Raw genomic sequence first — 57,671 nt, forward strand, 5'->3', positions numbered from 1 at the left:
ATTAAGCAGGAATTCGCGGTTAGCATATACCATAGATTGATCGTAGAGGTTCACGCCCATTTGCAGCGGACCACTTTTTTGAGAGAAGGCATTTGTGATGACATCAGCATCACTTACTACGATCATTTTATTGATTGTGTCGCTATTATTCTTGAAAGGCTGACCAGATGCACGTTGAATAGCCTGGTGTGTATTTTCATCCAGTCTGTTACGGAACAGGGACGTGAACCGGCCTTCCAGCAGCACGGCCACAGGCAGGAATTGCCTGTTAAACTCACGACGGTTAGGTTTTACACGCAGGTTGTTCCAGCTGACCTCTATTGGTGAACTTACGCTGCGGCTGTTGGCCGATGTTGTAAGCAGTAATGTCTTGGTGATACCACCGCCTTTAACAGTATCTATTGAGCTTGCAAAATGGCTCAATACAAGGTCCAGGTTCTTTACAATAGGATGAGCGCCGGTGGGTGTCAGCAACGGAAAATAAGGGAATGCCAGTGGCTGCATCTGGCCAGTGCGGTCTACTACCTGTGGAACAAAATCACTCTGCATATCCTGTACAAGGTCCTGGTTGATACGCACACCGTAGCGGAACAATATATCTTCCAGGTTCAGGCCCTTATCAAACGCAATAAAGCTTTCCTGGTGCTGAAGGCTGTCTATGGAAGCATTCAATTCATCAATGAACCAAAGTACCTTACCACCATTCATTACATACTGATCGATTTTCAGCTTGTCTTCATCAGTAAACTTTGTTTGTGGTTTGGCAAAAACGATTGCGTCGAAGTCTTTCGGGATATAAGACACAGACTGGAGGGTAATGGTATCCAACAGGTAGTTGGTCTGCATAGTCGTGAGCAGATCATATACATCAGCGCCCAGCATCTCTCCGTTACCCAGCATGTATCCCACGAGCGGCGGTTGTTTCTGCTGCAATTGGTAAATGGCATTGGCGAACTGATATTCCAACAGGGACTCTGAGCTATTCATGGTCGCCTCCGGATTGAGGCCCCCCTGGTTCTTGAGCAGGTTGATGCCCACAGTTTTGGAGCCATAGTGCAATAAGGCGCCGGGGAAGATCAGTTTTTCAGAATATCCCTGGTTAGCGTCTTCCTGCACCTGCATGTTGAAGGGAATGATGCCTTTTTCTACAAGTGTTTGTTGAAAAGCAAGGCGGGCGGAATCTGATGATCCCTGACCAGGACTCTGGAAGGAGAACTGAACACGCTGACCTGCATATTCCCGGAATTCTTCCAGCAGCTCCTGGCTGGACTGAGCCAGCTGACGGAAACTGGCGGGATAATCGCCTTTCAGGAAGATCTCTATAGTAACGGTACTGTCTAACCCGCGGAGCAGGTTTTTGGTACCCGGAGTAAGTGTATATCTTTTTTCCGCGGTAAGGTCCCAGCGGGTATGAAAATAAGCTGCCAGTATATTAACCCCCACAAGTACACACACTACTACAATAGCCCGCTGCAAGTATTTTTTCCTTCTGTTGATAGCCACGAAACGAGTGTTTTAAATTAATCCCAGATCCTGCGTTGTAATGATAATCTTGTCAGGTAAAGCATCAAGCCGATCACGCTCAGGAAATATATAATATCCCTGCTGTCTATCACGCCACGGCTGATAGAGGTGTAGTGAAACTTGATACCGGCCATTTGCAGATAATAATCGGCGCCACCAGTGAAGGCAGGCACTTTGCTTAACGCATCAAAGCCGTTGTAAAATATGAAACAGGTGAAAATAGCGATGAGGAAGGCTACCACGGAATTGGTAGTCAGGGAGGATGACCATACGCCGATGGCGGTGAACACAGCTCCCAACAGGAATAAACCGGTATACGAGCCGGTCATGCCCCCGTTGTCAAGATTGGCCGGGTTCGCGCTCAACTGCCTGATAGCGATATAATAAACAATTGTTGGAATGAGTGAGATGAGCACGACCAGGAGCCCGGCAGAGAATTTTCCGATTACGATCTGCCACCAGCTTAAAGGTTTGGTGCTTAGTAGCTCCATAGTACCGGTTTTGAACTCGTCAGCAAAGCTGCGCATGGTAATAGCCGGAATAAGCAGTAAATATATCAGGGGAGCCAGTTCGAAAAGCGGATCAAGGTTGGCGTATCCATAGTCCAGTAAGCTGGTATCTGGAAAAACGAACAGCAACAGGCCATTAGCCAGTAAGAACAGGATGATGGCCACATATCCCGTAATGCTGCTGAAAAACTGGTGTATTTCCTTTTTAAAGATTGCTAGCATAGTGATACTGAAAGCACAAATATATATAATTAAAAATGATCAATTAGGAATTACGAATTGAATACCGTGCGGTCAGTCAACCCTTAACGCTTAATTGATCAGTTAATTATGTCTAATTGTGTTCTTCTTCCAGTTCGTAGTCACGTTCAGATTCCTCTTCGGTTTCAGCTTTAAGCGGTTCCATGCCATTTTTGTGGCGGTAATCGTTAATGGCTGCCTTTACCGCATCTTCTATCAGGATGGTGATATGAATTTTAGCTGGAGGAAGGTTTAATGCTTCCACAATTTCCATATGATCAAGTTGGGCTGCTTCATCGATAGTTTTGCCTTTGAGCCACTCAGTAGTGATAGAGGTAGCTGCAATAGCGGCGCCACACCCGAAGGTCTTAAAGCGGGCATCCATAATAACATGTCTGGCCGGACTCACTTCAATTTGGATCCTTACTACTTCCAGATACTCCGGCACGTGTACCAACCCTGTTCCCACTCTTGTACTGGACTTGTCCAGTGTTCCTACGTTCCTGGGGTTGTCATAATAATCAAGAACTCTTTCAGCGTAAGCCATAAGCATAAGTATAAAGCTGTCAGTAATTGTCCCCCATGTTCATTGTCCTCAAAGACGGGACCACTCGATAGTGTTCATGTCCGCACCTTCTTTAAACATTTCCCACAGCGGACTTATTTCTCTTAATTTATTAACCGTTTCCGTAACGGCTTGAATGGCATAATCTATCTCTTCTTCAGTGGTGAAGCGTCCCAGTCCAAATCGAATGGAAGAATGGGCCAGGTCGTCTCCCAGGCCAAGCCCTTTCAGTACATAACTGGGTTCCGGTGAAGCGGAGGTACAGGCAGAACCGGATGATAGCGCAAGATTTTTATTGAAGCCCATCATCAGGGCTTCGCCTTCCACATAGCGGAAGGAAATGTTGCTGGCATGCGGTAAACGGTTGGTTTTTGATCCGTTAACAAAGGTTTGTTCCAGCTGCAGCAGCGCATTTTCAAGCTTGTCGCGCAGTATTGCCAGCCTTTTGCCTTCTGTTTCCATTTCCTGCTGGCAAAGTTCACAGGCTTTCCCGAAGGCTACGATACCAGGTACGTTCAGTGTACCGGAACGCATGCCTCTTTCATGTCCGCCGCCGTCCATTTGAGCAGTCACCTTTACCCGGGGTGACTTACGGCGTACATACAGGGCGCCCACTCCTTTCGGTCCGTATAATTTATGAGCGCTGAATGCCGCCAGGTCGATACCATCGCGGTTCACATCCACAGGCACCTTACCGGCTGCCTGGGAAATGTCGCTCATCATCAGTACACCATGCTTTTTCGCAATAGCGCTGATCTCTTTGATAGGACTTATCACTCCTATCTCGTTGTTGGCATACATGATGGACACCAGGATGGTTTTGGCCGTAATGGCCGCTTCCAGTTCTTTCAGGTCAGGAAGACCCTCATTGTTCACCTTCAGATAGGTGATCTCTGCACCTTGCTTTTCCAGGTGTTTACAGGTGTCCAGTACTGCTTTGTGTTCTATTTCGGTAGTAATGATGTGGTTCCCTTTGTCGGCATACATTTCAAACACCCCTTTAAGGGCAAGATTGTCTGCCTCGGTAGCGCCGGAGGTGAAGATGATCTCCTTCGGGTCTGCGCCTATCAGGGCTGCTACCTGTTCGCGGGCAAGATCGACGGCTGCTTCTGCTGCCCACCCGAAAGAGTGGTTACGACTGGCTGCATTACCAAATGTTTCCGAAAAATAGGGAAGCATTGCTTCTACAACCCGTGGGTCGCAGGGAGTGGTAGCGTTATTATCCAGGTAGATCGGCAACTTAAGCATATCTGGCGGTCTTTAATTGTAAGTGTTGATTCCTCTTTACTACAAATTTAATGCTTAATTGCTTTGCTTACCTCCCACGATCATTGTAAGAACTGATATGGACATAGAGAACAACTATTTGTACATTAAAATGCTAAATTGCTTTATGCTGAAAGTAGAACACATAGGAATAGCCGTAAAATCATTGGAGACATCAATTCCCTTATTTGAAAAGCTTCTTAACACTGATTGTTATAAAAAAGAAGAGGTGGGGAGTGAGGCCGTACAAACGGCTTTTTTCCGTCAGGGGGAAACCAAAATAGAATTGCTTGAAGCCACCGGTCCGGGCAGTACCATAGCCAAGTTTGTGGACAAAAAGGGGGAGGGCATACATCATATTGCTTTTGATGTAGCAGATATTTATGCAGAGATGGAACGTCTGGCAGCAGAAGGGTTTACTTTATTGCAAACTGAGCCGAAGCGAGGAGCGGATAATAAACTGGTTTGTTTCCTGCATCCGAAAGATACAAATGGCGTACTGATAGAGCTTTGCCAGGAAATCTGAGATTTTTTTCAAATAACGAAATCCAGGAAATTAAAACGATCGTAAATATATCCAGACACATGTTACAGACACGTTAGAAAAACACTCAATCAGAAAAACTTAAGGATTTAAACAATCAGACGCACAAATTGTTGTTATAGGAGCGCGGAAGTCTTCGAAGGAATAATAGCAGCGAGTATGATATTATCTTAAAACCAAGAACTTTGACCCTGAACTAATGCCCATAACCTCATAGAAGTTATGCCTCATAAGAACAAATTGCAGCCAATGGTCTCATATGCCTTATAAAAACTAATTCACTACATTAATTCCAGCAAAAACATATTCACATATATAACGTAATACTAAACTCTTTATATAATACTCTAAAGTTGGCATAGGTTATGAACACCTGCGGGCTTTCCAGCTTGCAGGTCTCTTTTTTTTACAGCAATATCTTCACTATTTTATTGGATCACTTTTTCCATACCAATGCTTCTGGAACCTTTAATGAGCAGGTGAGCATCTGTAAATTGCTGTTGTTGTAACCAGGAAGTTGCAGCCGCGGCATTTTCAAGATATATATACGGATGATTGGTTTTAATAAAATCACCTCCTACTAACACTACTGCATGCCAGTGCGTACGTTGTAATAAATTGATCAGTGCCTGGTGTTCTTTCACGCTGTCGGGGCCTAGCTCCATCATGGCTCCTAACAATAAAACTTTCTTGTCGGCAGTAATGCCGGCAAAGTTCTCAATGGCAGCTTTCATGCTTGAAGGGTTTGCATTGTAAGCATCCATAATGATCGTATTGGTGCCTTGTTTGATCACCTGTGAACGGTTGTTGGAAGGCGCATATGCAGCAATGGAGTTTTTGATCTTATCAGCAGATACCCCGAAATGCAGTCCTACTGCTACAGCAGCCATCACATTTGGGAAATTGTACGCACCTACCAGCTGACTATCAATCTGGCCAATGCCTTCATGACTGGTCACCTTCACACTTAACAGTGCGCTGTCTGCCAGCGGCTGGCCGGTATAATCGGCCGATGTTTGTCCGTAGGTGATAACAGTAGGGATGCCTTTACTCATTTCAAGCAGGTAAGCGTACTCATTGCAAACAAATACAGTCCCGTTATTTTTACGCAGGAAATCGTACAGTTCACCTTTCGCCCTGCGCACGCCTTCTTCACTGCCAAATCCTTCCAGGTGGGCCTTCCCGATGTTAGTGATGATACCATGAGTTGGCCTCGCGATCTTACAATAACTTTCGATCTCATGCTCATGATTAGCGCCCATTTCAATAACGGCCATAGCCGCATCAGCCGGAATGCGCAGTATGGTTAACGGTACGCCTATATGATTGTTCAGATTGCCTGCTGTAGCGGTAGTCTTGAATGCGGATGACAGTACCGTGCTGACCAGCTCTTTCGTAGTTGTTTTGCCGTTAGTGCCGGTAATAGCCAGGAAAGGGATATTCAGGCTTTGCCTGTGCTTTAGTGCAAGCTGCTGTAATGTATCCAGCACATCTGACGTCAGCATCATTTTATCCGGTTGCGTATAATATGCTTCCTCATCAATTACTGCAAATGCAGCTCCCTTTTCCAGTGCAGCCGCAGCATAGGTATTCCCGTTAAAGTTGGGTCCTTTCAATGCAAAAAATATATCACCTGCCTTGAGCTGTCTGGTATCTGTTTGTATAGACGGGTATTGCCGGTAAATGTCGTAAAGCTGATCGATGTTCATAAAAACAAATGTATTAAAAATCAGTTGATAGTCCATAAGCAGCAACACATGCTAGCGTTATCCTTGAAAAAATTACTAAAATGAGCTGGCTATATGGACTATCAATTATATAATATATTTTTGTTTTAGACGTTGTAATTACCAATAACCATTCAAAGACCGGGTGATGCCCGCCAAACCAAAGTGAAATGAAAAAACCTATGAAAACAGCACTGTTTCCCTTAGTGCTTATGTTCTTCGTGTACAGTTGCACAGCCGAACAGGCGCCTAAACCAGATCCGGGAATAGCTCCCAATGCCTGCGATACCGCAGTGATCACTTCCGATTACATTATGACGACCATTTCCAGCAAATGCACCAATGGCGCCTGCCATAAGGGAACGGGCAATTTTGTAGTGTCGGATTTTTCTACATTGGCTAAGCTGAAAACTTATCTCAACGCAAATGAAGCATTATTCCGGGAAAGGGTAACCGGCCCTAATGCGGACATGCCTCCCCGTGGTGAAAAGTTCAGCCAGGGAACGCGCGATTCTATTAACTGCTGGCTTTCCCATGGTATGCCGGAATGATGGACCCTCACAAAACAGTTTACAATGAAACAAATAATTGCCCTGCTTGCAGGATTGTTCCTTACACATGCCGTGCTGGCGCAGGATGTGTATACCTGCCGGAATACTGCACTATCCTTCTTTTCCGCCACACCCGTTGAAGATATTGACGCTACTTCAGATAAGGGCTTGTCTGCTATCAACCTGAAAACTGGAGAGGTCTATTTTAAAGTGGCAGTGAACACCTTTAAGTTCAGGAAACAGCTCATGGAAGAGCATTTCAATGAGAACTATCTGGAGAGTGATAAATACCCGAATGCTATCTTCAAAGGTAAAATAGTATCGCCTCCCGATCTACATAAAGACGGTACCTATGAGGTAATGGTAGATGGCACTTTGTCTCTTCACGGAGTAGACAAGCCATATCGTGAGAAGGCCGTCATCACTGTTAAAGATGGGAAGCCGGCTGCTAACGCCAAGTTCAATGTCAAGCTGGTTGATCATCGTATAAAAATACCTACACTGGTAATAAAGAACATCGCCGAAGTGGTAGAAGTAACTGTGAAAGCAGCTTATACTACTGCAACCTGATAAAATCCATTTAATCTGTCAGAACCTATGAAACATATATCTCTGTTGTTCCTGGGCTGTTGCCTCGGACTGAACACTTTTGCCCAGGAAAGCCTGGAGGCGATGATCGCCAAGGACGAGGTGAAAACGCATGAGCCGGTGATCGCTACTTATAAATCAACCCGTATCATACAGGGACACTCTCCCGAAACCCTGAAAAAGCGTGAGCTCGATTTCAGGGTAGCACATCATTTCGGTGATCTTGGAGGCGAATTCGGCGGGCCTAAGACCTTCTTCGGAATGGACAACTCTGCCGATGTCCGCATCGCTTTCGAATATGGTATTACTGACCGCCTGATGGCGGGCATTGGCCGTACAAAAGGTTCCGGCAATCTTACCGAACTTTATGAAGGGCTGGCTAAATATAAACTGCTGCAACAAACCACCGATGATCACATGCCTGTGACCATCACCTTGTTCGGTAACTCGGTAGTTAGTGCAATGACCTCAAGCAAGACGGTTTCTGATGCCAGTTATTTCGGCAAATTCTCTGACCGCCTTTCTTATACCGGTCAGGTGATCATAGCCCGCAAGTTCAATCGTAATTTATCTTTGACCTTGCTGCCAACATTGGTGCACCGTAACCGGGTAGGATACATGGATGAAAATGACATCTTCGCGCTGGGAGCTGGTGGAAGGCTTAAATTCTCTAAGCGGATCGGGTTGCTGGTAGAATATTTCTATCCGTTCAGGAACCAGGAAAGCAAGGACTATTTTAAAGAACAGGGCAGGAAACTGTACAATCCATTGGCAGTAGGACTGGAAATTGAAACAGGGGGACATGTGTTCCATGTGAACTTTACCAACTCGACCGCCATCCTGGAAAATCAGTTCATTCCTGAAACGACCACATCCTGGTTACAGGGACAGTTCCGCTGGGGCTTTAATATTTCCAGAAGATTCTCGCTGTAATACTTAGGAATTAGTATTGAGCATTAGAAATTAAGTGATGTAACTTCTTAATTCCTGATTCTCAATACTAATTCCTAATTTGTATTTTTACATACGTTATGGAGCCGGTAACCTGTTACATAAAAGAAAGATCACTTCTTGCCCGTATGGCGGCGCGCTATATGGGTGGGAATCAGATAGCTATGGTTATAGGAAGAACGATCCACCTGCACGGTACCAGCCGGGAGAATTTCCTGCGACATAAGTGGTGGGTACGGCATGAAATATGTCATGTAATGCAATATAAAGAGTTAGGCCTTGTACCCTTTCTTTGGAAGTATTTCTGGGAGTGTATCAGGGTAGGCTATCACGCTAACAGGTTTGAAGTAGCAGCCAGGGCTGCGGAACATGATGCAGCAATTATGAACAGTGTTAGGATAGTTTAAGGGGCTTTAAATCAATAGCTTAACATTGCCCGGATGTCTATTGGCACTACTTCTAAACGAAAAGTTAAAGTCTTCTTTGATATATAATTTTTAGTACTACTGGATATATTTTGCTTATTTTTACGTTAAACGGAGGTGTTTTATGGTAAAAAAAGTAACAGACGGAATTACCATCAGTGTGGAGACATTTTATCAACCGGACTATTCAAATCCGATTGGTAGTGAGTTTATGTTCGCCTACCGTATTACCATCGAGAACAATAATACTTTCCCCATCAAGCTTCTTCGCCGCCATTGGTATATTATCGATTCCAACGGAACCCACCGTGAGGTAGAAGGAGAAGGCGTAGTTGGTGTACAACCTTTGCTCGCCCCATCTGAAAGTTATCAATATGTCTCAGGTTCTAATCTGCGTACGGAGATCGGCAAAATGTACGGTACCTACCAGATGGAAAATCAGCTCAATAAAAAGCTGTTTGAGGTCAAGATCCCCGAATTTCAGATGATTGTGCCTTTTAAGCTAAATTGATTTACGTTTTTCACTGTTTTTCCTTCTAAATACTGCACCTTTCCGGGTACAGGAATGCTGTTTTGGAAAATGAATTAACTTGAGTTATCTGACCGGAAACAGGTAACCGGGCATGCCCTTGTTTCTGCAATTCTGATAACCTGCAAATGTATACAAATGGACACCAAACAAGCTTATAATCTCTGGGCCTCCCAGTACGATACAAACGATAATAAAACACGTGATCTTGAAGCACATGCACTCAGGGGATCCCTGGCAGATATTCCATTTAAGACCTGTCTTGAAGTAGGTTGTGGTACCGGAAAGAACACGCTTTGGTTCCAAGAGAGGGCTGACTACATTACGGCGATCGATCTTTCAGAAGAAATGATGGCGAAAGCCAGGCAAAAGATCTCTTCCTCCCGCGTCTTGTTTAAACAGGCGGACATTACCAAAGAATGGACATTCCAGGATGGTTTGTACGACCTTGTCAGCTTTAGCCTGGTATTGGAACATATCGATGACCTTGACCATGTATTTGATCAGGTGTCAAAGTCAATGCATCCCAATGGGCATGTATATATCGGAGAATTGCATCCGTTTAAACAATATGCAGGCTCTAAAGCACGATTTGATACAGAGAATGGTACAGAAGTACTGGAGTGCTTCAATCATCATATCTCGGACTTTATTCAATCTGCAAAGAAGTACGGACTTGTGGTAGCCGATATAAATGAATATTTTGACGATAACAACAGGAATGGGATCCCGAGGATCCTTACTATTATTTTGAAGAAAGTTTAATGAAACTAACTATCACAGGATACTCTACCGCTTTATTTTCTACCTGGTATTTTGTTGAGGAGCTGGGAATTCTATTGGATGCAGGCGACGGTATGATGTCGGCTTTATTGCAGAAAAGCAGAAAGATCAACCATGCCTTTATTTCACATGCAGACAGGGACCACCTTACAGGATTGCTACAATTCAATCAGCTCAATGCCAGAGAAGGATATCCTGTTATCCATTATCCAAAAGATTCGCGTTCTTTCCCTTATATGCAGCAATTCTTTCAGCAGTTCGACCCTTATGCGGTAGGTACTGTCTGGGAGCCAGCATTACCAGGTGATGAGATCCGTGTGAAAGACGATATCCTGGTAATACCTATCCGCAATGGGCATGTACCCGTGCCTCCGGAAGTCATCAGAAGCCTGAGCTTTAAAGTCATGCAGACGAAACGGAAACTGAGGCCTGAATTAGTTGGTTTACCAGGAGAAGAGATCCGTAGGATTGGACTGGAGCATGGGAAGGAGAGCACGACTATGGAAGTCCGCACAAACATACTTAGTTATTCCGGAGATACACCCGTAGAAGATCTCACGCAATGGAACGATTCGAAGATCCTTATCCATGAAGCAACATTCCTGGAAAGAGAAGAAGAGATCAAAGTATATGCTTACAAGAATAAGCACAGCAGATTGGATGAAGTGATGGAAATGGTAAGTGGCAGTAATATTGAAACACTGATATTAGGACACTTCTCATCGCGGTATAATGCTGAGCAGATTGATAATGCGATCAGGCAGTTATGTGATAGGTATGCGGTGAATATACCGGTGTTCCGGATATTGCCGGGAGAGACGGTAGTGGATGTACTGGGTGGGAAGGCAGTGAATGGGTAGTGTAGTTTTAATTGCTTAATTTTAGAAAATAATAGGTGTTTAATATGTCTGACGAAATGCTATTTAAAGAGAACGACGAAAACACAGGTGATTATTGGTCAGCAGGTGACCCGATAGGTTTTTCAGATCTAAGTGCCATTGAAGATGGTACGGATACAAGTATGCTGGAAAAAATCGGGGCGAGAGCGGCAATTAACGCAATCAATGAAAACAGAGCTTTACAGTTGCCCCTTACATATGAAAAGGATGGTTGGGTTGTTAGAGAATATGCCGATGGGCACGTAGAAAAAATAGAACAAATTATCATTTCAGATATCTCACCCGAGTTCAAGAAAGGCACTGTTTTGCATGTCAAGTTTCACTAAACGAATGCGCATTTTTGCAGGGCCCAATGGTTCTGGCAAAAGCACCATTATTTACGATATCAAAAAGAATTACTATTCTGGATTTTATCTGAACGCAGATGAAATCCAGAAGGCATGCAGTGAGAAAGGATTTATAAATCTGGGGGATTATCAGTTAAATATTTCCAACAATGTTTTTGAGGAATATCTTTCCGGATCATCTCTAAAAGAAAAGTCTGAAAAGGATGGATATCATGTTGATCTTAGACTTCAGAACAATGTGATCACTACGGGAGTGAATACACATGCATACGAAGCAGCATTAATTGCCGAATTTTTGCGGCAGCAATTGATATCAGCGGGACATTCCTTTTCATTCGAAACAGTTATGTCACATGCCTCTAAATTGGAAATTCTTAAACAGGCTTTGGATGCCGGTTATAGGAATTATTTGTATTTCATTGCAACGGATTCAGTTCAGATTAATATCGATAGAGTAAAAGAAAGGGTGAAAAAAGGTGGACATAACGTAGATGAAGACAAGATCATAGAAAGGTATACCCGCTCCCTTGATCTACTCTCAAAGGTTATTCCTTACACTTATCGTACATTCCTGATCGATAATTCCCGTTTAAGTTATCGCTTGATTGCAGAATTTGAGAAAGACAATTTTACTATACATGATCAGGAATTGCCTAATTGGTTACGTATGTACGTGTTGGAAAAAATGCAGTTGATGTAGCGTTCTACTTCGGCCTGTACTTCGACTGTGAAAAGATCTTCATCGCATCTTTCGTCTCCATCAGCTGCTGCAATGTTACCTCAGGATGCTGTTTCATATATTCCTTTACGATCCTCCATCCTACAAATGCCCCGATCCTACCTGGTGCTTCTTCAGGCATCCCTTGTGTAGTAGGGCCGTCATTCATGAAATGCATATTGCTCTGCCAGTCTGATTTATACAAGAGGTTCTGTTGTACGAAAAATTGCCATATCATCAGTTCATTTTCATCACACCAATCCATCTGTGCTTTCGTATAACCCAAGCGGATGCTATCTTCTGTTTCCGGTAATACCTGTTCAAGGAAATATTGCTGTTTGCCGGCACTTACCAGCTGGTTTACCAGTTGTTCGCCTGCTTCCGCACCTGGGTATGCCTGCTGCACAAGGGCCTGAACGGCATTGGTAGTAATATATTCCGGAGAGAATTTACGGACCATGTACATCGGGTAATCGGGTAACATCGGATATATCGGGAAATCTTTTCCCAGGTACATATCCAGTCCAATACCCAATACAGAATCGACAGTAACAGCACCGTAATTACTGATCACGGAACTGAAAGCCACAATTTTCTGTGGAAGGGGGAATGAAGGAATATAGTATTTGATATAACGGAAACTTTGCGCCAGGTCTTTCTCTAATGGCTCCAATTTGGGGAAATGTGCATTGACGGAATCCTGTAACACGCGGAAGTCGCCATTGCTGACAAGCATACGTGTTTGCAATAGTATTAAATTGCTGGTATCTGAGTAGGGACCGAAATTCATTACATGCTCAATGTAGACAGGCAGGAATGTAGGATATACCTTTGCCAGTTGTTGCAATCCCGACTGAATATTGTTGGTATCCAGTTTATACAACGCCTGATCAAATCGGTCAATTTGTACATTCACCGCAATATGGCTCACATCTGGCACGTTTTTGTGCTTACAGGCAGAGGCACAGCAAATAAGGATGAGGGCGGACAATAGCCACTGAGTATTACCAGCTAATTTATTAATGTAATTTCGCATACTTGATATCTAACTACGAATAGGTAAAAATATTATATAGCTTGTATTAAAAAAAAGATAAAATTATATGAGGAAGGTAATATTGATAATGTTCTTGTTATTAAATATAGCCGTAGTAAAGGCTCAGCGCAATATTATGCAGGAAAACAGGGTGCGGCTGGGTTTTAAACTGGACCCCACCGTTTTTTGGTTGCAGCCCCAAGAATCAGGAGTGGACCGCAATGGCTCCCGTGCCGGCGTCAGCTTTGGGATTATGGCAGACTTTCTGCTGGACGAATCAGGACGTTACGCTATTGCTTCCGGTCTGCAGGTCTCTACAACAGGTAGTACATTGAAATATGAAGCGAATAAGGGGTTGGAAGATTATAAACAGATCCCGGCAGAATATAAGCTCAAGCTCACCTATGTGGAGATCCCGTTTGCCCTAAAGCTAAAAACGGACACAGACAATGGATTGGGCCTCTGGGGGCAGTTCGGTACTTACCTGGGCTTTCCCGTGCGTGGCAGAGCAGATATTGTTAGCCTGCAGGCCAATGATGACAAAGTAAACGTATTACGTGACATTACTCCTATTAATGTCGGCATGCTGATCGGCGCCGGTATTGAATATCCATTGGGCGACAGGCTATCCGGTATGGTTGGTCTCAGCTACCGTAACGGTTTCGTAGATGTGACCCGCAATGGAAAATGGGATGATGGCAAGGTAAATATGAATAGCTTTGCATTAAATCTGGGATTATTCTTTTAAAAGACGTTTAGATGAAAATTATACTTGCTCAACAGAACTATCATATCGGCAATTTCGAGTTTAATATACAGAAGATCCTGGAAGGAATTAAAGCAGCGGAAGCCCAGGGCGCTGACCTGGTAGTATTCTCTGAGCTGTGTGTATGTGGTTACCCACCGAGGGATTTCCTCGAGTTTGAAGATTTTATCCAGCAATCATATGCTGCTATTGACAAGATAAAAGCCCACACTGCTAATATTGCAGTATTGGTGGGAGGCCCTGGCCGGAATACACAACCGGAAGGAAAAGACCTGTTCAATGCCGCCTGGTTCCTGCATGAAGGAGAAGTGAAACAGGTCATCCATAAAACATTATTGCCTACTTACGATGTGTTTGACGAGTATCGCTACTTTGAGCCTGCCTATGCCTGGAATGTAGTGCCATTCAAAGGAAAGAAGCTGGCAGTGACCATCTGTGAAGATATCTGGAACCTGGGGGATAATCCGCTTTACAGGGTTTGCCCGATGGACCAGTTGATAGAACAACAACCAGATGTGATGATCAACCTCTCTGCCTCTCCGTTTGACTATGACCATGCGCAGAACAGGAAGGAGATCATCCGTGCGAACGTACGTAAGTATGGTATTCCTATGTACTACTGTAATACAGTAGGCTCCCAGACAGAGATCGTCTTTGATGGCGGCTCTCTTATCTTCGACCCGCAGGGTAACATCGTAAAAGAATTGCCTTATTTCGAAGAGGCAATGGACGGTTATGACCTGGATGTATTGTTACAGTCCAAACAACCGGTACCGGACGTCGCTTATACACCGGTATTGGAGCTATTGCCTGAATATAACATTGATCGTATTCATCAGGCCATTGTATTGGGCATAAAGGATTACTTCCAGAAAATGGGCTTTAAAAAGGCCATCCTGGGTTCTTCCGGTGGTATTGACAGCGCAGTGACCCTGGCATTGGCTGTGGAGGCGCTAGGAAAAGAAAATGTACGGGCCATCCTGATGCCATCTCCCTACTCTACCGAACATTCTGTAGACGATGCTGTGGCGTTATCGAAGAGTCTTGATAATCCATATGATATCGTGCGCATCAATGATATTTACGAAAGCTTCCTGCAAACGCTGCAGCCTTATTTCGAAGGCTTGCCGTTTAATGTAGCGGAAGAAAATACCCAGTCCCGCATCCGGGGGAACCTGTTGATGGGCTTAGCCAATAAGTTCGGATATATCCTGCTGAACACTTCCAATAAGAGTGAACTGTCAACCGGTTACGGTACACTTTACGGTGACATGGCCGGCGGACTGGCTGTACTGGGAGACGTGTATAAAATGCAGGTCTATGCCCTGGCCAGGTATATTAACCGGAATGGGGAGATCATTCCGCAAAATATCATAGATAAGGCCCCATCGGCAGAGTTGCGCCCTAACCAGAAAGATAGCGACAGTCTGCCTGATTACGCCGTGCTGGACAAGATCCTGTACCAGTACATTGAGCGCCGTCAGGGCCCTAAAGAGATCATTGCCCAGGGATTTGACCCGGCGCTGGTAGCCCGCACACTAAAAATGGTCAATACCAATGAGTATAAGCGTAACCAGTTCTGTCCCATCATTCGCGTCTCGTCCAAAGCCTTCGGCGTAGGAAGAAGGGTGCCGATCGTAGGGAAATACCTTTCATAAAAGAACTTACCAAATTATTTGTGGGGATTAAGAACCAGGGGTGATAACAGCGTCATTCCCTAATTCTTAATCCCCAATTCCTAATTGACTGTTATATTTGCTGAAATTTAATAAATCCTAAAATGTTACAAGTTCCGTTCATTCGTCAAAACAAAGACCTGGTACTGGAACGGCTTACCTTGAAAAATTTCAAGGAGCTGGGACTGGTAGATCAGGTAATAGAGCTTGACGACAAGCGCAAGAAATTAACCCTTGAGTATGATGAAACTAAGGCTAAAGCTAATTCGCTGTCAAAAGAGATAGGTAAGCTGATGGCCCAGGGGAAGAAAGAAGAAGCGGAATCCCGTAAATCGGAAGTAACATCTCTGAACGAAAAACTGCACCCTATCAACGAAGAACTGGCCGCTGCAGAAAAACTGTTGCATGATACGCTGGTAAAACTGCCTAATCTGCCTTCTGCGCTGGTACCTCCGGGTAAAACACCGGAAGATAACGTAGAAGTGCGCAAAGGTGGTGATATTCCTGCACTACATGAAGGAGCGGTTCCCCACTGGGATCTGGCGAAGAAATATGATCTGATCGATTTTGAACTGGGAAATAAGATCTCCGGTGCTGGTTTTCCAGTATACAAGAACCGTGGTGCACGTTTACAGCGCGCTATGATCCAGTATTTCCTTAATTATAATACCAGCAAAGGGTACACGGAATTCCAGGTGCCTCACCTGGTGAACGAGGCCTCCGGTTATGGTACAGGACAGCTGCCTGATAAGGAAGGGCAGATGTATTTTGTAACTGAGGATGAGTTGTATCTTATCCCAACTGCCGAAGTACCGCTGACCAACTTATTCCGCGATGAGATCCTGAAAGATAGTGACCTGCCAGTAAAACTGACCGGTTATACACCTTGCTTCCGCCGCGAAGCTGGTTCTTACGGTAAGGACGTGCGTGGTCTTAACCGCCTGCATCAGTTCGATAAGGTGGAAGTAGTGCAGGTAGTACATCCTGATAAGTCTTACGAGGTATTGGACGAAATGGTAGCACATGTAGAGGAACTGGTGAAAGCACTTGAACTGCCATATCGTATTCTGAGGTTATGTGGCGGTGATATGGGCTTCGGTTCTGCGCTGACCTACGATTTTGAGGTCTATAGTACCGCTCAGCAAAGATGGTTGGAAGTGAGCTCCGTATCTAATTTCGAGGCTTTCCAGGCAAACCGCGCCAAGATCCGTTTTAAAGATGGCGGAGGTAAACCACAGCTGGTACATACGTTGAATGGCAGCTCCCTGGCATTGCCCCGTATCTTGGCCTGTATCCTGGAGAATAACCAGACGGCGGACGGTATTAATATTCCGAAGGTGCTCCAGCCTTACTTTGGTGCAGATAAGATCGTACTATAAATAAGAAATAATTAAAATAATATAAAAGCGTTGCATATGTTGCAGCGCTTTTTTTTGTCGTTACATTTGTAGTATGCAGCACTTTCTACCCAATGGCCAGGTATTATTGGTGCGCCCGGCCCTTTTGGAAGACGCTCCGGCATTGCTGGCGTTATTCCGGCAACTAACTACGGAAACAGATTTCCTGCTCATGACCAGGCAGGAAGCGGCGGAGCTGACTGTAGTTGACGAAAGGGCCTTTATCAACGCTCTATGCAATGAGTCCAGGCACCTTCACCTACTGGCAATTGTAGAGAATCGGCTTACAGGTTCCATTACTATCAAACAATCAGATCTGAAGAAAGAAGCCCACCTGGGGCAATTAGGAATTGCCATTCTGCATGAGTACTGGAATATGGGTATCGGCCGCCGGTTAATGACTACCGCCATGCGTTGGGCGGAGCAGCACAAAGAGTTGGAAATCATCCATCTCAATGTATTTGCAAATAATGGAAGAGCTATCCAGTTGTATCGTAACTTTGGTTTCCTGGAATATGGACGTTTGCTTCAGGGATTTAAGCAAACGGATGGTACATATGGTGATTCAATATTAATGTCTAAAAGGATAAAGAACGGATGATGCAACGATATGACAGACACCTGAAACTGGAAGGCTTCGGTCCCGCAAAACAACAACTGCTCAATAACGCAGCAGTACTCGTAATAGGTGCAGGAGGATTGGGAGTGCCCGTATTGCAATATCTTACTGCAATGGGAATTGGAAAGATCGGTATCGTAGAACACGATGATATTTCTCTCACGAACCTGCAAAGACAGGTCATTTACAACACAGACGAAGTAGGTAGCCCGAAATTAAAGACAGCCGTACAGCGCTTACATCAGCTGAACCCGGAAGTACAATTCTCTATGTACGATACCTGGATAACACCCGATAACGCACTGGATATTATCAGTCCTTATGATGTAGTGGTGGACTGCACGGATAACTTTGGTACCCGTTACCTGGTGAATGACGCTTGTGTAATACTCAACAAACCCTTTGTATACGGGGCTATCCACAAATATGAAGGGCAGGTGAGTGTATTCAACTACAAGGGTAGCGCCACTTACCGTTGCCTGTTCCCTGAACAGCCAGAGCCAGGCACTATGCTGAACTGTAGTGACATTGGTGTATTGGGTATATTGCCAGGTATCATCGGTTCTTACCAGGCAAATGAAACAGTAAAGATCATTGCCGGTATCGGTGAGCCATTGAGCAACCAGCTGCTGACAATCGATACGCTCTATAACATTCATCACACTTTTCAGATCAAACCTGTTCCGGGTAATCATAATATTACAGAGCTGCAGGAAAGCTACGACCAGCCCTGCGACGTTGGGGGCGTGAAGCGCCTCTCTGTACATCAGTTACAGGATTGGCTGGAAACAGAAAAGCCACTGCAATTGATAGATGTAAGAGAACCGGACGAATGGGAAATATGCCATATACCACAGGCCATGCATGTACCTATGCGAATGATAGGAAGTATTGTTCCGAAACTGAGAAAGGACCAGCCAATTGCTTTATTGTGCCATCACGGTATGCGTAGCCTTGCCGTAGCGCAACAACTGGATGCAGCAGGCTTCCCTGCGGTATACAATATTGAAGGAGGTATCCATGCGTGGGCTGCCGAGATTGATGTCGAAATGAACACTTATTAAGCTGACTTATGTCTGTTGAACTTTGTATACTGTTTTTTACAGTAGCCCTTTTATATGCTTCCGCCGGTTTTGGCGGAGGTTCCAGTTACCTCGCACTGATGGCATTATGGAGTGTTGACTTCCAACTGATGAAGTCTACCGCGCTGCTTTGTAATGTGGTAGTGGTAACCGGAGGTGTTTATCATTTTTATCGTGCAGGCCAGTTACCGCTTAAAAGGGCTCTACAATTAAGTGTGATCAGTGTGCCATTTGCCTTTGCAGGTAGTTACCTGCCATTGAAACAACATACTTTCTTTCTGCTGTTGGGTATAGCATTGACAACCGCAGCCCTGCTGATGTGTTATAAATTGTTCCTTGAAAAGGAATATGTACCAGATCCTCATGCACAGAAGACATATAAATATGGTGTTGTCGGTGCTGCGATCGGGCTATTATCAGGTATGACAGGAATTGGAGGAGGTATTTATTTGTCGCCGGTATTACGTTTGGGGCGTTATGATACAGCGAAGAAAATAGCGGGGATCTGTAGTGTATTTATACTTGTAAATTCTATTGGAGGCTTATTGGGGCAGGCCAGCAAAGGAGAGATTGTATTTGATCTTCACTTTGCAGGCCCGCTTTTATTGTCAGTTATTGTCGGCGGACAAATAGGCGCCCGTTTGAGTGCAGCAGTCCTGAAACCACGGATTGTGGAAGGTGCTACAGCATTATTGATATTGTATGCTGGCGTCAGAATGCTTATCCAGGGGTAACGCTTTTGCTTTGACAACGTTTACTTTAGCCGCTGGTTTTTTCTTCTTCTTCCTACCCATCCATATCAGGAAACCTGATATCGGCAAACTAAACGCAACCAGAGCTGCGATCAGCGATATTATTTTAGTTGGTATGCCATATATGCTTCCCCTATGTAACGCATACATCCATTTCCGGGTGATGTTAGCTTTGCTGTCATTGTCATACAGGCGTACCTGCACCAGTTTGGCCGTTCCGGCCTGGAAATAAAGGAAATCATTCACATTAGCGTGTCTCGTCCTATTCTCTTTGGAAGTAGCGAGAGACAGGCTATCATTATCGGCAAAACGGATGGTAATCGTTCCTTCGTATGGCAATTTTTCATTGGTCGTAGCCACGATCTTGTCCAGATAAGCAATACCACTGTTCTTTACCGGCAGACTTTGAGGTGGTGGTACTTTATATTGTTTGGTATTACCGTCAAGAGCAAGATAGATCAGGTTGTTCACCCATTTAAAGCTCCATGCAATGCCCGTCAGACCAATAACCAGCAGTACGATATGCACATAAAAGCCAGATACCGCATGTAGGTCCCAGTTAAGCCTTTTGAAAGACGCATCCCATTTTATACGGAGGCGTTGTTTGCGGGCGTTCCTTTTGGGCCACCATAATATCAGACCGGTGAGGATCAAGATGACGAAAATAGAGCAGGAAATGCCGGTAATGAGTTTACCGGTTTCGCCCATACAGAGAAAACGGTGGAGGTCCAATACAACGGTAAAGAACCGTTTGTTGCCCGGAATAGATTCAATGATCTTGCCGGTGTAAGGATTGACTGCTACATACAACTGATTCTTTGAGCCTTTGGCTTTCCCTTTCCGTAAAAGGTAGACAACGCTACGGTCAGCCTCGGGCTCTACAGTGATGTTGCCAAGCTTATATTTGGGGTTTTCCCGTTGAACGTAGGCGGTCAGGTTATCCAGTGGCTGTTTGGCAGTGTTAGCCGGTACCTCCACATAAAAAAAGGACCGCATGAATACATGTTCCAGTTCGTCCTCGAATACGAGCAGGCTACCAGTACCTGCCACTATCAGGACCACAAGACCAGAAGCTATTCCCAACCAGAGATGTAACCAGCCAAATACTTTTTTCATGAATCAGATTCTAAATTGACACTTTTGTCTGTCATCTCCCCGGAATTAGATATAGGAAAATGCTCATTTGAAGCTTTTATTAAAGCTGCCGAACATCGATTTGACAGATTTTCCACAAAGAACGATCAGGAATGACCACCTCAATGATCAAATCGGGAAAAAGATTTACGCAAAACGGAAAACTCAATAAATTGTGGCTGTTATGTCAGTGTCAGGTAATATTTTATAGCCTATTAAAAAAGATAGTAACTTCTGCAGCTGTTTTATACTTTAAGGTAGTATGTGGTTAATACCATCAGGTTATTATACTGACTTTAAACGCAAGGGGATGATTAACAGCTGCTTGCAGGATTGTCAAATGCGTTACTGTCATCCTCACTGCGTTCAGTCAGGCATTTAAAGTCTTTCTCAACAAGGATGCTTAATACGGAACCATCAGCATTAGGAATTTCTGCGGAGAACCCTACTTGTTCAGAATCGGTCCACTGTTCTACCTGTTCTTTCGGAAAGGAAAGATGGATGGCAGAACCTTCCAGTTTAATAAAAGGCGCATTACTGCCCCCCTTTGCCTTAATGCAGAAATGAAGGTTGCCGTCGCCGATACTCGTGCTTTCTTCTACTTTCCCATCAGCTTTTAACGCTTCAATGTCTTTTTTGTCCAAACGGTAGCGGATGCTGTTACCCCTGATCCTGATTTTCATCTTATAGTTTTTTGATATGTCACCTGTTTAAAATTACTACATTATCGTAGCTTTATCCAAATTTGATGAAGGGATATGCGCATATTACTATTCGGCATAGCGAAAGACATAGCAGGAGCCCCTGTTATTACGGTAGACGGGATTACATCAGTAGCAGCACTTAAAACCTGGTTGTATACAAAATATCCATCATTGGAGCAGTTACGTTCCCTGATGATAGCAGTCAATAAAGTATATGCCAACGATGAAGATGTGTTACAACCAGGAGATGAAATTGCGGTAATACCGCCGGTAAGTGGAGGATGAGATTAGTCGACTAATGAATTGATCATCTTTTTTATTTCGCGTATTCTCGCATCTGAGACCATCTTGGTCAACAAATTAATATCCTTATCCGTAACGTGTGGGTATTTATTTAGTGCTTTTATTCTTCGGATAATTCTCCTCTCTTCACGTAGACTTTTAACGTGATGATATCGTTTTATAACATATGACTTTATTTCGTTTGCAATAGTAGATAGATATACCGAGATGGAAGGTGCCGTCATTATCAGGTAAGACTTAATCCAATAAGTATCTGGAATCTCCCTGGCTATTACAAGTATCAATGTGCCGCTACAGGCACCAACGATATGTGCATAGGTTTGAGATTCATGATGAGATGTCATCTGATCCAATGGATGGTAATTTTAATGTTATAGGATAGGAAAAAGCGCACGATTGTCCTTAGGGGGAACAACTACAGCTTTTCGTCCTTCCAGCTGTTCCTATACCGTTCAGGATTAGCCAGAAAATCTTTTATAATTTGATCAACCAGGGCTTCCCATTCTTCATCAGCTTTTCTTAGCTTGGCATTGTATTTCAAGAATGGAATGATTGGAGACAGAATGCCTGCAATAGAAGCAATCAGTATAACTTTCTCGACTATAGGATTCATGACAAACAATTTTTAAGGCTTCAATATTACCTCATTTCCACTGATCTATAAAAATTATTTTCCTTCAAAGTATTTAAATTCGCTTATTGATATTATCATGAACAAACTAATAAAAATAGATAGCGATGTAACCGTACAACAAGCACTCGACTTCGTTGAAGGGCCTGACTGTGGCGGCGTTGTAGTGTTCTCTGGAAATGTAAGGAACATCACAAAAGAAAAAAAAGTAACTAAACTTTTTTTCGAATGTTATGAGCCTATGGCATTACTGGAGATGGAAAAAATAGCAGATCACACTATTGAAAAAATGGGCGCGAAGAGAATAGCTATACTACACATTGTTGGTGAAAAACAACCGGGAGATGTAGTGGTTGTTATTGCTGTCGCATCGCCACATCGCGCAGCTGCATTTGATGCATGCGAATATGCGATTGATACGTTAAAGGAAACTGTACCTATCTGGAAGAAGGAATATTTTGAAGACGGTGAAATATGGGTAGCAGCTCACCCGTGAGAGATCTGTCCTTCTGCTTCTTTCATCTCTTCAGGAGTATTTGCATTAAATTGTTCTGCTGAAAATGGATTCTCTATCTGTAGAATATCAGATTGCAGCAATGTCTTACGCGGACAATTCTTCCCTTCATCAAAATACTGCTGCAGCTTTTTCAAGCCCGATGGTTCCCATATTGCAATCAATGGTTCGGGCAAATGATTGACAGGGCTGATAAATGATGTAGCATCTTTCAATGCCTGTCTTTGCGAAACAAGATAGTTCAGGCTCTGTTCACTGATCAACGGAAGATCTACTGCCAGTACCAGCCATGCTGCATCAGGAAATGCTTTATGCGCACTGAGTAGTCCTACTGAAGGTCCGCCTCCGTCAACACTGTCGAGTATAAGCGGTACGTCTTCACTTAATGCAGGCTTCTGTTCTTCCCGGCAGGAAAGATATACGTCAGGTATAATTTTGTGAACTAACTGATATAGATATTGCCACTGTGGCATGCCGTGATAAGCGATCAGGCTTTTGTCCTGTTGCATGCGTGTACTGCGGCCGCCGCAGAGTATGAGTCCTTTTAATGGCGCTGTCATCTTACTGTTTTTAGAAATCCCTTTTACCACCTGTTTTACTTAGCAGGCGTGTTTGCCTGATCACCATCTCATGCGTAAATGCTTTACACATATCGTAAATGGTCAGGGCTGCCACACTTGCGCCTGTCAGCGCTTCCATTTCTACACCTGTTTTTCCGGTAGTTTTGATGGTGCAACGCACTACAGCTTCTTCGCCTTCGAGGTTTATTTCCACCTGGCAGCCATCCAGTAGTAATGTATGACAAAGAGGTATCAGGTCCGGTGTTTTTTTAGCGGCCATAATGCCGGCCAGTATTGCGGTCTGGAATACCGCGCCTTTTTTAGTCTGAATATCTTTACCGCTGAATTGTTGTCTTACTATCTCCGGTAGGAATACCCTGCTTTCTGCCACGGCCACGCGTGTCGTTTCAGTCTTTCCGCTCACATCTACCATTACCGGTTGATCGGCCGCATTCAGGTGTGAAAATCCCTCTTTAGTTGAATCATTGCTCATAATGGAATAAATTTACAACTAAAGCTACCAAACAACCAAAAGAATGCTGATAGATGTAACTGCCGCATATGCTGCTATAATGGGTACTGTTCGTGATTTTGGAATGGAACAGTTACCCTTTACAGCTGTTACCGGCCGCATCCTGCGGGAGCCGGTATTGTCCGATAGAGATTTTCCTCCATATGACAGAGTAATGATGGATGGTATCGCAATAGATTATGAGAGCTATGAAAAAGGGCAGACCGTTTTTGGCGTAGAAGATATGCAGGCTGCGGGTATGCCCCGTAAACAGCTATCGAATACTGCTAACTGCATGGAGGTGATGACAGGCGCTATCATGCCTGAACTGACAGATACAGTGATACAATATGAGCATCTCATTGCCACCGAGCACGAAGGGTTCAAACGTTTCACTATTAATGCAGGCGTCCAAAAAGGACAACACATCCACCGTCAGGGTTCCGATGCTGCTGCCGGTCAGCTGGTGATACCTGCCGGTACGTTACTGACTGCTGCTGAAGTTGGCGTGCTGGCATCTGTTGGCAAAACATTGGTGAACGTCAGCCGCCTGCCCAAAGTTGCCGTTATTGCAACAGGTGATGAACTGGTGCCGGTTGCCGAAACGCCAGACATACATCAGGTCAGGATCTCTAATTCTTATAGCTTGGCAGCAGCTTTAAAAGAGCTGGGGATTGATGCCGAATGTTACCATGTACATGACGATGAGACTGCGATCAGGCAGTTATTTGAATCTTTGAGGACTGCAGATGTCTGGATCTGTACAGGGGCTGTATCGGCCGGAAAATATGATTACCTGCCACTTGTGCTGGAACAGCTGGGCATGCAGCAGATATTTCATAAAGTACAGCAGAGACCTGGTAAACCTTTCCTGTTTGGGCAGTTTGAAAATGGGCCGGTTGTGTTTGCCCTTCCCGGTAATCCGGTTTCAGGCTTTATGTGCTGCTACCGCTATGTATTGCCCTGGTTGCGGGCATGTTTGCAATATGCAGCACCGCCTGTTCCTCACGCTGTATTGGGCGACGATATCCAATTCGCGGCACCATTAACTTATTTCCTGCCTGTAAGACTGCATCCTGTAGCTGGTGGGCAGTTAATTGCATTACCACCGCCCTATCATGGCTCTGGTGACCTGGCCGCATTGTTACAAGCTGATGGTTTCCTGGAACTGCCACCCGAAAAAAGTGTCTTCGAAAAAGGTAGCAGCTACCCCGTGTGGAAATTCAGATAATATATTTCACTGCATTCAGCCCGCCCTGGCGGGCTGCTTTGTTACAAGGGGAGATACTCCGGGAAAGAATCTCCCTTAACTTGTTAACAATTTCGTTATATTAAATCTCGCGTCCGTCATTAAACTTCCGGTGCTCATTGCCGTCAAACCCGAAATCAATTCCTATATGGCAGCTGTTCCTGAAAAGCTACAAATGCAACACCTTGCGTGGAGGGCTGGCTTCGGCGCTTCACTTCCCGTTATCGAAGAATGGACCCACAAAAAACGCAGGCAGGTTATCAGCAAGATCCTGACTGGGCCTGATAAAGATCAGCAGGCTCCCCTGAAAGTAATGGATGAATCTGATCTTCCTGAACGAACAAAACAGATGTCGCCGGAGGAAAAGAAAGAACTGGCTAAAATGAACAGGCAAGGTATCAAAGACCTTAACTTGTCATGGATATACGAAATGGTGCAGAGCCAACATCCGCTACGTGAAAAGATGGCCCTCTTCTGGCATGGTCATTTCGCTTGTCGTACACAGAATGTATTATTTAGTCAGCAGTTGCTCCAGGTAATACGTGAAAATGCATTGGGCAATTTCGGCACGCTGTTAACCGCAGTATCCAGAACTCCTGCAATGTTACAGTTTCTGAACAATCAGCAGAATTATAAAGCTCATCCGAATGAGAACTTTGCCCGTGAAGTAATGGAATTGTTTACAATGGGCCGCGGATATTATACAGAAACAGACATCAAAGAAGCCGCCAGAGCGTTTACAGGATGGGGATATGATAATGAAGGCAACTTTGTATTCAGAGAAAAGCGGCATGACTACGGTAATAAAACAATACTCGGTAAGACAGGCAATTTTACTGGTGATGATATACTGAAAATACTATTGGAGCAGAAAGAAACGGCAAAGTTCATCACCGAAAAAATATACCGTTACTTCGTGGATGAAGTGCCTGATGACGCGAGAATAAACACACTGGCAGAAAAGTTCTATACGTCGGGTTACGATATAGGCGCACTGATGCAACACATCTTTAATGCTGACTGGTTCTATGATCAACGCCTTATAGGCAGAAGGATCAAATCGCCGGTAGAACTGCTGGTCGGACTGCGTAGGACCGTTCCTGTTAACTTCGAACGTGAAGCCGTTATGTTATCTTTTCAGCAGGTATTGGGACAGGTATTGTTTTATCCGCCTAATGTTGCCGGCTGGCCGGGCGGACGCAGCTGGATAGACAGTTCCAGCCTGATGTACCGCATGCAGCTGCCGAAGATGATCTTGTACGAGAAGGAATTCAATATCACACCCAAAGAGATCACCCCTGAAATGGGCATGGGTAGCTATAAAGCCACTATGCAGTTGAATGAAACTGTGAAAAGACAATATGCAAGAAAGATAAAAGGCGTCATCAACTGGGATGTGTTCCTGAAAGATTATGAGAAAGTACCACGGGAAAAACTGGCGGATACAATTGCAGGTTCTTTGTTGCTGGCTAATAAGAATGTGAGTAAACAATTGCTGGAGAATTATGCAGATGCTTCCTCCCGCGAAACTTATATAAAGACAGTTGCAATAGCAGTTATGGGCACACCGGAATATCAGTTGTGCTGATGTATCCAATTAAAAAATATAGTTTATGATGATCTTAAATAGACGACGTTTCTTACAGGTTGGATCATTGGCTTCAGCTTCCATGATGATGCCGAAATTCCTGAAGGCATTAGAAAAAGATAACCTCGTACCGGCAGGCAACAAAGTATTGGTGGTAGTGCAGCTCTCTGGTGGTAACGATGGATTGAATACTGTGATCCCTTACCGGAATGATATTTATTATCGCATGCGTCCGACACTGGGTATTCAACGTGCGAATGCATTGTCCCTTACAGATGAAATGGGATTACATCCTGCATTGCAGGGCTTAAAAGGCCTGTACGACGAAGGATCATTAGCGATCTTGAACAGTGTAGGTTATCCTAATCCTGACAGGTCACATTTCCGTTCTATGGACATCTGGCAGTCTGCCAGTACATCTTCCGAAAATTGGGGTGACGGATGGATCGGAAGGTTCCTGGACGCGCAATGTAAAGGCTGTGATAAGCCGGTGCAGGCACTGGAAATTGATGATACCTTAAGCCTGGCTATGAAAGGCGATCTGCAGAAAGGACTGGCAGTAAAGGATCCTGATAAATTGCAGGCCGCCGCTAATGACCGGCTATTCAAAGAATTGCTGCAGAAGGAAGGAAAAGGTAAAATTACTGTTGATGATCATGAGCCGGTTGACTACCTCTACAAAACAATGGGCGCAACGGTTTCATCTGCAGCTTATATCAAAGAACAATTCAAAACTTATAAGACGAAAGAGATCTTTCCGTCAACGGAATTGGGAAAGAATATGCAGACTATCGCAAGACTGATCATGTCTGATATCAGTACGAAAGTATACTACGTATCCCACGGTGCTTTTGATACGCATGTGAATCAGTTGTCGGCCCAGCAAACACAATTGCATCGCCTGGATGAAGCCATTGCTGCACTAGTGAAAGAATTGAAAAATAACAACCGTTTCCAGGATGTGGTCATTGTAACGTTCTCCGAATTCGGACGTCGCGTGGAACAGAATGCAGGCGGAGGTACTGATCACGGGACTGCCAATAATATGTTCATGATCAGCGGTGGATTAAAACAACAGGGATTATTGAACGAAAGCCCTGACCTGGAACATTTGAATGAAGGAGACCTGCAACACAAGGTTGACTTCAAGAGTGTTTATGCCACACTATTGAAGAAGTGGTTAGAAGCAGATGATGCTGCCATTTTAAAAAGACAATATGATCATTTGTCATTCGTCTAACCTGCTTTAACAATAGCCCTGAGGAACCCGAAGGCAGCTTGTCTGTCAACCATTGCACCGGTTGTATCAACTAGTTTGCCGGTAAAAGAAGCTTCGATGAGGCTGTCTTTTACATTGGTAATAGTTAGTGTGAACGTTCCGTGGTTTTGATTGGCAATCTGAGATAACGCAACTTTAGGATAGTATACAGCGAGAGAGTTGCCATCCTGTGAATAGAACGAGCCTTTTGCCAGTCCTTCAGCACTTCCAAGCAGGATGATGGTCACCTCTTCGTTCTCGGCTCCTTTGGCCGTTATAGTGAGTTTATCAATATCGTTATTGGGGTCTGTGTCAGTGAGATTTGCAACGGAAACAATTGCATTAGGGTTCTCTGCGACCACTATCATGCTATCCATATCAAAAGAAAGGAATTTACGCGCTACTTCAGGTTCCGAATCCTTTTCGCAGGCGGTAAAGACTAAGATGGCACAAAGAATGGTTAAGGTTAGACGCATAACAATTGGGGGTTTTTGTTATAACGCAATAATAAGCAGTTAATTGCAAATAGAAAGGAGAAAAAAAGAGGGGCAGAAATTAACGTGATATTATCCCGTTAATTTCTGCCCCTTATTAAATTTCTTAATACTTTAATTCTTGTTTGCTATTCTGTAAAGCACCCAGCCCATAAAGGCGAACAGGACTGTACCCAGGATGTAATATCCGCCCTGGCCAAATGCACCGGCAAGAGAATGTTCCATATTCACTTTCGCCAACGCAGTAGAAGTACTGTCAAAACCTGCCAGTATCGCGATGATCACACCGGCAACAGCACCACCCGCTACCAGACCAGTCGCGAACAGGTTACCTTTACCAAGCTCTTCTTCCTCTGCAGACAAGTGTACGTTTTGCTTCTTACGTTTGTTGTCAACCACGCCACGGATAGCACCGCCGATGAAGATAGGCAGGGTAGTAGACAGCGGCAGATAAGCACCTACTGCAAATGACAGGGATTTGATACCGCAAAGCTCCATGGTGATAGCCAGGAACACGCCCGCGAGTACAAACTGCCAGTCAAGATTGTAGGACAGGATACCTTTTGCCAGCGTCGCCATCAGGGTTCCCTGTGGCGCAGGATAATAGATACTGCCGATCGCATGGTCGGTTACGCCGTTGGCTATCATGGCAGCAGTCGGTTTATCGAGGAACTTCACGGTCAGACCGATCACAATCGAGGAAACGATTGCACCGATAAAGAGGGACAACTGCTGATACATAGGAGTAGCACCTACGATATAACCTGATTTCAGGTCCTGGGAAGTACCACCGGCATTTGCAGCGGCAATACAGATCATGCCACCTACAACGAGGGCCATTGGTTCATACACTTTACCACTCCATCCTACTGCGATAAATACCAGACAGGTACCCATCAGGGTAGCGATGGTCATACCAGAGATAGGGTTATTGGAAGATCCGATAAGGCCTACTATACGGCTGGACACTGTAACGAAGAAGGCTCCGAAGATCACTACCAGCAAACCAACCAGCAGTTTTTTACCGATGGAATCACCAGGTAACTGAGGGAGGAAAGCCATCAAGGCGATCAACGCTATGCTGCCAAACAACACGATCTTGATATTCAGGTCTCTTTCTGTACGTGGTACTTTGCCAGTAGCTGCTTCGCCATTGACGTCATTTTTCTTCAGGGAGCCAATGCTGCCTTTAAAGGAAGAAATGATGGTGGGAATCGTTTTGATCAGGGTGATGAAACCACCTGCTGCCACTGCTCCCGCACCTATCTGGCGAACATAAGCCACGTATACGGCAGCGGAGAAGTCGCCAAATGTATGTGTAGCCGGATTCCAGTCGCCCTTGCCGCCCGGAGTAGCGACATTTGCCAGGTAGCCCAGTTTCACCAACTGAGCGGCAATCATGTCTGGCGGAACCAGGAATGACAGCAATGGTATTAATACCAGCCAGGATAATACGCCACCGGCTACCAGTACACCCGCAATACGAGGACCGATGATATAACCCACACCCATATATTCAGGAGTGATGTCAGCGCTGACGCGGGCTGATGAGAAGTATTTATTGTATTGCGCAGTCATGTAAGAAGGCGTCTCTGCAATCACGTGCAATACCTTTTGCAGGAACGCGTACGCAACCGCGAAACCCAGTCCGTAGAAAGCTGTCTTGGCAAAATCACCCCCTTTTTCTCCCGCTATCAATACATCACCACAGGCGGTACCTTCCGGATAAGGCAGTGTTTCGTGCTCTTTTACAATGAGCGACCGGCGCAAGGGGATCATCATCAGTGTTCCCAGGATGCCCCCGAAAATAGCCAGTGTGAGAATGGTCAGGTAGTTGAAGAACTGCTCGCCTCCTCCGTCTGTAAGGAACAGAAAGCCCGGAAGGGTGAATACCACACCGGCAGCAATAGATTCGCCAGCTGAACCGGTAGTTTGAATGATGTTGTTTTCGAGAATAGTTGTTTTGAAGAATTTCCTGCCCAGGGTAATGGCAATTACCGCGATAGGTATAGAGGCGGAAACGGTCAGTCCTGCTCTTAATGCCAGGTAAACTGTGGCGGCGCCAAAAATAATCCCGAAAATGCAGCCCAGTATGATGGACTTCACTGTAAACTCCTTCATGTGCACCTCGGGCGCAACAAAAGGCTTGAATTTATCTGCCATAAGTAGGTTTGATAGTATAGATTTTTGTTGATTAAGAGGCAATATAAGCGAAAAATCCCTTTTAAAAGTAGGGTGGCTGGTATTTACGCCAGCGAAGGCCTGTTTTGCGTTCGTAAGTGAACTCCTCTGAAATATCAATCTTACTAATTGATAATCATATAAATATATTGAATTGATATTCTGATATGCCTAAGGATAGGGTCTTTGCTCTGCTCGTCCATATCGCTATACCGTCATTTCCATATCATTTTACCGTCATCTCTATATCGAAAGGATATACAGATGACGGTAAAGTGATGGTGAAATGACGGTATCGCGATATGGAGATATAGAAAACCGGGTAAACCCAGAGGGGGATTGAGTTGTACCGGCACGGTCTTTTTGGGCAATAAAAAAGGTGCAACCGTCAGGCTGCACCTTTTAAACTAATATCAGAAATGCTTAATAAGAACCGGTTTTGTCCTTTACCACTTTGGCAATCCACTTACTGATCATCAGCATGGCAACACCGGCAATGGCTGCAGATATCACCAGGATCAGGAAGTAGGTGCTCTTGTTGGTGAAGCTATCCCAGAAGGTGGCCATCAGGCCCGCTACCTTACCGGCAATCGCGTTCACTAGGTACCAGCCGCCCATCATAAGTGCTGTTACACGGGGAGGAGAAAGTTTGGATACCATGGATAAGCCGATAGGGCTTACGAGGATCTCACCGACTGTAAATACCGCATAGGTGCCAAACAGCCAGGCCATGGAGGTTTTATCTATATATACGTTTGTCATGGAAGCGGCAAACACCATCAGCAGGGAAGATGTACCTGCCAGGAAGATACCAAGTGCGATCTTCACCGGCGTGTTAGGTTCTTTTCCGCGCTTGGCAAGCCAGCCGAACAATCCTACGACAATCAGACTGAATGCCACAATAAAGAATGGGTTGATAGACTGGAAGATCTCCGTGGAGATGAGCTTTAACTTACCATCCTGGGGCCATTTATCCTTTGGCAGGTTCTGGAAATAAGGGTCCGCACCCTGAACTTCGATCGTTTGACCGTTTGCATCTTTGATGGCACGGAAATGCTCGTCTATCTGAGTAACGGTATGTGGTTCGGTAGTTACGGTTTGCAGCATACCAAGTGGTTGTGAAGCCTTTTCCATTGCCGGAGATATCTGGCGGTGGGTATACTGGTCAGCCCAGATGGTAAGACCTGTACTGTTCTGGTTATAGATCACCCAGAATACGATCGCTACTGCGAAGAAGGCCAGCAGAGCGCCCAGGCCGCGTTTATCTTCCTGTTGCTTTGAAGTGGTGAACAGGCGGATATAGAAGATAATGATAGGAACGCAGGCAAACAGGAATGCGTCATTTGACTTGGTGCCGAACAGCGTATGACCGAGTAAGTTCGGAGAACTGATAAAGTAGCCGATAGCAGCCGCAATAACAGCTGGTAACAGTGCACTTCCCAGGATCTTTCCGGTCGACATTTCGTCAGGAGACGGCTCTTTCCGTACATCTCCCGCAGCGATGACTTTTTGATTGGTAGCGAAAATGACCAATCCGATCAGCATACCTATACCGGCGGCAGCGAAGGCGTGCCCCCATCCGTAGTGGTTACGGAGATAGGCGGCCACGAAGTTGCAGATAAAGGCGCCGATGTTCACGCCCATGTAAAAGATGTTGTAGGCCACGTCTTTTTTAGCCCTGAGGTCTTCCCGGTTGTAGATATTACCGAGAATGGTACCGATGTTGGGTTTGAAGAAACCATTACCGATAATGATCAGACCAAGTCCACCGTACATGGCCATGTCACCGGGGAAGGCAAGAGAGAAATAACCGGCTGCCAGTAAGATGCCCCCCAGGATCACCGCCCTGCGGTAACCGAGATAGCGATCGGCCAACAGGCCGCCGATGAAAGGAGATAAATAAACTAATGCGATGTAAGAACCGACGAGGTCCGCTGCTTTGGTGGTGTCAAACCCTTTACCGCCATTGGAAGATGGGTCAATGAGGTAAAGGAAAAAAATGCCGATCATCAGGTAATAGCCGAAACGTTCCCACATTTCTGTAAAAAAGAGTACATACAATCCCTTGTGGTGCCCTTTTCCCTTAGGCGAGGGCGAGATTACAGGCTGCTCAACAGCAGTTTGAGTCATGGTAGATCTGTTTAGTTTGTTGTTTGTTTATGGTGTTAGTCAGTCGTTCGAATCCGGCAAGATAAATAAATTCAGCTTTTTATCGGGTAAAATGGTGTTTTTGGTCAAATTTTGGCCTTTCTTTGCAAAAAATTTGGAAGAACGGGCTGATTGAAAGGTGAATGTAAATTATCAGGAGCACACAGTAGCGAATTTATTTTTTCATATGAAGATATTATTATTAGGAAGTGGTGGCAGGGAACATGCCCTGGCATGGAAAATGGCACAGAGCACTTATTGCGAACAGTTATTTATTGCCCCGGGAAATGCGGGAACTGCCCAATATGGCCAAAACCTGGACATCGCTGTTTCTGATTTTGAAAAAATAAAGACCTTTTGTCTTGAGAATGCTATCACTTTGGTGGTGCCTGGCTCTGAAGAACCACTGGTAAATGGTATTTATGATTATTTTCAGCAGGATGCCGCTTTACAGCATATTCCGGTGATGGGCCCTTCTGCCCTGGGCGCTCAGCTGGAAGGCAGTAAAGCGTTTGCAAAGCAGTTCATGTTACGCCATAATATTCCTACTGCCGCTTACCGCGAGTTCAGTGAGGAAAATTATGAAGAAGGCGTGGCTTATCTGCGTGCGCATTCCCTGCCGATCGTACTTAAAGCTGACGGACTGGCTGCAGGTAAAGGTGTGGTGATCCTGAACGATCATGAAGAAGCAGTGGCGGAGTTTTCACAGATGATCAAAGACGCAAAGTTTGGCGAAGCGAGTAAGAAAGTAGTGATAGAGCAGTTCCTGACGGGTATCGAATTGTCAGTATTTGTACTGACAGACGGTCGTTCCTACAAGATACTGCCTACCGCAAAGGATTATAAACGGATCGGCGAAGGAGACACCGGCCTGAATACAGGCGGTATGGGAGCCGTTTCCCCTGTTCCATTTGCCAACAAGGCATTTATGGATGTGGTGGAAGAACGTATCATCCGTCCTACAGTAGCAGGACTGGAAAAAGAGCAGATCGCCTATAACGGGTTTATCTTCTTCGGATTGATCAATGTAGACGGGGAGCCGTTTGTGATTGAATACAACTGCCGTATGGGAGATCCGGAAACTGAGGTAGTGATGCCAAGACTGCAGAACGACCTGCTGGAGCTTTTTAAAGCCGTGCAGGAAGGACAGCTGTCAATACAGACAATTTATGAAGACGCCCGTGTGGCGACAACCGTTATGCTGGTAGCAAAAGGTTACCCTGAAGCATACGAAAAAGGAAAGGTAATCAGCAACATACCGGCGCCTACGCAGGATCAGTTGGTGTTTCAGGCAGGAACGAAAGCCGCTGGCGGGGATATCCTCACCAATGGAGGTCGTGTACTGACTATAACTTCCCTGGCAGCTGATCTGGGCATTGCGTTGACCCACAGCCGGCAGACTGCTGAAATTATTGATTTTGAAGGCAAATATTACAGGAGGGATATTGGTTTCGAGTTCGTGTAGCAGATGTTCATTTGCGCCTTTCACGCCTTGCCGGCGCGAAAAGTGTAGTCTGAGCCAGTGTCCCGTTTAAGCATCGGGAAGGGTCGCGGGGATGACCGGAGAGAGCATAACTCATTCATACAGAGCACACAATTTAGACAAACCATTTTTCGTTTAAGCGTTTTCGAGAGTCATTACTATGCCGGCTGTTACCTTGTCAATAAGTGTTGCAACTTACTAACCGGCTCATCAGATACAATAAATAACATTTTTTAATATTTAGTTGTATTATTGAGAAAACAAACAATTTTTAGATTGTATATTCGTTGGAATTATTCATTTTTGCACACAATAATATTTTGACCATATTAAGCAATGGGGTTCTTTAATTTTTTAACACAGGAAATAGCGATTGACTTAGGTACAGCTAACACGCTGATCATACACAACGACCAGGTGGTAGTGGATGAACCTTCCATTGTAGCTATAGAACGCGCAAGCGGTAAAATCGTGGCGGTAGGAAAGAAGGCAATGATGATGCACGAGAAGACGCATGAGTACCTGCGTACGATCCGTCCGTTGAAAGATGGTGTGATAGCCGACTTCAATGCGGCAGAAGGTATGCTTCGCGAGATGATCAAACTGGTGTATCCAAAAAAGCCCTTATTCTCCCCAAGCTGGCGTATGGTTATCTGCATACCCTCCAGCATTACAGAAGTAGAAAAACGCGCCGTACGCGACTCTGCCGAACAGGCAGGCGCGAAGGAAGTGTTCCTCATACATGAACCTATGGCCGCTGCATTAGGTATCGGCATTGACGTTGAAGAACCCGTAGGTAACATGATCATTGACATCGGGGGCGGTACCACTGGTATCTCCGTGATCGCCCTGGCAGGTATTGTTTGTGACCAGAGTATCCGTATTGCCGGTGATGAATTCACTGCCGACATCATGGAAGCCCTGCGCCGCTATCATAGCCTGTTGATCGGTGAAAGGACCGCTGAACAGATCAAGATCCAGATCGGCTCCGCGTTGAAAGAACTGGACAACCCACCAGATGATGTAGCCGTAAACGGCCGTGACCTGGTAACGGGTATTCCTAAACAAATTATGGTGTCTTACCAGGAAGTAGCTGAAGCATTGGATAAATCCATCTTCAAGATCGAAGAAGCTATCCTGAAAGCACTGGAAACCACGCCGCCGGAACTGGCTGCAGATATCTACCGCAGAGGGTTATACCTGACCGGTGGTGGTGCATTGCTCCGCGGACTGGATAAACGTCTCACACAGAAGATTAAGCTGCCAGTGCACGTTGCGGACGATCCGTTACGCGCCGTGGTAAGAGGTACCGGAATAGCACTGAAACACGTAGGTAAATATCCGTTCCTAATGCAATAATATCAGGAAATGTACAAGGCAGTTGCAAAAGCTGCCTTGTACACTTCTATTAAGAAAATATATCCTGTGCGTAATCTCATCATTTTCTTTAGGCGCTATTTTAATTTTTTTCTGTTTCTGCTGCTGGAAGTGATTTGCATTGTGCTGGTATTCCGGAACAACGATCTTCAGAAATCAGCCTACCTCAACTCCGCCAATAGTCTCAGTGCCAGGTTATACGAACGTTACAACAATGTGGAGTATTATTTTCACCTGAAAGCTACCAATGATAGCCTGGTGAAAGAAAATGCCCGCCTCCATAATATGTTGCGCACCAGCTTTGACGAAGTTTCCGTTGATAATATTGTCAAACTAGACACCATCCGGCATTACAGCACCGATACTACCCGTAAAGTGATCGGAACAGAAGTGCGCCGCTATCTCTACAAAGAAGCGAAAGTGGTGAACAAAAGCGTTAACAGTCCCATTAACTATATTACTATCCGGCGTGGCCGGGCAGATGGCATTAAACCCAATATGGGTGTAGTAGGGCCAAGTGGTGTTGTCGGTGTGGTCCGTAGCGTGAATGAGAATTACGCCGTGGTGTTATCCCTCCTGTCAAAAGGAAAAAACTTTGGTTTCAGCGCCCGTCTGAGTTATAGCAAGGAAATGGGTACCGTACGCTGGTACGGCGGTGAAGCAGGATATGCCGTGATGGAAGATGTGCCGAAAAGTGTAAAACTGATCAGAGGAGATACGGTAGTAACAAGCGGTTTTTCCGCACTGTTCCCGGAAAATATTCCTATCGGATACGTAGAATCCTATACCGTAGCGGATAAATCCAGCACTTCCTATACCATCAGGATCAAACTGGCGACTAACTTTTATAATCTTCAGTACGTCTACGTCATAGACAATCTGTTGAAAGAAGAACAACAATCTTTAGAAGATTCAACTTACAGGCTGATTAAATGAGTATACTGTTAAGAAATATTATCCGCTTCGTGCTCTTACTGCTGTTGCAGGTATTTGTACTGAAAGAGATCCGGTTACACCAGCTGGTAGGACTTAACCTGTATATGTTGTTCATACTGCTGCTGCCTTTTAATATGCCCCGTCCTGCACTGATGCTGGTAGCGCTGTTAATGGGCCTTAGCCTGGACATGTTTATGAACACAATGGGTATGCACGCTGCAGCCTGTGTGTTTATCGCTTATCTCCGTCCGTTCATCATCAATATACTGTCTCCGCAGGGTGGTTTTGAAACGACCCAGAAAACACCTTCCATGACCAGCATGGGGGTTTCCCAATTCCTGACCTATATCGCAATCCTGGTATTCTTACACAATCTGGTGTATTTCCCACTGGAAGTGTTTAGCCTTGGGAGCTTCTTCTACCTGCTTTTGAAGATCCTGTTGTCAACAGCGGCCAGTATCGTACTGATCGTGTTGTACGAATTACTGTTCTTTTCCAAGAAGTAGGCGTGGAGTATAGTCCAGAGACCATATTTTAGTAGATGATTATGTTTTGTTAAAATCAGGGATAGTAACAGATAGCACAGAACGTAATATCTAACTTTAGAAGAAATTGAAAGTCATATTATAAAGCAACAGGTCGCTTGCTTCATCTTTCTGCCAAACGGTGGGGGAGGCCGTGAAGTGGCCACATTATTCAGCGTAAATGTCTGTCTATAATCAGCCCAGGAAAAGAGTAATACAGTTTATCATACTTGGAATGGTAATCTTGATGATTACCAGGTTGTTCTTTTTGCAGGTAGTGGAAAAGAAATATTCCAAGCTGGCGGATGCCAACGCGGTACTCCGTAAAGTGGTATATCCCAGCCGTGGTATTATCTTTGACCGCAAAGGCAGAAGTATCCTTAGCAATGATGCTATGTATGACCTCGTGGTAACGCCGATCAGTGTCAAAAACATTGATACGGCTTACATGTGTGAGATCCTCCAGATAGATAAAGAAGAATTCAGAAAACGTATCACTACCGCTATCATTAAGAATGGCAGCCGTCGTGTATCAGTATTTGCTTCCCTGTTGCCTCCCGAAATGTTCGGCCGCCTGCAGGAAAGCATGTATATGTTCCAGCCGGGATTTGAGCTGGTACAACGCCAGATCCGCTCCTACCCTTTCAATGCTGCCGCCAATATACTCGGTTACATCGGAGAGGTGTCTCCCCAGATGTTGCAGAAACCAGCGTACAGCGCTTATAACCAGGGCGACTACCTGGGTATGACGGGTCTTGAAAGAACTTACGAAAGTGTGTTGATGGGGACCCGTGGTATACAGTACCTCGTAAAAGATAACCTGAACCGTCCGCAGGGACCATATGAAAAAGGAGAGTTCGATACGGCCGCTATTGCCGGTAAAAACCTCCGCCTGGCACTGGACGTAGATCTCCAGGTATTAGGCGAACACCTGATGCGTAACAAGATCGGCAGCATCGTGGCTATAGATCCACGCACAGGAGGTATCCTGACCATGGTAAGTGCCCCTACCTTCGACCCGAACCTGCTGACCGGTTCTTACAGGACACGCAACTTCAGCAGATTGTTCACCGATACTACAAAGCCACTTTTTAACCGCGCCATACAGGCAGGATACCCGCCGGGATCGGCAATGAAACCACTGACAGCGCTGATCGCACTGGATGAAGGTGTGATAACGCCCAGCTTTGGTTTTCCCTGCTTTGGTTCCTATAATTATTGCGGCCGCCCGATAGCCTGTACGCACCATAATGCCGGACACGCAGCTAACCTGCGACTGGCTATTGCAAACTCCTGTAACGCCTACTTCGTACACCTTTACCGGATGGAAGTGGATGCTAACAAATGGGGAGGGGTGAAAAAAGGACATCAGAAATGGCATGACTACATTTCCTCTTTCGGTCTGGGACACAGACTGGGGGTAGATATCCCTGGTGAATCATCAGGTAAGGCTATTGATTCTGCCGGTATGAATAAATTGTACCGCGGCCAGTGGAACTCCTGTTCTGAACTGTATGTTGGTATGGGACAGGGACAGGTTGTAGCTACGCCGATGCAAATGGCGAACGCCATGTGTATCATAGCCAATAAAGGATATTATTATCTGCCGCATTTCGTGGATAAGATCGATAACGATGATAGCGAGCTGCTGAAAAAATATAAGGACAGACATACTGTAGCGCATGTATCTGACTCTTCCTATATGCCGGTGATCTATGGTATGGAGGACGTTGTAGAAAGAGGTACGGGTGTTTCTGCGAAAATTGAAGGTGAGATCGTGTGTGGTAAAACAGGTACAGCAGAGAACAACGCTATTGTGAACGGTAAACTTGCAAAACTGAAGAACCACTCCGTTTTCGTGGCCTTCGCCCCCAGGGATAATCCGAAGATCGCTATTGCGGTGATCGTGGAGAACGCCGGTTTTGGTAGTACATATGCTGCGCCTATCGCCAGTCTGATCATGGAGAAATACCTGCATGATACGATCTCTGTGAAGCGTAAGCCACAAATGAAGACGTTGCTGGAATACAATACACTGGACCCGGTTGTACGGGAAAAATCCAAGCTTGACTCATTGAATGGAGCCAGCGCAAAAATGACATCAGATCAGATACTTAAACTTTATTTCCGGGATTAATCAGTTATGAACCGTCGGCAGCAAATAAAATTAACAGAAGGTATTGACTGGCCTATTATGGGCCTCTACCTGGGGATCGTCTTTGTGGGGTTGTTATCGATCTTCGCCGCTGAGTACAGGGAGGGAGATAACATCTGGAATGATATCATCCACCTGAATAAAAACTATTCCCGTCAGCTGATGTGGCTCGGCGTATCGGCTGTACTGGCTACTATCATCTGGCTTACAGACAGTAAGTTCTTTACCGCTACGGCCAACCTGCTATATGCCGGTGGTATACTGTTGCTGCTATTGGTATTGGGTATCGGTAAAGATGTAAAAGGGTCGCATTCCTGGCTGGTGATAGGCGGTTTCCAGTTCCAGCCGGCGGAACTGACTAAGCTCTGTACTAACCTGGCAATAGCCAAGTACCTGTCGTCTATTGAAACTGATTTTACGAAACTGCGTTCAAGACTGATCGCTGTTGCACTGGCATTGACCCCATGTGTGATCATTATCCTGCAGTCAGAAACCGGTCTGGCCCTGGTGTACTTCTCCTTCTTCCTGGTAATGTACAGGGAAGGTTTGCCTGGAGTGTTGCTGGTGATCGCCTTCTCAGGTATTGTACTGGTATTGTCTGCGCTCCTTGTCGATAAAAATATCCTCTTTATTATATTCTCGGTGATCACAGTATTGGTGATCTATTTCAGTCGCCGGGAAATAAAGCGTAACCGTTCCAGGCTGGCCCTGATATTGGGTATCTGGGCATTCTGTTCTGTGTTTGTGATGTTCGTAGTGCCTTTTGCTTTCACCAAAGTGCTGAAAGATTACCAGGTACGCCGTATTGAGGTAATGCTCGGTAAAGAAAACGATCCTAAAGCAACTTACAATACCCGCCAGAGTATGATCGCTATCGGTTCCGGTGGTTTCATTGGAAAAGGTTATCTGAAAGGTACCCAGACCCGTTATGATTTCGTACCTGAACAGAGTACTGACTTTATCTTCTGTACCATCGGCGAAGACTTTGGCTTCCTCGGATCTATTATATTCATCGGTCTTTATGTGGCCCTGCTCTTACGGATCATTTTTGTGGCGGAGCGACAGCGATCGACATTCAGCCGTGTATACGCCTATGGGGTGGCCAGTATCATTTTCTTCCATATGGCCATTAATATATCTATGACCATCGGTCTGGCGCCCGTGATAGGGATTCCCCTGCCACTCGTCAGTTACGGAGGTTCCTCCCTTATGACGTTCACCATGTTGATCTTCATCATGCTCCGATTGGATGCCGACAGGCAGATGGTATTACGATAGTTGCATATCTTTGCAAAATGGCACGTATTATACCATTATCAGAAGGGGCTTTTACAGTAGACGGGACAAAGAAATTCATTCCTTACAATCCCGAGACGGATTCAATGCAGCAGCGCTCCGGCGGCTCGCTGTTGGTAGAGATTCAACCTTTTTTAGTGATCACGGATTCCGATTATATCCTGCTGGACACCGGCCTGGGATATCGGAATGCGGATGGGGTTTTACAGATACATCAACACCTGATAGACAACGGTGTTAATCCGATGGACATTACCAAAGTGCTGATGAGCCATTTGCATAAAGATCATTCCGGCGGTATTTCCATCGTGGACCCTATAACGGGGCAGCGCAGTCTGAGTTTTCCGCAGGCGACCTATTATGTGAACAGGCATGAGATGGATTATGCCATAGAGCATGATGGGAAATCCTATCATGCAGAAGATGTCCGCATTCTCCAGGAAAAGGATAATGTCATCTTCACAGAAGGGAATGGTACGATCGATGACTATATTTCCTATGAGGTGAGCGGTGGTCACTGTCCTTATCACCAGACATTCCTGATAGATACCGGTGACGATAAATTCTTTTTCGGAGGGGATGAAGCCCCGCAGGTCTCCTATATGAAGCGCCGTTTTGCTGCTAAGTACGATTATGATGGAAAGCGGAGTATGGAATTGCGTGAGCAGTATAAACTACGTGGCGTTCAGGAAGGATGGACCTTTATGTATTACCACGATACAAAACTTCCATTCGGGAAGCTAAGCTGAGACACCCTCAATTTTAAATGTCCCAATTGAATAACTATGAATTTTCTGATGAAGTCCGCGTATGATGATGAACTGGTTGAAAATTTATTCATGTACTGCTTATGAATAAATTTTTACTTGGTGCACGGTACTTATTTGGTATCGTACCTTTCATTATGAGCATCTGGGCATTGGCTGATAAAGGCAATCTGCTAATGTGTGGTGGATTTGCCATTTTAGCCGTATTGTTGGTTCTCCCTCCTACGATCAAAGTGAGGGGACATCAGGGAATCTTGTCACATCAGTTACCTATTAAATATTTTTTTTTCTCCTATCCCTTACTGGCTCTTCTGCGCTGGTTTTTAGGAATATTTTATAGCCTGGGTGGAGTTATGATAATTGACTCAAAAAGATATGTTGATGGGGTGATGACATTGTCATTAGGTCTTGTTCTTATAAGTCCGCTTGACAGATACTTCTTTCCAGGCTTATTCTTTCCTAAAGAAGGTAAAGTCAGGAAACAAGCGACGGTAGCTTTCATGGCACGTAACTGCGGTGTTGTGTTATGGTTCATGGCACCGGTACTATATTCCGCAGGCGATTATGCAGCGGGTGTCGCCTTTTTAATATGTGGGGCGGGCTGGGTACTGGCTTCAGGTCGTATCACACCTAAAGAACTTGTAGTGCCGATCCCGGAGCATGGTATTGCGCAGGAGGTAAATCTGGTAGTGCCTGTTTATACTACATCTGCGGAGGAAACGACGATTAATGTGCCCGGAGGACCACTGTTTGATAAGCTGATAAAATATTTAAAGTCCCTGCGGATCTCCCTGCCGAAGCCTCAGGCCAGAAGGCCCGGAAAAGCGAGGTATTTCGATGCTTTCATTATGCAATGGACGATAACGTCATCAAAACTTAATGAAACGTACTTCAACGAGATGATCGCGGATTTCCAGAGTAATTGGCTAAAAGCGAATGAATATGAGCAGAAGTTATTATTGCACCGGGATCCCGAAGTATTTAAGGCGCAAACCATTCAACAGATTAATAACTATATAGACGAGATCAGGGAAAGGGCCGCACTGAAAAATCTTATACCCGCAGGGTTCGTGCCTGATATGATCAGCGATGTCTGGCAGGCCGACAAACGAATCACGTCGCTCTTCAGTGCCATGGAGATCTATAGCAAAAAAAGAGGCTCAAGGTCGATCGCCAGGATTATCGCCCACGTGGCAGAGTATCATGCGATGCTCAATCTTATTGAATGGATAGGCCACCCGGCGGTTGAGCCTGGGCCGGAAGAATCTGTAAGTAATGCACAGCCTGCGCCGGCCGATAGCATTGATGCTGAAATGATCGCCGCTTTAATGAGAATGAGCCCGTCCTTGCCGTCATTAAGCGCCAACAGGCGTACCATATTGAATGATGATACCTATTTCCAGATTATAGATTACATCGTCTTATTAGGTAAAAACCTGGAGAACTATAAAGATCTCAGCGACAAGTTTAATGAAGAACGGTACCGTGATTATTTCCTTCCTTTTCTGAATGCTGTAAGTCCACATTATTCAGCAAAGGGAGAGGTTTTCAACCGGCTGGGTAAAACGGATATTCTTGTTAGTGACAATGATGGAAATAATCTTTTTATAGCAGAATGTAAAATCTGGAGAGGTGAAGCGTATCTGCTCAATGGTGTTGATCAGTTGCTGAGCAGTTATGTGAACTGGAGGGATGAGAAAACTGCTGTTATCATTTTCAACCGTGATGTAAAGCAATTCTCGCAGGTGTTGCTAACAGCAACAGCGGCAATGGAACAGCATCCGCTCTGTTTGCAGGCACTGGGGCAAAGGTCAGACGCCTCCTGGTCGTACTTATTCCGGAATCCTGATGATGAGCATAAGATCATCAGGGTAGAGCTGGTGTTATTTAATTTCGTCTGATAATTATGCGGGTGAATTACTGCCGGAATCTTCTTGCGCCTGGTCCGCCTACGTTTCTGCTTTGTCTGTCCTTCATGGTCCGGATCAGTTGATTACGGAACTCTCTTTCAGATCTGAATACATTACCGGCCTTCGCGGGAGGCAGTACCTTCTGGAATTCCTGGCTGTAATGGGTTTTAATATCCAGCATACGGCGCTCATAGCCTAATTCATTGGCATCTGCGGGCTGGCGGTCCTGCTGTGGGGTCTTGTTCCGTTTGCGGCGTTCGGCAATTAGAATTTCGACTTCTTTTGTGTATTGATTATATAAAGGCCAGAATTTCTGTGCCTCATCTGGGGTAAGATCCAGCTTTTGTGCCAGATATGCGATTTCTGCGGCACGGATACGGTCCTTTATTTCAGAATCACCGCCCTTCTGAGCCTGACTGGCGGGAGGGTGGAAAAACAATGAAAGGGCAATAAGTATAAATAATGCGTAAATTTTTTTCATCTCAATTGTCTGTTAGGCTTTCATTTAACAAACCGGTGTTATCCAAATAATGTTGTATAGCCTCTGCTGGTAATTCATCTACCTCGTCCGGAATCCCGTTACTTTCTTCTACTAAAGGTCCATAGCTGGCCAATTCTTCTCTATCGAAAGCATCCGTATGGGCTTGCAGATATTCCATAATTTCCTGGTCGCTGACATTAGCCAGGTTTTTCTCCATTGCACTGGCGGCATGGTAGTTCTCTCTTGTAAACAGCAGGGTACTTACACTTACCAGTGCTATAAGGCAGGCGGCTACCGCCCATTTGAAATACCTGCGTGCATCCATCCTGCGGATGACAGGCTTAGCGGCAGGGGCCGAAATAGCAGGCATGTTCGCCATTACGGTCGCACTCAGCTGGTCAAAATAACCTGCAGGCACCGAAAATGGCATCGTCTTGGGCATTTGTGCCAGGAACGGAGACAAAATGGCTAGTTCTTCTCCTGCTTCTGTAGCTGGTATAGTTGGCCTGTCAGCATCTGCTATACGCGCCATGACAGCAGCACTTAACTGGTCAAAATAGCCGGCAGGAGCAGACATTGGAAATGCTTTTGGCATATCTGCCAGGATGGAAGGCATTTCTTCTATAGCTGGTTGAGCCTGTTCAGTGGCACCTGTTATATTTTGCAAGACCTGTTCAGACAATTGCCCGAAGTAATCCGGAGGAACAGATAGGGGAAGTGACTTAGGTACACCGGCCAGTAGCGGGGAGAGCATTTCGAGCTCTTCCTGCACATCAGCAGCACGTACCTTCTGTAGGATCTGATCCGGCAGTTGCTCAAAATAACCGGCTGGAATTGCTGCCTGGGCAGATTTCAGCGTAGTCCATTGAGCTTCAGGGATGATTTCCCGCAGTTCGTTCGCAATATCGTTGTCTCTGGATATCATACAGTTTTTAGACGGTAGAAGATAGCAATAGTTTAAACAGGTTGTAGTTTCGTCTCTAAAAAAATGCGGTTCACCTCATAAAAGTACGAAGATGTCGCATTTTCAGCTATTACGGATGAACTCTTCAATCTTTTTTACGGCGTGGTGATAAGAGGCTTTGAGTGCGCCTTCAGAGGTGTCAAGTACACGGCTCATTTCTTCGTAGGGCATTTCATCATAGTACCTCAGATTAAATACGATCCTTTGTTTTTCAGGTAGTCCCAGTATCGCTCTTTGCAACTTCCACTCAAGTTTATTGGGATCAAATTGAGCATCTGCCTTCAGGGTATTGCTAAGACCTGTTTCTACGTCTGACAGAGATACTGAATTGTTTTTCTTTTGTTTTTCCAGGAACGTGAGACATTCATTAGTGGCTATCTTGTATAACCAGGTGTATAACTGGGCGTCTTCGCGGAATCCTTCCAGGTTTTTCCAGACTTTCACAAACACATTCTGTAATACATCATTGGCGTCATCATGGTCCAGCACGAGCCTTCTGATATGCCAGTAAAGCCGTTCCTGGTACTTCTGGATGATATACGTAAAGCCCTTCTCCCTTGTGGCGGGATCCCTGTATATCGCCAATAGTGTTTTATCATCCTGTTGTATGCTCATCCTAGGTTAAATGGTTTTACATAAAAAAAACCATCTCTATGATGGTTTTTTTTATGTAAAGTTTAATCCGGTACAGATTATTTATTCTTCTTTCTTGCTATTGCTTTTTCAGCAGCAGCAACGATATGATCTGCATCCAGGCCATATTTTTTCAGCAGGTCCAGTGGTTTGCCACTTTCACCGAAAGTATCATTAGTACCTACGTATTCGATCGGAATTGGATTGTTGCGTGCAGCTACCTGTGCGATGCTGTCACCGAGACCTCCCAGTACGTTATGCTCTTCAGCAGTTACCGCACAACCGGTTTTAGTGATGGAGCGTATTACTGCTTCTTCGTCCAGTGGTTTAATAGTGTGGATATTGATGATCTCAACACTATAACCTCTTTCTTCCAGGATCTTGCCTGCTTCGATAGATAACCATACCATGTGACCGCAAGCGAACAGGGTGATATCTGTTCCTTCGTGCAGCACCTGGGCTTTACCTACTTCGAATTTCTGATCTTCAGGAGTGAAGTTAGGCCATTTCGGACGACCGAAACGCAGATAAACTGGTCCCTGGTAGTCAGCTACAGCGATAGTAGCAGCTTTAGTCTGGTTGAAATCGCATGGAACGATCACGGTCATGCCCGGGAGCATTTTCATCATACCGATATCTTCCAGGATCTGGTGGGTAGCACCATCTTCACCAAGCGTTAAACCGGCGTGAGAAGCACAGATCTTTACGTTCTTGCCGGAATAGGCAACAGACTGGCGGATCTGGTCGTATACACGGCCTGTAGAAAAGTTAGCAAAGGTAGTTGTATAAGGAATTTTACCACCGATGGTCATACCGGCAGCTATACCTATCATATTTGCTTCTGCGATACCTACCTGTACAAAGCGGTCAGGAAACTCCTTAATAAAGGCATTCAGTTTCATCGAACCCAACAGGTCAGCGGTCAGTGCTACTACATTCGGATTTTTACGCCCAGCTTCCAATATACCTTCTCCAAAGCCTGCGCGTGTCTCCTTCTCATTTAACGGTTTAATATCTTTTACCATAGCCTTATATTAAGAATTGTGTCGTAAATGTAAGAAATAAACTTTTTAATTGCTAAGAACCCTGTCCCTTAAGGCTACTTCCCACTGCCAGGCGGTACGCATCATGTCTTCTATACCAATGTTCGGGTTCCAGCCAAGCAGTTGTTTGGCTTTGGTGTTATTGGCATAGATAGCGATCACATCGCCCGGGCGGCGTGGCCCCAGTTCATAGTTCAGTTTTACACCGGAGATCTTTTCAAAGGCCTTGATAGCTTCCAGAACGGTTACTCCGTTACCGGTACCGAGGTTGAATATCTCGCAGTTATCTGTATTCTTTTGGTCCAGCAGGTACTGCAGGGCCTTTGTATGAGCATTGGCTATATCCATTACATGAATATAATCGCGCACGCAGGAACCGTCGCGGGTATCGTAGTCATGACCAAATACAGTCAGCTTAGGGATCTTGCCGATAGCTGTCTGGGTAATAACTGGTACCAGGTTGTCGGGACGGCCTAAAGGCAGTTCGCCGATCAATGCAGACGGATGTGCGCCTACCGGGTTAAAGTAACGCAGCAGGATAGACTGGGTATCGTTTACCTTGCTATAGTCCTGGATCATCTGTTCGCCCATTTGTTTGGTACGGGCGTATGGGGATTGTGCTTCTTGCAGCGGAGTGGCCTCCACTACGGGCAATTCTGTGGTATTGCCATATACGGAGCAGGAAGAAGAGAATACCAGGTTAGGGATATTAAACTCTTTTACACACTTCAGCACATTTACTAAAGAAGAAAGGTTATTATGGAAGTAAAATAACGGATCAGCTACGGACTCAGGAACTGTTTTGAGCGCTGCAAAGTGGATCACGCCTACGATATCACGGTTTTCGTGAAATACGGCATGTGTATCTTCCAGGTTACAGAGATCTACCTTGTAGTTACGGATTTTTTTGCCTGTGATCTTTTCTACTCCGTCCAGCAGTTGTGTACTGCTACGGATGTTGCTGTCTACGGATACTACGTCAAAGCCATTGTTAATCAGATCTACGATAGTGTGAGAGCCGATATAACCACAACCACCGGTAACTAGAACCTTCATATGTCTTTTATTTTTTAAGAATGTTTTAGGATTAATTACAATCAGATGCTTAGCGAAATCAGGAATTATAGACTTGGAATCTAACCCCGTACCCGATTATCGAATTACGAATGTACGTTTCCTAATCCTTAATTCTTATTTTTTTAATTGTTCAGATTTTCTGTTCAACGATCTTTTCAAGATACTGTCCATAGCCACTTTTCAGCAATGGCTTGGTGAGCGCCTGTAATTGCTCCAGGGAAATAAATCCTTGTCTGTAGGCAATTTCCTCTATACAGGCAATCTTGATACCCTGACGTTGTTCGATGACCTGTACAAACTGTGACGCCTGCATCAGGGAATCGAAGGTACCTGTATCCAGCCATGCCGTACCGCGTGGCAGGATAGACACTTTCAGTTTGCCGCGGCGCAGGTATTCCTTGTTCACATCGGTGATCTCATATTCCCCGCGTGGGCTTGGCTGCAGTTCAGCAGCTATTTTAATCACATCATTATCGTAAAAGTATAATCCAGGTACCGCATAACTGCTCTTGGGCTTTTGCGGTTTCTCCTCTATGGACACTACCTGCATTTTCTCATCAAACTCCACTACGCCATAGCGTTCCGGGTCGGATACCTGATAGGCGTACACGATGCCTCCATCCGGATTGACATTGTTAGCCAGCTGGGTACCGAGGCCGGCGCCGTAAAAGATATTATCTCCCAATACAAGCGCTACATTATCATCGCCAATAAACTCACGGCCTATTACAAACGCTTGAGCAAGACCGTTAGGAAGCGGTTGTTCAGCATAGTGCAGCTGCAGACCTAATTGTTCACCGTTACCGAATAATCTTTTAAAAGCAGGCAGGTCATGTGGTGTGGAAATGATCAGGATCTCTTTTATACCGGCCAGCATCAGTGTGGAAAGGGGATAATAGATCATCGGTTTGTCATATACCGGCATGATTTGTTTGCTGATGGCATAGGTAATCGGGTGTAAACGTGTTCCGGAGCCGCCGGCCAGTATGATACCTTTCATAGCATTTATTATAAGAATGAATAATAGAAAAAGGTTCTTCAAAAAGCCCTACAAAAATAGGGGGCTCTGTGATAAAAAAAAGGAAAAACTGAAAAAGCAGTAGTATCAAAAGAGAAAGCCCTCCGGTCGTTCCATCGGAGATGGCGAGGCCGGAGGGCTTATTATATTAAGTAGTTACACCTTTTATCAGAAGAAAAGATTGACTACAAAGTAAACAAAAGCAGCCAGTAATGCGCTGATGGGAATTGTCAGTATCCAGGCCCAGAGGAGGCTCACGGTTACCCCCCAGCGTACTGCAGAGAGACGTTTCGTAGCGCCTACACCGATAATAGAACCGGTAATAGTGTGGGTGGTACTTACAGGAATACCCAGTGTTTCTGTGAGATAAAGTGTTACCGCACCCGCAGTTTCCGCAGCCACACCTTCAAGTGGGGTTACTTTGGTAATACGGGATCCCATGGTTTTAACTATTTTCCAGCCACCGCTCATAGTACCGAGGGCAATGGCAACGAAGCAGGACAATGGCACCCAGTTAGGTACTTTGGTAACATCGTCTATACTGCCATGAGCAACCAGGGCTGCAGCGATGATACCCATTACTTTCTGCGCATCGTTACCTCCGTGTGCAAGGCTCAACGCGCCGGATGACACCAGCTGCAAACGTTTGAACCAGCTTTCCGCCCTATAGGGATTGGCCTTACGACAGACGTTCAATATAATGATCGTTATAATGAAGGCGACCAGCATACCGATGAATGGCGCGAGGGCAATGAAATAGATAATGGGCATTACCTTAGAATAGTTGATCACATCGAAAGAGCCATGGGCAGCTGCAATGGCAGCACCGATGAAACCACCTATAAGGGTATGTGAAGAACTGGAGGGTATACCATACCACCAGGTGGCAAGGTTCCAGGTAATAGCCGCTATCAGGCCACAAAGGATCACCTTCAGGGTAATGAATTGCTCAAATACGGATTTGGCGATAGTATTACCTACCTTAAATTCCCCATAAACATATTTGGAAATAAAGAAAGCTGCAAAGTTGAACACGGCAGCCCATAGTACTGCCTGGAAGGGAGTCAGCACTTTTGTGGATACGATGGTTGCTATAGAGTTAGCCGCATCATGAAAGCCGTTAATATAATCGAAGATAAACGCCAGTATGATGATCGTGACAAGTAAGGTCATTAGAAAGGTATTTGCATTAAACAGGCATGCCGGAGATGTATAATCTGTTGATTATGCATATTTTATGATGATAGACTCTATCACGTTGGCACAATCTTCACATTTGTCTGTAGCAATTTCGAGCGCCTGATACAGTTCTCGCATTTTCAGCAATTCTCCTGCATTGTTGGCTTCTTTCTCGAACAGATCTGCGATGGCCATGTCATAGATATCATCTGCATGGTTCTCCAGGCTATTGATCCTTACACAGGCATCCGTGATGTTACGCATGTTGGACATGGTACGCAGTTCAGGGATCGCTTTATGCAGTTCCAGGGTACCCTGGTAGATCAGGTCAGCCAGTTTACGAACACTTTCATTGATTTCGGTTACTTTGTAAAGATCCAGTCTTTTTGCGGAACCGTGGATATAATCGGCCACATCATCCAGCGTAGCCGCCAGGTGGTGAATGTCTTCACGGTCAAATGGAGTAATGAAGTTCTGACCCAGTTCCACAAAGATCCGATGGGTGAAATCGTCGTTTTTGTGCTCGAGCCGCTCAATCAGATGGGTTTTGTCTTTACGCACTGCCATGTCTGTAGCGGACACCAGTTCAACCAGCACTTTACCCATTTCTACCAGATTGGCAGCTACATCCTCGAATAACGAATAAAAAACCCTGTCTTTTGGTACAAATAACTTTACAAAAGAATTGAAGCCTCCCATACTCTTTGTTTGAAATTTGGCGCAAAAATAGCTTTCCGCAGGCAATACCTCCAAGAAAATATTATCCTTAATAATTCCTTAACACTGGATTAATATAAAAGTAATATAGCAATTTTTTCTTTGTATTGTGAAAAAGGCTGTGTGTTTCAAGGATTTCCCTACACCTGCAGCCGTTTTCAGCGGACTAAACTATTTTTAACCAAACCTAACAACTGCCCGGTTTTTTCGGTTCAATCCTCATTAAAATGTCTGAAAAACGCTCTCTCGATATTGTTGTGATCTCTGATGTACATCTCGGAATTTACGGTTGTCACGCCAAAGAACTGGTCCAGTACCTGGATAGTATCGATCCTAAAATATTGGTTTTGAATGGGGATATCATCGATATCTGGCAGTTCAGCAAGCGTTATTTCCCGAAAGCACATACCAAAGTGATCCGCAGGATACTGAAAATGACCGGAAAGGGCACGGAAGTATATTATCTGACAGGTAACCATGACGAAGCCCTGCGAAAATTTGCCGGTTTCGGACTAGGTAACCTGGTCATCGATAATAAGCTGATCCTTGAGGTAGATGGCAAAAGACACTGGTTCTTCCATGGAGACGTATACGATGTGACAATGAAGAACTCCAAATGGCTGGCAAAACTGGGAGGGAAAGGATATGATCTGTTAATTATTATTAATAGATTGGTAAATAATGTTTTAGAGCGCATGGGAAAAGAAAAGATGAGCTTTTCCAAAAAAGTGAAAAATGGCGTGAAACAAGCCGTAAAGTTTATCTCCGATTTCGAACAGGTGGTTGCAGAAATAGCGATCGATAAAGAATTTGATGTGGTATGCTGTGGACACATCCATCAGCCCATCATAAAAGAAATAGTACATGATGGTAAATCCGTTACCTACCTTAATTCCGGAGACTGGGTCGAAAGCCTGACCTCACTGGAGTACACCAATGGTCAATGGTCGCTCTACCAATACCCCGTATCCAAAACACGTGTTGTATTACCGGAGGAGGAAGAAGAAGGATCAATTATGCCCTGGGGAGATATTTCCAAGGTGATCAGCTTCCCGCAACAATAGCTCATATATAAACCGTTGTTATTTAACAATTATTTATGATATAATAACAACTGCTTAATATTCACTTAATACAGAGCTATTAATATTGTGATATTATATCCAGTGATCCGACTGGTAATGCTAACATAAATAGTAAGATGAAAGTATTGAAGTTACATCCTCTGATGACGGTCTCCCTGTTACAAATGCAGTTTCAGCGACTACTCTCCTGCAATATTGCAGTTTACATGCGTAATTCACCTGCTAACGCATTTGATACGTTAGGTGAAGCTGGTTTTCCCGAAGAAATGCTGATTGAATTTCCCATAGATGAAACTTTAAGCCTTCGCGAGTTTGAAGAAGAACTGGAAGATAAATTCAATTTTACACTGGAGCTTTGTAACAAGGACCATAAGCCGTTTACAAACAAAAGCATGCACCTGTTTCAATTAATCGCTTCTTTATCAGATGGCATGAAGCATAATAATGAATATAACGCGCAGCTGGATATCACACTTGAAAGGTTGTTGAATAATAACCGTCAGGGACCGCAGCAGATTGCCTGCTGATACGGATATTTAGCATTACCGCCCCTAAATTATTTATTATTAATATCCTGTGAAACCTAACTATCCTGAACGTGTTAACTATTTTTTAATCATTCCTTAACAATTAACATTCTGGTAACCTTCCTGTAACACTGCGGTAACACACCCACGATAGTTTTGCGGCTGTAATTCAATCAAGTCACTGAATCAGCTATATCGTGAAACATTCTTTCGTGTCTGCACTGTTATGTGTTTGCCTTCTTTTGAGTTCCTTCCTTTCCGCCTTTGCTGTAGATAATGGGAAAGTAACAGGTAAAGTAACCGACCAGAAAAGCGGAGAAGCGCTAATAGGCGTTACCGTTATTGTACAGGGTACATCTACAGGTGCAGTTACTGACGTTGAAGGTCGTTATACACTGAACCTTGCTCCAGGTACTTACACGCTGGAGTTTAAATACATGGGTTACCAAACCAAAGCTGTAAGCGAGGTTGTGGTAAAACAAGGTGCGCCTACACAGTTACCTGTGATCATGGATGAACCTAAATCGAAAGAACTGCAGGAAGTAGTGATCAGGGGTTCTTTCAAACAGGAAACGATCAATGCTTTGTATACTGCACAGAAGAATAATGTGGCTGTATCTGACGGTATCTCTGCAGATGTGATAAAAAAATCTCCTGACCGCAGCACTGGTGAAGTATTAAAACGCGTTAGCGGTACTACTATACAGGATAATAAATTTGTTATCGTACGTGGTCTGAGCGATCGTTATAACACTGCCCTGGTAGATAATGGCGTACTGCCAAGTACTGAGCCAAACCGTAAGGCATTCTCTTTTGATATTATCCCTGCTAACATGATCGATAATATTATCATTACAAAGTCTGCCACACCTGATCTGCCGGGCGATTTTGCAGGTGGGGTGATCAATGTACAAACCAAAGAAATTCCTGATCAGCACTTCTTTGATATAGCTGTGGGTTCTAGTTATAACACGGCTTCTACTTTTAAATCATTTAAGAGCGGTTATAAGAGCAGCACTGACTTCCTGGGTTTTGACGGTGGCCGCCAGTTACCTACATCTTTTCCTGCTACCAGCGCGATTGCAAATAATCAGCTGACGGTAACAGAGCAGCGTAATGCGATGAAATCATTAAATAATGATTACAGCATCAAAGATAAAAAAGGATTGCCCGGTATTAATCTACAAGCTACCCTGGGGAATCACTGGAGCACAAAAAAAGACGCCAGTGTTGGTATGATCGCTGCGATAACTTATTCTCATACTGAGTCAGTACTTCGTGATGTTGTTCGCCGCTACGATAACTTTGATTATAAAGATAACGCATACAAATATTCAACCAACCTGGGTGGTGTACTGAACTTCGGATATTCCGCAGGCAAGAGCAAGATCGTTTGGAAAAACCTGTACAACAGGATCTTTGATGATAACTTCCTGTTCCGTGAAGGAGATAATCTTGGTAGTAATAAATACATCAATTATTACGCCTATGACCTGATACAGAAGTCGCTGTTCAAGACGGCTGTGGAAGGCGAACATCAGGTAGGTAAAGGGCAGAGCAAAATTAACTGGTTGCTTTCCTTCAATAAAGTAACCAATAATCAGCCTGACCAGCGTAAAGTTTCCTATGGTAAAAACTTAGGCGATGAAACTGCAGTATTGACCGCCGATATAGGTACAGTTGGTAAGGCGAATAACCGTCTGTTCTCCGATCTGGATGAAAATATCTACATAGCCAGCGCTAACTATTCACATCCTTTCCGCTTCTTAAACAACAAGAGCAGCTTCAAAATAGGTGGCCTTTTTCAACGACGTAGCAGAGACTTCCATGCACGTTATATTGGTCTGAAACTCGACGCTCTGAAAGATGGTAGTGAAGCAGTTTCTCAACGTCCCATTACTACCCTGTATGCGAACGATGTTATTGAAAATGGTTTCTATACACTGGATGATATCACTTCTACTGTTGATGAATACAGAGCAACTACCAACACGGGGGCAGGTTATCTGCAGCTGGACAACAGACTGTCTGATAAATTCCGCCTGGTATGGGGTATTAGGGTAGAATCCTTTGGATTGAAGCTGAATTCTCCGATTGTTGGTCCTACCATTAAAGTTGATAAGGATTGGCTGGATGTACTGCCTTCTGCAAATCTGACGTATTCTTTAAACAAAAGTTCAAACCTGCGTGCGTCTTATTACAGAACAATAGCAAGGCCAGAGCTGCGCGAACTGGCGCCGTTGTCATACTATGACTATGAAATGTCTTCTCTCATTAATGGTAACGCCAACCTGGTACGTAGCCAGATAGATAACGCGGATATTCGTTATGAGCTGTTCCCTAATGCAGGTGAAATATTTTCCGGTTCTGTATTCTATAAACATTTCAAGAATCCGATCGAAAGCAAGGTTACTTCCTCTGGTTTGAGCCAGTATGATGTAACACCGGTTAACTACAATAGCGCTTATAACATTGGTGCTGAAGTCGAGCTGCGTAAAAAACTTGGTTTCCTCGCTGAAAATAGTTTCCTGAACAATACCACTTTCTATGCAAACCTGGCTTATATCAAATCAGTAGTAGATGATAATACAATAGTGAATGCAAAGGACAGACCATTATCAGGTCAGTCAAACTATGTGATCAATACAAGTCTTTCTTATGCATTACCTGGTGACAAAGTAAGCTTCAACCTGCTTTACAACAGGATCGGACAACGCCTATACCTGGTAGGTGAAGGTGGTGGAGCAGATGGTTCCGGTAAACTGGGTAACATCTATGAAAGTCCGCGCAACCTGCTGGATTTCCAGGCTAATATGAACATCAGCAAACGTAGTAGCTTCCGTCTGAATATTAAAGATCTGCTGAATGCTAAATACAGGTTCTACTACGATCAGAATGGTAACAACAAGTTCGATAATCCTGTATACAAAAGAGGTAGCATCAGTTCAGGCGAAGACTATCTATTGCAGCAATACCGTCCGGGTACAACGTTCTCATTGACCTATAGTTTTCATCTTTCTAAATAAGAGAAACTGTTAATATAATAGTAACACACTCATAACATACTCATCATAGTACTAATTTAATTTTGAACTCTAAACAATTGAAACATCTCATGAAAAGGTACTTTTTGTTATTAATCGCTGCGTTATCTGTAGGCGCATTTTCTTCCTGTAGCGACGATGATGCTCCAACACCTCCTCCAACTAACGTAGACAGCTCTGTTGTAAGATTAAAAGGGGACATCACTACTAGCCAGACACTGTCTGCAAGCAAAAAATATTTACTGGATGGTTTCGTGTACGTTAAAAGCGGTGCTACACTGACTATCGAGCCAGGTACTGTGATCATGGGTGATAAAGCAACCAAGGGTACATTGGTTATCACACGCGGTGCTAAGATCAACGCTGAAGGTACTGCTGCAAAGCCAATCATCTTCACTTCTGCTCAGCCAGCTGGTGCACGTGCACAAGGTGACTGGGGTGGCGTTATCCTGCTGGGTAAAGCAAAAGTAAATCCAGCCGGAGGCGAAGCTAAGATTGAAGGTGGTCTGGTAGTTCCTGCTGGTGGTAATGAAAAAGATTATATCTGGTACGGTGGTAATGATGATACAGACAACTCCGGCGTAATGAAATATGTACGTATCGAATTTGGTGGTATCTACTACTCTCCTGACAACGAGATCAACGGCTTAACTATGGGCGGTGTTGGTAATGGTACAAAGATCAGCTATATCCAGGTTTACCGCTCCGGAGATGATGCTTACGAGTGGTTCGGTGGTTCTGTAAATTGCGATCACCTGGTTGCTACTTATACCTGGGATGATGACTTCGATACTGATAACGGTTTCTCCGGTAAAATTCAGTTCGGTGTAGCTCAGCGTTATAAAGCTATTGCTGACGTATCAGGTTCTAACGGTTTCGAATCAGATAACGATGCAAACGGTTCTGAGCTCACTCCTCAGACCAAAGCGATCTTCTCTAACATGACAATTGTTGGACCTATCATCGCTGGTAATTCTGCTTCTGGTATCAATGCTAACTTCCAACATGGTGCTCAGATCCGTCGTAACTCTTCAATGAGCCTGATCAACTCTATCATCATCGGTTTCCCTATCGGTGTATATATCGACGATACTAAAGTTGCTGGTCATAAAACATCTCAGAATGCTTCTGAAGGTAACCTGAAATTTAAGAACAACATTATCGCTGGTGCTGTTACCGTTAGCAAGAGCGAGTGGAGCGGTGTTGACAATGCTGCCTGGACTGCATGGTGGAATGCTACCGAAACTCAGGTTATTGTTAAAGCGGAAGATGTTCAGCTGAACAATCCTTATGTATATTCTTCAGCTATCGGTGCTTCTAAAGGTACTCCTAGCTTCCTGCTGAAAGCTACTTCACCTGCAGTTGCCGGTGCTGTAATTCCAGAAGGTCTTGGTTTCGCTAATGTTGCTTATCGTGGTGCATTTGATGCAACTACTGACTGGACATCTGGTTGGACTAACTACGAAGCTGAAAGCACTAAATACTAATATCTTGCCATAAATAACTGTTTAAAGAAAGAGGCTGTTCAATTGAACAGCCTCTTTTAGTTATATGAATCTCTTTTGTCAATAGCGCAGTAACAGCGGACGCCAATCGTGGGGCCCGCTGTTCTGCTATTTATAGACTATATGTAAGGGATCTGCTCTTTTTCTTTTATCTCTTCGGCTTCATGAATGGCTTTCACTGTTTTGGTCAGCGCATCAGGCGTAACTGATATACTGTCGATGCCCTGTTCTACCAGGAACTTCGTGAAGTCGGGGAAATCAGATGGCCCCTGACCACAGATACCCACTTTGACATGTTGTTTTTTTGCTGCTGTGATCAACATACTGATCATTCTTAATACAGCCGGATTGCGTTCATTGTACAACCCTGCGATCAGCGAAGAATCACGGTCCAGCCCCAGTGTCAGTTGCGTGAGGTCATTAGAGCCGATGGAGAACCCATCTATGTGTGCGGCAAATTCTTCCGCCATCATGATGTTAGACGGTATTTCTGCCATGAGATATACTTCCAGCCCATTTTTCCCCCTCTCTATGCCGTACTGTTTCATTGTATCCAGTACCAGCAGCAGTTCATCAACAGTTCTGCAGAAAGGGATCATCACTACTACATTCTTCAGACCCATCTCTTCACGTACTTTTTTGATGGCCTTGCATTCAAGTGCAAAGGCTGCCTTGTATTTCTCGGAGTAGTAGCGTGATGCGCCGCGCCAGCCGATCATCGGGTTCTCTTCATCAGGCTCGAAATACTTTCCGCCTAAGAGATTATAGTATTCATTGCTTTTAAAATCGGAGAACCGTACTATGACCTTACCCGGATGAAAAGCTGCTGCGATCTTTGCAATACCATAAGCGAGCTTTTGTACGAAGTAAGCTTCTTCATCGTCATATCCTCTTATCAGCTGCATGATATCGGCTGTCAACGCTGCATCGTTCAATGAGCGGTGATGCAACAATGCAAGCGGATGTACCTTTATATAGTTATTGATGATGAATTCTTCCCTGGCCAATCCAACACCTTTGTTAGGCAGGTGGGAAAACTGGAAGGCCATAGCAGGGGATGCCACGTTGAGCATCAGTGCAGTTTTAATTTCCGGTAGTTCCCGCAGGTCGAGTGAGGTTTCTTTAAAAGGGATTAATCCTTCATAGATAATGCCTTCGTCACCTTCAGCACAACTGACTGT

General features: G+C 44.7%; 56 protein-coding genes (2 of these 56 only partly in view). 33 read left to right on the forward strand and 23 right to left on the reverse strand.

Features of this window, described 5'->3' with window-relative positions; genetic code table 11:
- The 4 genes from gldG to C7475_RS13500 form a co-directional block, all read right to left on the reverse strand.
- Nucleotides 1-1,503 carry the 5' portion of a gliding motility-associated ABC transporter substrate-binding protein GldG gene (gldG, locus tag C7475_RS13485; RefSeq protein ID WP_110053858.1) on the reverse strand. The gene continues 198 nt to the left of window position 1, outside the view, so 1,503 of the gene's 1,701 nt are visible here — the first part of the coding sequence; the start codon lies at nt 1,501-1,503; its stop codon lies beyond the left edge, outside the window.
- 17 nt (nt 1,504-1,520) lie between these two features.
- Nucleotides 1,521-2,255 carry a gliding motility-associated ABC transporter permease subunit GldF gene (gldF, locus tag C7475_RS13490; protein ID WP_110053859.1) on the reverse strand — a complete coding sequence of 245 codons (735 nt, stop codon included), beginning with the start codon at nt 2,253-2,255 and terminating at the stop codon, nt 1,521-1,523.
- Nucleotides 2,256-2,367: 112 nt separating this feature from the next.
- Nucleotides 2,368-2,820 carry an iron-sulfur cluster assembly scaffold protein gene (locus C7475_RS13495; protein WP_110054071.1) on the reverse strand — a complete coding sequence of 151 codons (453 nt, stop codon included), beginning with the start codon at nt 2,818-2,820 and terminating at the stop codon, nt 2,368-2,370.
- Nucleotides 2,821-2,868: 48 nt separating this feature from the next.
- Nucleotides 2,869-4,086: an IscS subfamily cysteine desulfurase gene (locus tag C7475_RS13500; RefSeq protein WP_110053860.1), complete on the reverse strand. Its 1,218-nt coding sequence runs from the start codon at nt 4,084-4,086 to the stop codon at nt 2,869-2,871.
- Between the two features lie 145 nt (nt 4,087-4,231).
- Here C7475_RS13500 and mce point away from each other — a divergent pair, with 145 nt between their 5' ends.
- Entirely contained in the window at nt 4,232-4,630 is a 399-nt protein-coding gene (gene mce, locus C7475_RS13505) for a methylmalonyl-CoA epimerase (protein WP_110053861.1), read from the forward strand.
- A gap of 446 nt (nt 4,631-5,076) precedes the next feature.
- Here the strand turns inward: mce and murF are convergent, their stop codons facing one another.
- A complete protein-coding gene (gene murF / locus C7475_RS13510; RefSeq protein WP_233259844.1) occupies nt 5,077-6,357 on the reverse strand; it encodes a UDP-N-acetylmuramoyl-tripeptide--D-alanyl-D-alanine ligase in 1,281 nt (426 codons plus the stop codon).
- Nucleotides 6,358-6,545: 188 nt separating this feature from the next.
- Between murF and C7475_RS13515 the strand changes: the two genes are divergently transcribed.
- From C7475_RS13515 to C7475_RS13555, 9 genes are all read left to right on the forward strand, one after another.
- The gene (locus C7475_RS13515; protein WP_110053863.1) at nt 6,546-6,926 is read left to right on the forward strand and encodes a hypothetical protein; all 381 of its coding nucleotides are present in this window, start codon (nt 6,546-6,548) and stop codon (nt 6,924-6,926) included.
- A 24-nt stretch (nt 6,927-6,950) separates the two neighbouring features.
- Nucleotides 6,951-7,496, forward strand: coding sequence for a YceI family protein (locus C7475_RS13520; protein ID WP_110053864.1), 546 nt, complete (start codon nt 6,951-6,953; stop codon nt 7,494-7,496).
- A 27-nt stretch (nt 7,497-7,523) separates the two neighbouring features.
- A complete protein-coding gene (locus tag C7475_RS13525) occupies nt 7,524-8,447 on the forward strand; it encodes a DUF5777 family beta-barrel protein (protein WP_110053865.1) in 924 nt (307 codons plus the stop codon).
- A gap of 182 nt (nt 8,448-8,629) precedes the next feature.
- Nucleotides 8,630-8,872, forward strand: coding sequence for a DUF4157 domain-containing protein (locus C7475_RS13530; RefSeq protein WP_233259845.1), 243 nt, complete (start codon nt 8,630-8,632; stop codon nt 8,870-8,872).
- A gap of 142 nt (nt 8,873-9,014) precedes the next feature.
- Nucleotides 9,015-9,401, forward strand: a complete 387-nt coding sequence (gene apaG / locus C7475_RS13535; protein WP_089828842.1) for a Co2+/Mg2+ efflux protein ApaG — start codon at nt 9,015-9,017, stop codon at nt 9,399-9,401.
- A gap of 156 nt (nt 9,402-9,557) precedes the next feature.
- Complete coding sequence (locus C7475_RS13540) at nt 9,558-10,184, forward strand: class I SAM-dependent methyltransferase (protein ID WP_110053867.1); 627 nt, start codon at nt 9,558-9,560, stop codon at nt 10,182-10,184.
- Complete coding sequence (locus C7475_RS13545; RefSeq protein WP_110053868.1) at nt 10,184-11,062, forward strand: MBL fold metallo-hydrolase; 879 nt, start codon at nt 10,184-10,186, stop codon at nt 11,060-11,062. The genes C7475_RS13540 and C7475_RS13545 overlap by 1 nt, the downstream gene beginning before the upstream one ends.
- Nucleotides 11,063-11,106: 44 nt before the next feature.
- Nucleotides 11,107-11,427: a hypothetical protein gene (locus tag C7475_RS13550; protein WP_110053869.1), complete on the forward strand. Its 321-nt coding sequence runs from the start codon at nt 11,107-11,109 to the stop codon at nt 11,425-11,427.
- Between the two features lie 4 nt (nt 11,428-11,431).
- Entirely contained in the window at nt 11,432-12,148 is a 717-nt protein-coding gene (locus C7475_RS13555; protein WP_158286500.1) for a zeta toxin family protein, read from the forward strand.
- Between the two features lie 4 nt (nt 12,149-12,152).
- Here the strand turns inward: C7475_RS13555 and C7475_RS13560 are convergent, their stop codons facing one another.
- Nucleotides 12,153-13,097 carry a hypothetical protein gene (locus C7475_RS13560; protein ID WP_146217541.1) on the reverse strand — a complete coding sequence of 315 codons (945 nt, stop codon included), beginning with the start codon at nt 13,095-13,097 and terminating at the stop codon, nt 12,153-12,155.
- A gap of 172 nt (nt 13,098-13,269) precedes the next feature.
- Here C7475_RS13560 and C7475_RS13565 point away from each other — a divergent pair, with 172 nt between their 5' ends.
- From C7475_RS13565 to C7475_RS13590, 6 genes are all read left to right on the forward strand, one after another.
- A complete protein-coding gene (locus tag C7475_RS13565; protein ID WP_110053872.1) occupies nt 13,270-13,950 on the forward strand; it encodes a porin family protein in 681 nt (226 codons plus the stop codon).
- Between the two features lie 11 nt (nt 13,951-13,961).
- A complete protein-coding gene (locus tag C7475_RS13570; protein WP_110053873.1) occupies nt 13,962-15,626 on the forward strand; it encodes an NAD+ synthase in 1,665 nt (554 codons plus the stop codon).
- 122 nt (nt 15,627-15,748) lie between these two features.
- Nucleotides 15,749-17,023, forward strand: a complete 1,275-nt coding sequence (gene serS / locus C7475_RS13575; protein ID WP_110053874.1) for a serine--tRNA ligase — start codon at nt 15,749-15,751, stop codon at nt 17,021-17,023.
- A gap of 73 nt (nt 17,024-17,096) precedes the next feature.
- On the forward strand, nt 17,097-17,642 hold the full coding sequence (locus tag C7475_RS13580) for a GNAT family N-acetyltransferase (RefSeq protein WP_110053875.1): 546 nt from the start codon (nt 17,097-17,099) through the stop codon (nt 17,640-17,642).
- Nucleotides 17,639-18,724 carry a ThiF family adenylyltransferase gene (locus C7475_RS13585; protein ID WP_110053876.1) on the forward strand — a complete coding sequence of 362 codons (1,086 nt, stop codon included), beginning with the start codon at nt 17,639-17,641 and terminating at the stop codon, nt 18,722-18,724. Before C7475_RS13580 ends, C7475_RS13585 begins: the two co-directional genes overlap by 4 nt.
- 8 nt (nt 18,725-18,732) lie before the next feature.
- Nucleotides 18,733-19,476 carry a sulfite exporter TauE/SafE family protein gene (locus C7475_RS13590; protein ID WP_110053877.1) on the forward strand — a complete coding sequence of 248 codons (744 nt, stop codon included), beginning with the start codon at nt 18,733-18,735 and terminating at the stop codon, nt 19,474-19,476.
- On the opposite strand, the gene C7475_RS13595 is transcribed toward C7475_RS13590, so the two are convergent.
- Both C7475_RS13595 and C7475_RS13600 read right to left on the reverse strand, forming a co-directional pair.
- Nucleotides 19,432-20,610 (reverse strand): PepSY domain-containing protein, encoded by a 1,179-nt coding sequence (locus tag C7475_RS13595; RefSeq protein WP_110053878.1) that lies wholly within the window; start codon nt 20,608-20,610, stop codon nt 19,432-19,434. The two genes, C7475_RS13590 and C7475_RS13595, sit on opposite strands and share 45 nt — an antisense overlap.
- 332 nt (nt 20,611-20,942) lie before the next feature.
- Complete coding sequence (locus C7475_RS13600) at nt 20,943-21,311, reverse strand: hypothetical protein (RefSeq protein WP_110053879.1); 369 nt, start codon at nt 21,309-21,311, stop codon at nt 20,943-20,945.
- A gap of 75 nt (nt 21,312-21,386) precedes the next feature.
- Between C7475_RS13600 and moaD the strand changes: the two genes are divergently transcribed.
- Nucleotides 21,387-21,617, forward strand: coding sequence for a molybdopterin converting factor subunit 1 (gene moaD, locus C7475_RS13605; protein ID WP_110053880.1), 231 nt, complete (start codon nt 21,387-21,389; stop codon nt 21,615-21,617).
- A gap of 433 nt (nt 21,618-22,050) precedes the next feature.
- Here the strand turns inward: moaD and C7475_RS13615 are convergent, their stop codons facing one another.
- Nucleotides 22,051-22,248 carry a hypothetical protein gene (locus C7475_RS13615; RefSeq protein ID WP_110053882.1) on the reverse strand — a complete coding sequence of 66 codons (198 nt, stop codon included), beginning with the start codon at nt 22,246-22,248 and terminating at the stop codon, nt 22,051-22,053.
- Nucleotides 22,249-22,345: 97 nt separating this feature from the next.
- Here C7475_RS13615 and C7475_RS13620 point away from each other — a divergent pair, with 97 nt between their 5' ends.
- Nucleotides 22,346-22,762 (forward strand): molybdenum cofactor biosynthesis protein MoaE, encoded by a 417-nt coding sequence (locus C7475_RS13620; RefSeq protein WP_110053883.1) that lies wholly within the window; start codon nt 22,346-22,348, stop codon nt 22,760-22,762.
- On the opposite strand, the gene C7475_RS13625 is transcribed toward C7475_RS13620, so the two are convergent.
- Entirely contained in the window at nt 22,753-23,340 is a 588-nt protein-coding gene (locus C7475_RS13625) for a molybdenum cofactor guanylyltransferase (RefSeq protein ID WP_110053884.1), read from the reverse strand. The genes C7475_RS13620 and C7475_RS13625 overlap by 10 nt on opposite strands.
- 10 nt (nt 23,341-23,350) lie before the next feature.
- A complete protein-coding gene (gene moaC, locus C7475_RS13630; RefSeq protein WP_110053885.1) occupies nt 23,351-23,833 on the reverse strand; it encodes a cyclic pyranopterin monophosphate synthase MoaC in 483 nt (160 codons plus the stop codon).
- Nucleotides 23,834-23,876: 43 nt separating this feature from the next.
- Between moaC and C7475_RS13635 the strand changes: the two genes are divergently transcribed.
- From C7475_RS13635 to C7475_RS13645, 3 genes are all read left to right on the forward strand, one after another.
- A complete protein-coding gene (locus tag C7475_RS13635; protein WP_110053886.1) occupies nt 23,877-25,082 on the forward strand; it encodes a molybdopterin molybdotransferase MoeA in 1,206 nt (401 codons plus the stop codon).
- Nucleotides 25,083-25,248: 166 nt separating this feature from the next.
- On the forward strand, nt 25,249-26,688 hold the full coding sequence (locus tag C7475_RS13640) for a DUF1800 family protein (protein ID WP_233259846.1): 1,440 nt from the start codon (nt 25,249-25,251) through the stop codon (nt 26,686-26,688).
- Nucleotides 26,689-26,713: 25 nt separating this feature from the next.
- Nucleotides 26,714-27,928 (forward strand): DUF1501 domain-containing protein, encoded by a 1,215-nt coding sequence (locus tag C7475_RS13645; protein WP_199236220.1) that lies wholly within the window; start codon nt 26,714-26,716, stop codon nt 27,926-27,928.
- Here the strand turns inward: C7475_RS13645 and C7475_RS13650 are convergent.
- The 3 genes from C7475_RS13650 to C7475_RS13660 all read right to left on the reverse strand — a co-directional run bounded on the left by C7475_RS13650 (nt 27,925) and on the right by C7475_RS13660 (nt 32,751).
- Complete coding sequence (locus C7475_RS13650; protein WP_110053887.1) at nt 27,925-28,422, reverse strand: hypothetical protein; 498 nt, start codon at nt 28,420-28,422, stop codon at nt 27,925-27,927. The two genes, C7475_RS13645 and C7475_RS13650, sit on opposite strands and share 4 nt — an antisense overlap.
- A 132-nt stretch (nt 28,423-28,554) precedes the next feature.
- Nucleotides 28,555-30,603, reverse strand: coding sequence for an OPT family oligopeptide transporter (locus C7475_RS13655; RefSeq protein ID WP_110053888.1), 2,049 nt, complete (start codon nt 30,601-30,603; stop codon nt 28,555-28,557).
- A 441-nt stretch (nt 30,604-31,044) separates the two neighbouring features.
- Nucleotides 31,045-32,751, reverse strand: coding sequence for a peptide MFS transporter (locus tag C7475_RS13660; protein ID WP_110053889.1), 1,707 nt, complete (start codon nt 32,749-32,751; stop codon nt 31,045-31,047).
- Between the two features lie 205 nt (nt 32,752-32,956).
- Between C7475_RS13660 and purD the strand changes: the two genes are divergently transcribed.
- The 8 genes from purD (at nt 32,957) to C7475_RS13700 (ending at nt 43,208) form a co-directional block, all read left to right on the forward strand.
- Nucleotides 32,957-34,234, forward strand: a complete 1,278-nt coding sequence (purD, locus tag C7475_RS13665) for a phosphoribosylamine--glycine ligase (protein ID WP_110053890.1) — start codon at nt 32,957-32,959, stop codon at nt 34,232-34,234.
- A gap of 354 nt (nt 34,235-34,588) precedes the next feature.
- Nucleotides 34,589-35,611 (forward strand): rod shape-determining protein, encoded by a 1,023-nt coding sequence (locus tag C7475_RS13670; RefSeq protein ID WP_012787871.1) that lies wholly within the window; start codon nt 34,589-34,591, stop codon nt 35,609-35,611.
- A gap of 9 nt (nt 35,612-35,620) precedes the next feature.
- The gene (gene mreC / locus C7475_RS13675) at nt 35,621-36,565 is read left to right on the forward strand and encodes a rod shape-determining protein MreC (protein WP_110053891.1); all 945 of its coding nucleotides are present in this window, start codon (nt 35,621-35,623) and stop codon (nt 36,563-36,565) included.
- Nucleotides 36,562-37,071, forward strand: a complete 510-nt coding sequence (gene mreD / locus C7475_RS13680; RefSeq protein WP_110053892.1) for a rod shape-determining protein MreD — start codon at nt 36,562-36,564, stop codon at nt 37,069-37,071. Before mreC ends, mreD begins: the two co-directional genes overlap by 4 nt.
- 199 nt (nt 37,072-37,270) lie before the next feature.
- A complete protein-coding gene (gene mrdA, locus C7475_RS13685; RefSeq protein ID WP_110053893.1) occupies nt 37,271-39,226 on the forward strand; it encodes a penicillin-binding protein 2 in 1,956 nt (651 codons plus the stop codon).
- Nucleotides 39,227-39,232: 6 nt separating this feature from the next.
- Nucleotides 39,233-40,522 carry a rod shape-determining protein RodA gene (rodA, locus tag C7475_RS13690; protein WP_110053894.1) on the forward strand — a complete coding sequence of 430 codons (1,290 nt, stop codon included), beginning with the start codon at nt 39,233-39,235 and terminating at the stop codon, nt 40,520-40,522.
- 17 nt (nt 40,523-40,539) lie between these two features.
- Entirely contained in the window at nt 40,540-41,289 is a 750-nt protein-coding gene (locus C7475_RS13695) for an MBL fold metallo-hydrolase (RefSeq protein WP_233259848.1), read from the forward strand.
- A 101-nt stretch (nt 41,290-41,390) separates the two neighbouring features.
- Nucleotides 41,391-43,208, forward strand: a complete 1,818-nt coding sequence (locus C7475_RS13700; RefSeq protein ID WP_110053895.1) for a hypothetical protein — start codon at nt 41,391-41,393, stop codon at nt 43,206-43,208.
- A gap of 16 nt (nt 43,209-43,224) precedes the next feature.
- On the opposite strand, the gene C7475_RS13705 is transcribed toward C7475_RS13700, so the two are convergent.
- The 8 genes from C7475_RS13705 to C7475_RS13740 form a co-directional block, all read right to left on the reverse strand.
- The gene (locus C7475_RS13705) at nt 43,225-43,698 is read right to left on the reverse strand and encodes a hypothetical protein (RefSeq protein WP_110053896.1); all 474 of its coding nucleotides are present in this window, start codon (nt 43,696-43,698) and stop codon (nt 43,225-43,227) included.
- A gap of 1 nt (nt 43,699) precedes the next feature.
- Nucleotides 43,700-44,623: a hypothetical protein gene (locus C7475_RS13710; protein ID WP_110053897.1), complete on the reverse strand. Its 924-nt coding sequence runs from the start codon at nt 44,621-44,623 to the stop codon at nt 43,700-43,702.
- Nucleotides 44,624-44,725: 102 nt separating this feature from the next.
- Nucleotides 44,726-45,277 (reverse strand): RNA polymerase sigma factor, encoded by a 552-nt coding sequence (locus C7475_RS13715; RefSeq protein ID WP_110053898.1) that lies wholly within the window; start codon nt 45,275-45,277, stop codon nt 44,726-44,728.
- A gap of 77 nt (nt 45,278-45,354) precedes the next feature.
- On the reverse strand, nt 45,355-46,320 hold the full coding sequence (locus C7475_RS13720; protein WP_110053899.1) for a transketolase family protein: 966 nt from the start codon (nt 46,318-46,320) through the stop codon (nt 45,355-45,357).
- A gap of 45 nt (nt 46,321-46,365) precedes the next feature.
- Nucleotides 46,366-47,394, reverse strand: coding sequence for a UDP-glucose 4-epimerase GalE (galE, locus tag C7475_RS13725; RefSeq protein WP_110053900.1), 1,029 nt, complete (start codon nt 47,392-47,394; stop codon nt 46,366-46,368).
- A gap of 151 nt (nt 47,395-47,545) precedes the next feature.
- Entirely contained in the window at nt 47,546-48,415 is an 870-nt protein-coding gene (gene rfbA / locus C7475_RS13730) for a glucose-1-phosphate thymidylyltransferase RfbA (RefSeq protein WP_110053901.1), read from the reverse strand.
- Between the two features lie 186 nt (nt 48,416-48,601).
- A complete protein-coding gene (locus tag C7475_RS13735; protein ID WP_110053902.1) occupies nt 48,602-49,606 on the reverse strand; it encodes an inorganic phosphate transporter in 1,005 nt (334 codons plus the stop codon).
- 51 nt (nt 49,607-49,657) lie between these two features.
- A complete protein-coding gene (locus C7475_RS13740; RefSeq protein ID WP_110053903.1) occupies nt 49,658-50,311 on the reverse strand; it encodes a DUF47 domain-containing protein in 654 nt (217 codons plus the stop codon).
- Nucleotides 50,312-50,556: 245 nt separating this feature from the next.
- Between C7475_RS13740 and C7475_RS13745 the strand changes: the two genes are divergently transcribed.
- The 4 genes from C7475_RS13745 to C7475_RS13760 all read left to right on the forward strand — a co-directional run bounded on the left by C7475_RS13745 (nt 50,557) and on the right by C7475_RS13760 (nt 56,472).
- Nucleotides 50,557-51,393, forward strand: a complete 837-nt coding sequence (locus C7475_RS13745) for a UDP-2,3-diacylglucosamine diphosphatase (protein ID WP_110053904.1) — start codon at nt 50,557-50,559, stop codon at nt 51,391-51,393.
- 137 nt (nt 51,394-51,530) lie between these two features.
- Nucleotides 51,531-51,941, forward strand: a complete 411-nt coding sequence (locus C7475_RS13750; protein WP_146217542.1) for a hypothetical protein — start codon at nt 51,531-51,533, stop codon at nt 51,939-51,941.
- A gap of 197 nt (nt 51,942-52,138) precedes the next feature.
- A complete protein-coding gene (locus tag C7475_RS13755) occupies nt 52,139-54,967 on the forward strand; it encodes a TonB-dependent receptor (protein ID WP_110053906.1) in 2,829 nt (942 codons plus the stop codon).
- A gap of 89 nt (nt 54,968-55,056) precedes the next feature.
- The gene (locus C7475_RS13760; RefSeq protein WP_110053907.1) at nt 55,057-56,472 is read left to right on the forward strand and encodes a hypothetical protein; all 1,416 of its coding nucleotides are present in this window, start codon (nt 55,057-55,059) and stop codon (nt 56,470-56,472) included.
- 137 nt (nt 56,473-56,609) lie between these two features.
- Here C7475_RS13760 and ppsA read toward each other — a convergent pair whose 3' ends face one another.
- Nucleotides 56,610-57,671, reverse strand: the final stretch of a protein-coding gene (gene ppsA / locus C7475_RS13765; RefSeq protein WP_110053908.1) for a phosphoenolpyruvate synthase. 1,374 nt of this gene lie beyond the right edge of the window; the window shows 1,062 of its 2,436 coding nt (coding positions 1,375-2,436); its start codon lies beyond the right edge, outside the window; the stop codon is at nt 56,610-56,612.

The organism is Chitinophaga sp. S165 (assembly GCF_003182155.1).
Lineage (GTDB): Bacteria > Bacteroidota > Bacteroidia > Chitinophagales > Chitinophagaceae > Chitinophaga.

What these genes read in the sequence shown, in the direction of transcription:
- C7475_RS13710 (WP_110053897.1), bottom strand. Translation starts at nt 44,623, where the DNA reads ATGATATCCAGAGACAACGATATTGCGAACGAACTGCGGGAAATCATC.
- murF (WP_233259844.1), bottom strand. Translation starts at nt 6,357, where the DNA reads ATGAACATCGATCAGCTTTACGACATTTACCGGCAATACCCGTCTATA.
- C7475_RS13600 (WP_110053879.1), bottom strand. Translation starts at nt 21,311, where the DNA reads ATGAAAATCAGGATCAGGGGTAACAGCATCCGCTACCGTTTGGACAAA.
- C7475_RS13585 (WP_110053876.1), top strand. Translation starts at nt 17,639, where the DNA reads ATGATGCAACGATATGACAGACACCTGAAACTGGAAGGCTTCGGTCCC.
- C7475_RS13590 (WP_110053877.1), top strand. Translation starts at nt 18,733, where the DNA reads ATGTCTGTTGAACTTTGTATACTGTTTTTTACAGTAGCCCTTTTATAT.
- C7475_RS13580 (WP_110053875.1), top strand. Translation starts at nt 17,097, where the DNA reads ATGCAGCACTTTCTACCCAATGGCCAGGTATTATTGGTGCGCCCGGCC.
- C7475_RS13740 (WP_110053903.1), bottom strand. Translation starts at nt 50,311, where the DNA reads ATGGGAGGCTTCAATTCTTTTGTAAAGTTATTTGTACCAAAAGACAGG.
- mreC (WP_110053891.1), top strand. Translation starts at nt 35,621, where the DNA reads ATGTACAAGGCAGTTGCAAAAGCTGCCTTGTACACTTCTATTAAGAAA.
- C7475_RS13640 (WP_233259846.1), top strand. Translation starts at nt 25,249, where the DNA reads ATGGCAGCTGTTCCTGAAAAGCTACAAATGCAACACCTTGCGTGGAGG.
- moaD (WP_110053880.1), top strand. Translation starts at nt 21,387, where the DNA reads ATGCGCATATTACTATTCGGCATAGCGAAAGACATAGCAGGAGCCCCT.
- C7475_RS13715 (WP_110053898.1), bottom strand. Translation starts at nt 45,277, where the DNA reads ATGAGCATACAACAGGATGATAAAACACTATTGGCGATATACAGGGAT.
- C7475_RS13570 (WP_110053873.1), top strand. Translation starts at nt 13,962, where the DNA reads ATGAAAATTATACTTGCTCAACAGAACTATCATATCGGCAATTTCGAG.
- C7475_RS13540 (WP_110053867.1), top strand. Translation starts at nt 9,558, where the DNA reads ATGGACACCAAACAAGCTTATAATCTCTGGGCCTCCCAGTACGATACA.
- C7475_RS13745 (WP_110053904.1), top strand. Translation starts at nt 50,557, where the DNA reads ATGTCTGAAAAACGCTCTCTCGATATTGTTGTGATCTCTGATGTACAT.
- C7475_RS13495 (WP_110054071.1), bottom strand. Translation starts at nt 2,820, where the DNA reads ATGGCTTACGCTGAAAGAGTTCTTGATTATTATGACAACCCCAGGAAC.
- C7475_RS13695 (WP_233259848.1), top strand. Translation starts at nt 40,540, where the DNA reads ATGGCACGTATTATACCATTATCAGAAGGGGCTTTTACAGTAGACGGG.
- purD (WP_110053890.1), top strand. Translation starts at nt 32,957, where the DNA reads ATGAAGATATTATTATTAGGAAGTGGTGGCAGGGAACATGCCCTGGCA.
- mreD (WP_110053892.1), top strand. Translation starts at nt 36,562, where the DNA reads ATGAGTATACTGTTAAGAAATATTATCCGCTTCGTGCTCTTACTGCTG.
- rodA (WP_110053894.1), top strand. Translation starts at nt 39,233, where the DNA reads ATGAACCGTCGGCAGCAAATAAAATTAACAGAAGGTATTGACTGGCCT.
- C7475_RS13760 (WP_110053907.1), top strand. Translation starts at nt 55,057, where the DNA reads ATGAAAAGGTACTTTTTGTTATTAATCGCTGCGTTATCTGTAGGCGCA.
- C7475_RS13650 (WP_110053887.1), bottom strand. Translation starts at nt 28,422, where the DNA reads ATGCGTCTAACCTTAACCATTCTTTGTGCCATCTTAGTCTTTACCGCC.
- rfbA (WP_110053901.1), bottom strand. Translation starts at nt 48,415, where the DNA reads ATGAAAGGTATCATACTGGCCGGCGGCTCCGGAACACGTTTACACCCG.
- C7475_RS13545 (WP_110053868.1), top strand. Translation starts at nt 10,184, where the DNA reads ATGAAACTAACTATCACAGGATACTCTACCGCTTTATTTTCTACCTGG.
- C7475_RS13660 (WP_110053889.1), bottom strand. Translation starts at nt 32,751, where the DNA reads ATGACTCAAACTGCTGTTGAGCAGCCTGTAATCTCGCCCTCGCCTAAG.
- C7475_RS13515 (WP_110053863.1), top strand. Translation starts at nt 6,546, where the DNA reads ATGAAAAAACCTATGAAAACAGCACTGTTTCCCTTAGTGCTTATGTTC.
- C7475_RS13520 (WP_110053864.1), top strand. Translation starts at nt 6,951, where the DNA reads ATGAAACAAATAATTGCCCTGCTTGCAGGATTGTTCCTTACACATGCC.
- C7475_RS13635 (WP_110053886.1), top strand. Translation starts at nt 23,877, where the DNA reads ATGCTGATAGATGTAACTGCCGCATATGCTGCTATAATGGGTACTGTT.
- C7475_RS13595 (WP_110053878.1), bottom strand. Translation starts at nt 20,610, where the DNA reads ATGAAAAAAGTATTTGGCTGGTTACATCTCTGGTTGGGAATAGCTTCT.
- C7475_RS13700 (WP_110053895.1), top strand. Translation starts at nt 41,391, where the DNA reads ATGAATAAATTTTTACTTGGTGCACGGTACTTATTTGGTATCGTACCT.
- C7475_RS13550 (WP_110053869.1), top strand. Translation starts at nt 11,107, where the DNA reads ATGTCTGACGAAATGCTATTTAAAGAGAACGACGAAAACACAGGTGAT.
- C7475_RS13530 (WP_233259845.1), top strand. Translation starts at nt 8,630, where the DNA reads ATGGTTATAGGAAGAACGATCCACCTGCACGGTACCAGCCGGGAGAAT.
- C7475_RS13735 (WP_110053902.1), bottom strand. Translation starts at nt 49,606, where the DNA reads ATGACCTTACTTGTCACGATCATCATACTGGCGTTTATCTTCGATTAT.
- C7475_RS13555 (WP_158286500.1), top strand. Translation starts at nt 11,432, where the DNA reads ATGCGCATTTTTGCAGGGCCCAATGGTTCTGGCAAAAGCACCATTATT.
- gldF (WP_110053859.1), bottom strand. Translation starts at nt 2,255, where the DNA reads ATGCTAGCAATCTTTAAAAAGGAAATACACCAGTTTTTCAGCAGCATT.
- C7475_RS13620 (WP_110053883.1), top strand. Translation starts at nt 22,346, where the DNA reads ATGAACAAACTAATAAAAATAGATAGCGATGTAACCGTACAACAAGCA.
- mrdA (WP_110053893.1), top strand. Translation starts at nt 37,271, where the DNA reads ATGTCTGTCTATAATCAGCCCAGGAAAAGAGTAATACAGTTTATCATA.
- apaG (WP_089828842.1), top strand. Translation starts at nt 9,015, where the DNA reads ATGGTAAAAAAAGTAACAGACGGAATTACCATCAGTGTGGAGACATTT.
- C7475_RS13645 (WP_199236220.1), top strand. Translation starts at nt 26,714, where the DNA reads ATGATGATCTTAAATAGACGACGTTTCTTACAGGTTGGATCATTGGCT.
- C7475_RS13670 (WP_012787871.1), top strand. Translation starts at nt 34,589, where the DNA reads ATGGGGTTCTTTAATTTTTTAACACAGGAAATAGCGATTGACTTAGGT.
- C7475_RS13565 (WP_110053872.1), top strand. Translation starts at nt 13,270, where the DNA reads ATGAGGAAGGTAATATTGATAATGTTCTTGTTATTAAATATAGCCGTA.
- mce (WP_110053861.1), top strand. Translation starts at nt 4,232, where the DNA reads ATGCTGAAAGTAGAACACATAGGAATAGCCGTAAAATCATTGGAGACA.
- C7475_RS13500 (WP_110053860.1), bottom strand. Translation starts at nt 4,086, where the DNA reads ATGCTTAAGTTGCCGATCTACCTGGATAATAACGCTACCACTCCCTGC.
- moaC (WP_110053885.1), bottom strand. Translation starts at nt 23,833, where the DNA reads ATGAGCAATGATTCAACTAAAGAGGGATTTTCACACCTGAATGCGGCC.
- C7475_RS13720 (WP_110053899.1), bottom strand. Translation starts at nt 46,320, where the DNA reads ATGGTAAAAGATATTAAACCGTTAAATGAGAAGGAGACACGCGCAGGC.
- C7475_RS13525 (WP_110053865.1), top strand. Translation starts at nt 7,524, where the DNA reads ATGAAACATATATCTCTGTTGTTCCTGGGCTGTTGCCTCGGACTGAAC.
- galE (WP_110053900.1), bottom strand. Translation starts at nt 47,394, where the DNA reads ATGAAGGTTCTAGTTACCGGTGGTTGTGGTTATATCGGCTCTCACACT.
- C7475_RS13750 (WP_146217542.1), top strand. Translation starts at nt 51,531, where the DNA reads ATGAAAGTATTGAAGTTACATCCTCTGATGACGGTCTCCCTGTTACAA.
- C7475_RS13655 (WP_110053888.1), bottom strand. Translation starts at nt 30,603, where the DNA reads ATGGCAGATAAATTCAAGCCTTTTGTTGCGCCCGAGGTGCACATGAAG.
- C7475_RS13625 (WP_110053884.1), bottom strand. Translation starts at nt 23,340, where the DNA reads ATGACAGCGCCATTAAAAGGACTCATACTCTGCGGCGGCCGCAGTACA.
- serS (WP_110053874.1), top strand. Translation starts at nt 15,749, where the DNA reads ATGTTACAAGTTCCGTTCATTCGTCAAAACAAAGACCTGGTACTGGAA.
- C7475_RS13615 (WP_110053882.1), bottom strand. Translation starts at nt 22,248, where the DNA reads ATGAATCCTATAGTCGAGAAAGTTATACTGATTGCTTCTATTGCAGGC.
- C7475_RS13705 (WP_110053896.1), bottom strand. Translation starts at nt 43,698, where the DNA reads ATGAAAAAAATTTACGCATTATTTATACTTATTGCCCTTTCATTGTTT.